Origin of the sequence: Limnohabitans radicicola, from assembly GCF_014837235.1 — a bacterium.
GTDB lineage: Bacteria > Pseudomonadota > Gammaproteobacteria > Burkholderiales > Burkholderiaceae_C > Limnohabitans_A > Limnohabitans_A radicicola.
The window spans coordinates 1-51,201 of record NZ_JACYFT010000005.1; the positions used below are offsets into that span (position 1 = coordinate 1).

Annotated in this window: 34 protein-coding genes; 12 read left to right on the forward strand and 22 right to left on the reverse strand. The window is 60.5% G+C overall.

Annotated elements, in window-relative coordinates:
• Nucleotides 1–118: 118 nt before the first annotated feature.
• Nucleotides 119–1,972, reverse strand: a complete 1,854-nt coding sequence (locus tag IC609_RS15450) for a glucokinase (protein ID WP_225224248.1) — start codon at nucleotides 1,970–1,972, stop codon at nucleotides 119–121.
• A gap of 291 nt (nucleotides 1,973–2,263) precedes the next feature.
• Here IC609_RS15450 and IC609_RS15455 point away from each other — a divergent pair, with 291 nt between their 5' ends.
• Nucleotides 2,264–3,643 (forward strand): MATE family efflux transporter, encoded by a 1,380-nt coding sequence (locus IC609_RS15455; RefSeq protein ID WP_333473718.1) that lies wholly within the window; start codon nucleotides 2,264–2,266, stop codon nucleotides 3,641–3,643.
• A 9-nt stretch (nucleotides 3,644–3,652) separates the two neighbouring features.
• On the opposite strand, the gene IC609_RS15460 is transcribed toward IC609_RS15455, so the two are convergent.
• Entirely contained in the window at nucleotides 3,653–4,852 is a 1,200-nt protein-coding gene (locus IC609_RS15460; protein WP_191820422.1) for a cation:proton antiporter, read from the reverse strand.
• A 107-nt stretch (nucleotides 4,853–4,959) separates the two neighbouring features.
• Here IC609_RS15460 and IC609_RS15465 point away from each other — a divergent pair, with 107 nt between their 5' ends.
• The 3 genes from IC609_RS15465 to IC609_RS15475 are packed head-to-tail and all read left to right on the forward strand — an operon-like array spanning nucleotide 4,960 to nucleotide 6,379.
• The gene (locus IC609_RS15465) at nucleotides 4,960–5,442 is read left to right on the forward strand and encodes a DUF6249 domain-containing protein (RefSeq protein WP_191820423.1); all 483 of its coding nucleotides are present in this window, start codon (nucleotides 4,960–4,962) and stop codon (nucleotides 5,440–5,442) included.
• Between the two features lie 50 nt (nucleotides 5,443–5,492).
• Nucleotides 5,493–6,011, forward strand: coding sequence for an RNA polymerase sigma factor (locus IC609_RS15470; RefSeq protein WP_225224249.1), 519 nt, complete (start codon nucleotides 5,493–5,495; stop codon nucleotides 6,009–6,011).
• Nucleotides 6,008–6,379 carry a hypothetical protein gene (locus IC609_RS15475; RefSeq protein WP_191820425.1) on the forward strand — a complete coding sequence of 124 codons (372 nt, stop codon included), beginning with the start codon at nucleotides 6,008–6,010 and terminating at the stop codon, nucleotides 6,377–6,379. The genes IC609_RS15470 and IC609_RS15475 overlap by 4 nt, the downstream gene beginning before the upstream one ends.
• A gap of 8 nt (nucleotides 6,380–6,387) precedes the next feature.
• Here IC609_RS15475 and IC609_RS15480 read toward each other — a convergent pair whose 3' ends face one another.
• From IC609_RS15480 to IC609_RS15520, 9 genes are read right to left on the reverse strand one after another with little or no spacing between them, the layout of a single operon-like run.
• Entirely contained in the window at nucleotides 6,388–7,878 is a 1,491-nt protein-coding gene (locus IC609_RS15480) for a glycoside hydrolase family 32 protein (protein WP_225224250.1), read from the reverse strand.
• Between the two features lie 48 nt (nucleotides 7,879–7,926).
• Complete coding sequence (locus tag IC609_RS15485) at nucleotides 7,927–9,504, reverse strand: glycoside hydrolase family 13 protein (protein WP_225224251.1); 1,578 nt, start codon at nucleotides 9,502–9,504, stop codon at nucleotides 7,927–7,929.
• A 24-nt stretch (nucleotides 9,505–9,528) separates the two neighbouring features.
• Complete coding sequence (locus tag IC609_RS15490; RefSeq protein ID WP_191820427.1) at nucleotides 9,529–11,247, reverse strand: glycoside hydrolase family 13 protein; 1,719 nt, start codon at nucleotides 11,245–11,247, stop codon at nucleotides 9,529–9,531.
• Nucleotides 11,248–11,262: 15 nt separating this feature from the next.
• The gene (locus IC609_RS15495; protein WP_191820428.1) at nucleotides 11,263–12,396 is read right to left on the reverse strand and encodes an ABC transporter ATP-binding protein; all 1,134 of its coding nucleotides are present in this window, start codon (nucleotides 12,394–12,396) and stop codon (nucleotides 11,263–11,265) included.
• Nucleotides 12,397–12,445: 49 nt separating this feature from the next.
• Entirely contained in the window at nucleotides 12,446–14,086 is a 1,641-nt protein-coding gene (locus IC609_RS15500; RefSeq protein ID WP_191820429.1) for an alpha-glucosidase family protein, read from the reverse strand.
• A gap of 16 nt (nucleotides 14,087–14,102) precedes the next feature.
• Nucleotides 14,103–14,939, reverse strand: coding sequence for a carbohydrate ABC transporter permease (locus IC609_RS15505; RefSeq protein WP_191820430.1), 837 nt, complete (start codon nucleotides 14,937–14,939; stop codon nucleotides 14,103–14,105).
• On the reverse strand, nucleotides 14,936–15,850 hold the full coding sequence (locus IC609_RS15510) for a carbohydrate ABC transporter permease (RefSeq protein ID WP_191820431.1): 915 nt from the start codon (nucleotides 15,848–15,850) through the stop codon (nucleotides 14,936–14,938). The genes IC609_RS15505 and IC609_RS15510 overlap by 4 nt, the downstream gene beginning before the upstream one ends.
• Nucleotides 15,851–15,856: 6 nt before the next feature.
• On the reverse strand, nucleotides 15,857–17,122 hold the full coding sequence (locus tag IC609_RS15515) for an ABC transporter substrate-binding protein (protein ID WP_225224252.1): 1,266 nt from the start codon (nucleotides 17,120–17,122) through the stop codon (nucleotides 15,857–15,859).
• A 5-nt stretch (nucleotides 17,123–17,127) separates the two neighbouring features.
• A complete protein-coding gene (locus IC609_RS15520; protein ID WP_191820433.1) occupies nucleotides 17,128–19,953 on the reverse strand; it encodes an alpha-1,6-glucosidase domain-containing protein in 2,826 nt (941 codons plus the stop codon).
• Nucleotides 19,954–20,119: 166 nt separating this feature from the next.
• Here IC609_RS15520 and IC609_RS15525 point away from each other — a divergent pair, with 166 nt between their 5' ends.
• Genes IC609_RS15525 through IC609_RS15540 form a run of 4 tightly spaced genes read left to right on the forward strand, consistent with a single transcriptional unit; the run spans nucleotide 20,120 to nucleotide 27,094 of the window.
• On the forward strand, nucleotides 20,120–21,775 hold the full coding sequence (locus IC609_RS15525; RefSeq protein WP_225224253.1) for an alpha-amylase family glycosyl hydrolase: 1,656 nt from the start codon (nucleotides 20,120–20,122) through the stop codon (nucleotides 21,773–21,775).
• A gap of 12 nt (nucleotides 21,776–21,787) precedes the next feature.
• Nucleotides 21,788–23,374, forward strand: a complete 1,587-nt coding sequence (locus tag IC609_RS15530) for an alpha-amylase family glycosyl hydrolase (RefSeq protein ID WP_191820434.1) — start codon at nucleotides 21,788–21,790, stop codon at nucleotides 23,372–23,374.
• A 2-nt stretch (nucleotides 23,375–23,376) separates the two neighbouring features.
• A complete protein-coding gene (locus IC609_RS15535) occupies nucleotides 23,377–25,824 on the forward strand; it encodes a glycoside hydrolase family 13 protein (protein ID WP_191820435.1) in 2,448 nt (815 codons plus the stop codon).
• Nucleotides 25,825–25,879: 55 nt separating this feature from the next.
• Nucleotides 25,880–27,094, forward strand: a complete 1,215-nt coding sequence (locus tag IC609_RS15540; protein ID WP_191820436.1) for an alpha-amylase family glycosyl hydrolase — start codon at nucleotides 25,880–25,882, stop codon at nucleotides 27,092–27,094.
• Here the strand turns inward: IC609_RS15540 and IC609_RS15545 are convergent.
• Genes IC609_RS15545 through IC609_RS15570 form a run of 6 tightly spaced genes read right to left on the reverse strand, consistent with a single transcriptional unit; the run spans nucleotide 27,073 to nucleotide 34,926 of the window.
• Nucleotides 27,073–29,325, reverse strand: a complete 2,253-nt coding sequence (locus tag IC609_RS15545) for a GH92 family glycosyl hydrolase (protein ID WP_191820437.1) — start codon at nucleotides 29,323–29,325, stop codon at nucleotides 27,073–27,075. The two genes, IC609_RS15540 and IC609_RS15545, sit on opposite strands and share 22 nt — an antisense overlap.
• Before the next feature lies 1 nt (nucleotide 29,326).
• Nucleotides 29,327–30,289 carry an alpha/beta hydrolase gene (locus IC609_RS15550; protein ID WP_225224254.1) on the reverse strand — a complete coding sequence of 321 codons (963 nt, stop codon included), beginning with the start codon at nucleotides 30,287–30,289 and terminating at the stop codon, nucleotides 29,327–29,329.
• Nucleotides 30,282–31,094 (reverse strand): alpha/beta hydrolase, encoded by an 813-nt coding sequence (locus tag IC609_RS15555; protein WP_191820438.1) that lies wholly within the window; start codon nucleotides 31,092–31,094, stop codon nucleotides 30,282–30,284. Before IC609_RS15555 ends, IC609_RS15550 begins: the two co-directional genes overlap by 8 nt.
• On the reverse strand, nucleotides 31,091–32,209 hold the full coding sequence (locus IC609_RS15560; RefSeq protein ID WP_191820439.1) for an alcohol dehydrogenase catalytic domain-containing protein: 1,119 nt from the start codon (nucleotides 32,207–32,209) through the stop codon (nucleotides 31,091–31,093). The genes IC609_RS15555 and IC609_RS15560 overlap by 4 nt, the downstream gene beginning before the upstream one ends.
• 22 nt (nucleotides 32,210–32,231) lie before the next feature.
• Complete coding sequence (locus tag IC609_RS15565) at nucleotides 32,232–34,100, reverse strand: glycoside hydrolase family 13 protein (protein WP_191820440.1); 1,869 nt, start codon at nucleotides 34,098–34,100, stop codon at nucleotides 32,232–32,234.
• A gap of 25 nt (nucleotides 34,101–34,125) precedes the next feature.
• The gene (locus IC609_RS15570) at nucleotides 34,126–34,926 is read right to left on the reverse strand and encodes a phytanoyl-CoA dioxygenase family protein (protein ID WP_191820441.1); all 801 of its coding nucleotides are present in this window, start codon (nucleotides 34,924–34,926) and stop codon (nucleotides 34,126–34,128) included.
• Nucleotides 34,927–35,099: 173 nt separating this feature from the next.
• Between IC609_RS15570 and IC609_RS15575 the strand changes: the two genes are divergently transcribed.
• Nucleotides 35,100–35,894 carry a helix-turn-helix domain-containing protein gene (locus tag IC609_RS15575; RefSeq protein ID WP_191820442.1) on the forward strand — a complete coding sequence of 265 codons (795 nt, stop codon included), beginning with the start codon at nucleotides 35,100–35,102 and terminating at the stop codon, nucleotides 35,892–35,894.
• Here the strand turns inward: IC609_RS15575 and IC609_RS15580 are convergent.
• The 4 genes from IC609_RS15580 to IC609_RS15595 all read right to left on the reverse strand — a co-directional run bounded on the left by IC609_RS15580 (nucleotide 35,876) and on the right by IC609_RS15595 (nucleotide 43,700).
• Nucleotides 35,876–37,132 carry an ABC transporter substrate-binding protein gene (locus IC609_RS15580; RefSeq protein ID WP_225224255.1) on the reverse strand — a complete coding sequence of 419 codons (1,257 nt, stop codon included), beginning with the start codon at nucleotides 37,130–37,132 and terminating at the stop codon, nucleotides 35,876–35,878. The two genes, IC609_RS15575 and IC609_RS15580, sit on opposite strands and share 19 nt — an antisense overlap.
• Before the next feature lie 142 nt (nucleotides 37,133–37,274).
• The gene (locus IC609_RS15585; protein ID WP_191820444.1) at nucleotides 37,275–39,272 is read right to left on the reverse strand and encodes a S9 family peptidase; all 1,998 of its coding nucleotides are present in this window, start codon (nucleotides 39,270–39,272) and stop codon (nucleotides 37,275–37,277) included.
• 72 nt (nucleotides 39,273–39,344) lie between these two features.
• Nucleotides 39,345–40,856 (reverse strand): tryptophan halogenase family protein, encoded by a 1,512-nt coding sequence (locus IC609_RS15590; protein ID WP_191820445.1) that lies wholly within the window; start codon nucleotides 40,854–40,856, stop codon nucleotides 39,345–39,347.
• A gap of 84 nt (nucleotides 40,857–40,940) precedes the next feature.
• Entirely contained in the window at nucleotides 40,941–43,700 is a 2,760-nt protein-coding gene (locus IC609_RS15595) for a TonB-dependent receptor (protein WP_191820446.1), read from the reverse strand.
• Between the two features lie 396 nt (nucleotides 43,701–44,096).
• On the opposite strand from IC609_RS15595, the gene IC609_RS15600 reads away from it, so the two are divergent.
• The 3 genes from IC609_RS15600 (at nucleotide 44,097) to gtfA (ending at nucleotide 48,421) form a co-directional block, all read left to right on the forward strand.
• Complete coding sequence (locus tag IC609_RS15600; RefSeq protein WP_191820447.1) at nucleotides 44,097–45,314, forward strand: tetratricopeptide repeat protein; 1,218 nt, start codon at nucleotides 44,097–44,099, stop codon at nucleotides 45,312–45,314.
• A 215-nt stretch (nucleotides 45,315–45,529) separates the two neighbouring features.
• Complete coding sequence (locus IC609_RS15605; protein ID WP_225224256.1) at nucleotides 45,530–46,903, forward strand: MFS transporter; 1,374 nt, start codon at nucleotides 45,530–45,532, stop codon at nucleotides 46,901–46,903.
• A 45-nt stretch (nucleotides 46,904–46,948) separates the two neighbouring features.
• Nucleotides 46,949–48,421 carry a sucrose phosphorylase gene (gene gtfA / locus IC609_RS15610; protein WP_191820449.1) on the forward strand — a complete coding sequence of 491 codons (1,473 nt, stop codon included), beginning with the start codon at nucleotides 46,949–46,951 and terminating at the stop codon, nucleotides 48,419–48,421.
• Nucleotides 48,422–48,566: 145 nt separating this feature from the next.
• Here the strand turns inward: gtfA and IC609_RS15615 are convergent, their stop codons facing one another.
• Complete coding sequence (locus IC609_RS15615; protein WP_191820450.1) at nucleotides 48,567–50,849, reverse strand: TonB-dependent receptor domain-containing protein; 2,283 nt, start codon at nucleotides 50,847–50,849, stop codon at nucleotides 48,567–48,569.
• Nucleotides 50,850–51,201: the final 352 nt, after the last annotated feature.

Sequence of the window (51,201 nt, forward strand, 5' to 3'; positions counted from 1 at the left end):
ATTTCTCCTCTTGATTCGGCCCTTGAGGGCTAGAGGAATTGTAATTCGATTACAAAAAAATCAAAGATAAAAGAAAGAAAACTACATAAGGGTAATCCCGGGGCTGCCCGAGAGCCCCTCACTGGCTGTGAGAAATGGCGGGCCTGAGTGGTGTGGCGATGCGAACACCCGGCGCGGAAGGGCTGGTGGGCGAGGCAGCGCGGGCGCTGTCGGCGCCTTTGCCGACCACACGGCGCATTTCCAGACCCACCACCAGGATGTCCACCAGCAAGAGGTGCAACACGCGACTGACCATGGGCAAGTGGGTGGCGGCGTGTTCGTTGTGCTCGGCCACCAGTGCGGCATCGGCACGCTTGGCCAGCAGCGATTGGTTGGCGGTGATGGCCAGCACTTTGGCGCCACGTTCGCTCACTTTTTGCTGCAGCTCCAGCAATTCGGGCAGATTGCCTCCGCTGCTGATGAAGATGGCCAATGAATCACCGTTCATCACCTCGGCGGTGAGTTGCTGCAAATGCGGTGTGGTGTGGGCACCGCAAGGCACGCCCAGGCGCAGCAGTTTCATTTGCGCGTCTTGTGCCACGGCGGCGTAATTGCCGACGGCAAAAATCTCGACACGTTTGGCGGCAGCGAGCAGGTCGATGGCTTTGTCGATCGACTCGCGCTGCAACTCGTTGCGCAGTTGTAGCACCGCATTGGCGGTGTTGCCCAGCACTTTGGCGCCCAGTTCCAGCATCGAGTCGTCAAGGGTGACTTGGGTGTGTGTGATGGGCACCGAAACGCTCAGGCCTGAGGCCAGGCGGAGTTTGAAGTCGGACAGGCCCTTGCAGCCCACGGAGCGGCAAAAGCGGATGACGGTGGGCTGGCTCACTTCTGCGGCCAGTGCGATGTCGTGGATCGGGTCGTTCAGCACCGAACGCGGCTGGGCCAGCACCAGATCGGCCACACGTTGCTCGGCGGGTGACAGTTGAGGGTGCAGACGCCGGATTTGTGACAGGATGGCCGAACCCGCAGAGTTCTGCAGCGTGCGCAACTGGGTTTCAAGAATGGCCGAGACCCCGAGAAAGGTCGGGTTCTCGGCGGTGATCACATAGGTCGGGATGTGCTCGACATATTGGCGAAAGCGGCCCTTGTCCTCAAAGCGTTGGCGGAAACCTGAGCGGTCAAAGAACTCGCCCAGGCGGGGCACGATGCTGCCGCCGATGTAAATGCCGCCCAGTGCGCCCAGCGTCACGGCCAGGTTGCTGGCCGCCGTGCCGAGCATGTTGCAGAACACATCGAGTGTGGCCAGACACTGTGCGTCTTCTTGCTCCAGGGCACGGCGTGTGATTTCAGGTGCACTCAAGGATGGGCCTGATGCCAGTGCCTGGTGGATCAGCTCCAGACCCGAGCCCGACAACAGGCGTTCAAAAGAGACGTGGTCAAACTGCTTCCAGGCGTATTCGAGCACCCGGATTTCGCGCGCATCGCGCGGCGAGAAGCTGGTGTGGCCCCCTTCGGAGCCCAGCGAGATCCAGCTGTCGCCCGCCGGGATCAAGCCCGACACGCCCAGACCTGTGCCAGAGCCGAGCAGGCCGATCACGCTGTTGCTCACGGGTTGGCCGCCACCCACCTGCCGTGCATCGGCGGCGCTGATCTTGGGCAGCGCCATGGCCAGCGCGGTGAAGTCGTTGACCACCACCAGCGTGTCCAGTCCCAGTGACTGGCGGGTCTCTTCGATCGAGAACTGCCAGTGGTAGTTGGTCATGCGCACCTGGTCGCCTTCGACCGGGTTGGCCACGGCGATGGCCGCGTGGGCCACTTTGAGGGGGGACACCGAATCCAGGTAGGCACGGATGGCCTGCTCCATGCTGGGGTGGTCTGCACAGCGCAGCGAAGCCTGGTGTGTGAACTGGCCGCGCTCGAGCTCGATGGCAAAGCGGGCATACAGGCCGCCGATGTCGGCAATCAGGCGGGGTGACTCTGGGGTGATCATGGCGGGCAATCAGGGGGCGGTGCTGGCGGTGGCTGTCATTGAATGACGCAGGTCCGGTCCGATGTCCAAGCAGCATGTAACCGGAATGAACCGGTCAGTTGGTGCGTAACGCAGACAAAACATAGGACAATTTCAAGGCGCAGGATGGTGCTTGCGTCATTCTAGGCTCAATACCCGTTGGCTCTGTAGTATTGCTACCCCGGCGGCCGGGCTGATTCACAAGGATTCCATGTTGATTTCGTCAGGATGCGGCGATATGCTGGGCTGCACGTGTGTTTGCGGGGTGGCGCCGTGAGTGCGCCGCGCGCTTTCAAGGCCGCTGATATCCGCGCCCTGGTCCTGCCGCTCTTCATCGAGTTGTCGCTGGGCATGCTGGTGGGGCTGGCGGGCACCACGCTGGCGTCTCGCATTTCGGATGCGGCAGGCGGTGGCTTTGCGTTGGCCAACCACCTGTTTGGGCTGCTGTTCATGATCTTTCGCCTGGTGGGCGCAGGCGTGAGTGTGGTCATCACGCAAAACCTGGGGGCCGGACACCGGGACGAAGCCGACCGTGTGGCCCGCGCTGCGCTCGCCTCGGGCACCTGGATGGGGGGGCTCGCCGCCTTGCTGGCCGCCGTGGGGGCCTTGCCTTTGCTGAAGTTGCTCAATGCCCCGCCCGATGTGCTCGAGCTGGCGGCGCCGTTTCTGCAATGTCTGGCCTTGGCTTTGCTGCTGGACGCCTGGAATGCCTGCATGGCTGGGGTCATGCGCGCGCACCTGCGCAACCGCGACACATTGCAGGTCATGGTGGTCATGCACTTCACGCACCTGGCGCTGGCCTGGCCGCTGATGCACGGCTGGGGGGATTGGTCGGGCTGGGGCCTGCCCGGTTTTGCGCTGGCCGTCATCGTGAGTCGCGTCGTGGGCATGGCGCTGCATTTGTGGCTGTGGCGCTTGCGCCTGGGGCTGCGCCCGGCATGGGCGGACTGGTGGCGCGTGCGGCGCGCGCAGCTCGTGCCCGTGCTGCACATCGGCTTGCCGGGCGCAGCCGAGAACCTGGCCTGGGAGCTGGCTTTCATGGTCAGTGTGGCCGCGGTCGGTGTGCTGGGCACGCAGGCGCTGGCCACACAGACCTATGTGCTGCAGTTCAACATGTGGATCCTCATCAGCGGCATGGCGATCGGCATCACGGTGGAGATGGTGGTGGGGCATCTGATCGGGGCGCGCCAATTGCGACAGGCGCACGATCTGGTGCGCAAGGCGCAAACCATCGGCCTGGGTGTGACGCTGCTGGTGGCTTGCGTGATGGCGCTGGCGGGGCCCTGGTTGCTGCGCCTGTTCACGCAAGACCCGCACATCCTGCAAGAAGGCAGCCGACTGCTGTGGCTGTCCATCCTGCTGGAGACGGGGCGCACCTTCAACCTGATCGTGATCGGTGCGCTGCGCGCCACAGGCGATTCACGTTACCCCTTTTATGCCGGAGCCGGGTCCATGGCCGTTGTACTGGCCGGAGGCAGCTGGCTGCTGGGCGTGCACTGGGGCTGGGGCCTGGCCGGGGTGTGGATGGCTTATGCGGCCGATGAGTGGATTCGCGGCCTCTTGATGTGGCGGCGCTGGCTCACCCAAGGCTGGATGCCCTACGCCAGGAAAACCCATGCCCGCATGCGGGCACAAGCCCCGGCGGGGCACTGAGGCGTCCGTTCAGGCGCTGCGCGTCAGCAGCTCTTTCATGCGGGCCAGCTTGGGCGTCACCATGGGGGTGGTGAGCATGGTGCTGGCCACGGCCATCAGCAGCAGGGCGGTGAAAGCCTCGTTCGTGATGACCTGCTTGTCGAGCAGCACATTGGCAAAAATGATCATGATCAGCGCCTTGGTCTGCAGCAGCCAGCCAATGACCGAGGCTTCGCCCGCAGGCCACTTCAAAATCTTGCCGGCCAGTTGAATGCCCGCCAATTTGCCGCTGACCGAAGCCAGCAGCAGCAAGGCGGCGGCCACGAACACGGCCTCACCACCCACTGCCCAGTTGGTGCGCAGCCCGGTGCTCAAAAAGAACACGGGCATCATCACCAGCAGCACATGGTGGCGCAGCATGTCCAGGCGTTCCTGGTTGAACCAATGCGCGTCGATGACGGCGCCCGCCATGAAGGCCCCCACCATGAAGTGCAGCCCTGACCAGTCAGCCCCAAAAGCGCAGACGGCCAGCCAGACCAGGCAGACATACCAGCGGTCACGCTCGGGGAGCCGGGCCATGAGTTTTCTGAACAACAGGCTCAACACCGCGAATGCCAGCAAAAAGAAGGCTTGCTTGCCCACCCGTGCCCAGTCCATCAGGATCAGGGCCAGCACGCCCCAGATGGCGATGTCGTCCAGACTGGCATAGCGCAGGATGCGCTGGCCCAGCGGCTGACGCAGGATGTCCATCTTTTCCATCAGCAAAATCAGGATCGGTAAAGCCGTCACGGCGCAGGCCATGCCAATGCCCAGTACGAATTGCCAGGTCAGGGCCTGTGGCCCGATCCAGCCAGGGTGCATCAGCATGAGGGCAGCCGCACCGCAGCCAAACAGCAGTGGCATGCCCAATGCCAGGCCTGCCGTGATGCTGCTTTCACGGCGATGGGCCCAGGCTTGGCCCAGGTCCAGCTCAATGCCAGCAATGAATACGAACAGCATCACTGCCCACCAGGCAATGCCGTTGAGCGACTGCACCACCGCCGGATTGAACACAAAGCTGTAGTAGTCCGGAAACAGGCGACCCAAGATGCCTGGCCCCAGCAGGATGCCGGTGATGATCTGCACCACCACCAGCGGTGCGACATAGTCGGTGCGCCCCAGTCGCCAGATCAGATAGGGTACGGTGAAGATGATCGTCATCGCGATCAGGAAGATTTCGGTGGTGTTCATGTTTGACATGGCAGTGACGCGTCGACCGGGGATTATGTGACAGTTGCTCTCGTCAGCTCCAGTAGAAAATCCCATCTATTTGGGGGGAATTGCATCCAGAAGTCCTGGTGTTGGCATCTAAGCAGTTTTCAACGGAGAACGACATGGATAAAAATTTCTGGCCCCCTATCCTGGCCTTGCTGATTCCTATTGTGGCTTTGCTCATTCCTATGGTGGCCATTGTGGTGAGGCATGTGTTCAGAGTGCGACAAGAGCAGTTACGCCATGAGACCTTGCGGCATTTCGCTGATCGTGGTCAAGTCGTTCCCTTGGAGTTGCTCAGCCCGGTGAATATGCCTGTGCCGCAGGTGCTGACAGCCGAGATGGAAGCCGTGCGGTTGACGCGTTTGCTGCACAGTTCGGTGTGGTTGACTGCTTTAGGGGCAGGCCTGGGTCTGATGCTGTGGGTGATGAACCTGGAAAATGGGCGTTGGGTGGGTGATACCGCTTGGGCGATTGGCATTGTTCCCCTCTTTCTGGGTTTCGGACTTGGGTGCTTGTGGCGCATGGAGTCGCGCAGAGTGAGCAACAAAAGCCCCAGTCAGGGATGAGCGCTTCAGATCCTGCGCTGGAGGCCCGATGCTTGTACGGGGCGCAGCACATGCGAGATCCGCAAGCATTTGCTGAACTGGTGAATTTGCATCAGGGACGGGTGCGGACCGTGCTGCGCAAGCTCACCCACGGGCAGAGTGCCTTGGCCGATGAATTGGCGCAGGAGTGTTTTCTGAAAGCTTGGCAAAGTTTGCCTTCGTTCAGAGGCGACGCTCGGTTCAGCACCTGGCTGCATCGCATTGCTTATCTGGAATTTTTGCAATACCAACGCAAGGCTTCGCAAGGCGTCTCCTCTCCGGTGCATCACCCCACGCCGGAGTTTTTGAATGGGGATGAGCCTGATCAAGCCCTGCGACTGGATGTGCAAAAAGCACTGGCTTCCTTGTCACCCATGGAGTGTGCTGCCATCGTGCATTGTTACCACGCTGACATGAGTCATGCTGAGGCAGCTCAAGTTCTGGGGCTGCCTTTGGGAACCCTCAAAAGTCACGTTCTGAGGGGACGCGAAAAGCTGCGGCATTTGTTGTCAGCCTGGCAACCCACCTACTCACGAAAGAATGCGCCATGAACACTGCTGGATCATCCGACTGGCTTGATGACATATTGAAGACCGAAGCGCCTGTGCCTGCCGATCCGGTGTTTGTGGCTCAGGTATTGCATCGGCTGGACATGCCGCAACCGGTGACTTACGCGCGTGCAGAGGAAGACCTTCTTGGCTGGCTCCGGGGTGAGACACTGATGGTGGTTACGGCCATCACACTGCTGGTGACGTTCACACCGGCCATGGCGCAAGGCTGGTTGGCTTTTTCGCTGACCCCCTGGAACGCAACAGTCTGGTTGCAAGGTGGCTTTGTGGCCGCATGCCTGAGTGTGGCGGCACTGGTTCATATCGCTTTGAATATGGCCCAATGGCATCCGATGGATGCCATGAACTGAGTTCCACGTCACTCAAAGCTGCGCAGTTCAAAGCGGCCTTCACGCATCGCCTCAGCAGCCTGGATCTGACACTTCGACCAGGGCTGACTGGGGAAGTGCAGGCTGGTCATGCTGGTCAGGCCCTGGTCGGCGAAAAGCTCAACTGTGCTGCGGTCAAAGAACAGGGACACTTGCGCCTCGGGTGCGGTCGAGATGCGGGGGGCGGTGTGCCGTGCTGCAAAGTCGGTGTGGAAGTCGCTCAGGCCGGCCTGTGTGCGGTCGATCCAGTACTGTCGACTCGCTGCGTCGTAGCCAATGTGCAGAGCGTCGCCTGCATCGTTGCTCAGGGTCAGCGTGAAGTCCTGCAGACTGGGGGCGGTCAGTTCGATGGCAAAACGGCCATCGGCTTGGCGCAAGGCGTCGCCCGGCACAGAGGCGTCTGTTGAAAGCGATGCCACTGTGGTGGGCAAGCTCGACAGCCGCTGCACAACTTCCTGCGCCGGGCGGGCGCTCAGATGCAGTTGCTCACCCACGCGTTGCAGCGACAGCTCGCGCGGCAAGGTCATGGCACTGCGCCAGGGTGAGGTGGGCAGATCTTTGGCATAAACCCAGTTGCTCATCCAGCCGATGAGCAGGGTGCGCGGTGCGGTGTTGTGCCAGGTCACGCCTGCGTAGTTGTCGGGGCCGTGGTCCAGCCAGCGGGTGTGCGTGTCATGCGGGGTGAAGCGTTGCCCGTCAAAGTCGCCCACAAAGTACTGTGTGGCCGAGCCGCCGTTGGGGCCGCCGGGGTTCAGACTCACCAACAGCACCCAGTGTTGCTTGCCCTCCAGCATCAAGGGCATCAGGTCGGGGCACTCCCACACGCCGCCGTGTGCGCCCAGCGCATGGCCGAATTCACTGAGCTGGGTCCAATCCTTGAGGTTGGGGGACGCATAAAAAGCGATGTGGTCGCCTGCGGCCAGGCTCATGACCCAACGCGCCGTGCCCGCATGCCAGAACACCTTGGGGTCACGCAGGTCCTTGAGCCCCGGGTTGGGCAGCACCGGGTTGCCAGCGTATTTTTGCCAGGTGCGGCCTTCGTCCAGGCTGTAGGCCAGGCTCTGGTGCTCGCGGTCGATGCGTCCGGCTTTTTCGGCTTCGCCATCGTGGTGGGTGAAGATGGCCACCCAAGGCGCCTGGCCTGGCGCGCCGAGGCCGGAGGTGTTGTGCACATCGATCACCGCACTGCCCGAAAAAATCATGCCCAAGGGGTCAGGCGCAAGCGCGATCGCTTGCTCTTGCCAGCTCATCAAATCCTGGCTGGTGGCATGGCCCCAGTGCATGGGCCCCCAGGTCATGCCATGCGGGTGGTACTGGAAAAACAGGTGCCATGTGCCGTTGTGGTGCAGCAGGCCATTGGGGTCGTTCATCCACGCCTGAGCGGGGGTGAAGTGGTGGGCGGGGCGGTATTGCGGCGTGTGGGGCGGTGCGTCGAATCCAGCGACTTGCGCGTGGCCATCTGAGCCGGTGGTGGAAAGCATGATCAGCAAACTGACAAAAAAGGGCATGAGGGCGTGGACTGAGCAGCGTCAGCGCATGCGTTTGTAGCGGCTGTAGCCACCGAGTTCGCGTTCGACCGGTTGCAGCACCATGACGCTTTGCGCAGGCACCGTGACGGTGATCAGCCCCGGCCCCATGGTGGTGACGGGCGCACGCGGGTCGGCACCCAGCAGGTCCACGAGTGGCGTGTCGTCCATCAGAGCGGCATTGGCGACCATGACCTTTTCGGTTACGGGCGTGTTGCCGGGGTTGGCGATGATCAGGCGCGTGTCGAGCGCACGGTCGGTGTGGCGCTCGAAAGCGAAGAGCCGTTCGGTTTCGATGCGGCGGTAGTCACCCACACGCAAGGCGCGGTGCCCCTGGTGCAGGGCAATCAGGCGTTTCATCCAGACCATTTCAGGGTGGTCCTGGCGCACCCAGTCCCAGCGCATGGGGTTGCGGTTTTCCGGGTCGCTGCCGCCCGTCATGCCGATTTCGCTGCCGTAATACACATTGGGCGAGCCGGGCAGGGTGAACTGCAGGGCTTGCACAAAGCGCCGCTGGCGCGCATCGGGCAGTTGTGTGGCGATGCGCGGGATGTCGTGGTTGTCGATCACGGTCCAGGACTTGAGCATCGGCTCGATCCCCGCGTCCTGCACCAGCCGTTCGGTCATGCGGGCCGCAGTTTGGGGCGAGATGTCGCCTAGCGCCAGACCCAGCACGAGGGTCCCGAGCGTGAAGTTCATCACCCCGTCCATGGCCCGCAGCCACTGGTCAGGGTAGTTGACGATCTCGCCCACGATCAGGGCATCTTTCTTTTCTTTGTGCGCAGCGCGGGTCAGGTCGCGCAGGTAGGGAAGACCCAGTTCATAGGCGGTGTCCAGGCGCCAGCCGTCTGCACCATCGCGCAGGTAGCCGCGCACCACCGAATCGGGCGCTTCGTACAGGTACTGGCGCACCGGTGGGTGCTCCAGGTTCAGCTCGGGCAGGTTCTGGTAGCCAGTCCATACGCGCGCCCCGCCTTGGTATTGCGGGCCGATGGCAAACCAGTGGCGCCAGGGGCTGTCGGCTCGGGCCATGGCTTCTTTGAAGGCGGGGCTGTTGCGGCCCATGTGGTTGAACACACCGTCAAGCACCACCTTCATGCCGCGCTGGTGTGCCTCGCGTGCGAACTGCCGGAAGTCCTCACGGGTGCCGAACTCTGGAGAGATGGCTTTGAAGTTGAGTGCGTCGTATTTGTGGTTGGTCCAGGCCAGGTGGATCGGGTTGAGGTAGACCGCTGTGGCACCCAGTTGCTGCACATGGTCCAGCTTGGCGCGTGCACTTTGCAGGTCGCCCCCCCAAAACTCCAGCTCCTGGCTGTTGAGCTTCTGATCGGCCAGCTCGACGCCGGGGCGGGGCACCTCGTGCCACTCGCGCAGGACCTTGGGCGCAGGGTAGAGCGCTTGCTTGGCGGCCAGGTTGGCAGAGGGGGCAAAGCGGTCGACCAGGATCTGGTAGACGATGGCACCATTGCGCCAGTCCTTTTCGCGAGTCTCGTACACCGACGCTTGGGCGGCTTTTTGTGACCATGCGGGCCACGCGCAGAGCATGGCAGTGAGCAGACTCAGGTGTCGGATGGGGGTCATGGGGGGGGCTGAAAACGGCTGGGCTCAGGTGGATGTGTCCGCCAGCCAGTAAGCGCGGGCTTCCCAGGCGGCCAGTGTGTCAGGTGCCATCTGCCATTCGTCAAAAGGCAAATTGCCGATCAGCGGCTCGGCCCCTTTCAAGGTGGGCAGTTCGGTCAAGGGTAGTCGCTGGAATTGGCCGCTGAAATTGCACAGCACCAAAAGGCGTTGTTGACCGTCGTCACGCAGGTAGGCAAAGAGATGCGGGTGCCTGGGCAGCAGCAGCTCGTAGCGGCCATGCACCAGCACCGGGTGCTGCTTGCGCAAGGCGATCAATTGGCGGTAATGGTGGAACACCGACTGCGGATCGGCCAGCGCTGCTTCGGCGTTGATGTGGGTGTGGTTGTCGTTGACGGCCAGCCAGGGTGTGCCGCTGGTGAAGCCGCCTTGCGCCTGCACCGTCCACTGCATGGGGGTGCGGGCATTGTCGCGGCCCTTGGCGTGGATGCTGCGCATCACCCGCGCCGGAATTTGCCCGCGCTCCTGTGTGGCCACGCGGTACATGTTGCGGGTTTCGATGTCCTGGTAGTGGTCGATGGTGGGCCAGGCCACGTTGGTCATGCCCAGCTCTTCGCCTTGGTAAACATAGGGCGTGCCCTGCATCAGGTGCAGGCAGGTGGCCAGCATCTTGGCCGAGCGTTCGCGGTAGGCCGGGCTGTCGTCGCCAAAGCGCGAGACGATGCGCGGCTGGTCGTGGTTGTTCCAGTACAGGCTGTTCCAGCCCTGGCCGTGCAGACCGCTTTGCCAACGGCTCAGGCTGGCTTTGAGGTCGGGCAGTTGCAGGGCCTTGAGCGCCCATTTGCCTTTGCCGCTCTGGCTGTCCAGGTCCATGTGTTCGAACTGGAACACCATGTCGAGCGCCCCGGTCTCGGGGTGGGTGATGTCGCGGGCTTCCTGCACGGTGGCGCAGGGCGCTTCGCCCACGGTGATGCTGTCGTAGTGGTCCAGCACTTCGCGGCGCATCTCGCGCATGAACTCCATGAAGCGCGGCCCATGCTTGACCATGTCGATGGCCGGTTGGAAAAAACCGTTTTGCACCACAGGCGCGTCAGGCAAGGTGCCGTGGGTCAGCCAGGGCTTGGAGATCAGGTTGATCACATCCATGCGAAAGCCGCGCACGCCTTTCTTGAACCAGAAGTGCATCAGGTCGTAGACCTCGGCGCGCACCTGGGGGTTCTCCCAGTTCAGGTCGGGCTGCTTGGGCGAGAACATGTGCAGGTAGTACTCTCCGGTGGCCTCATTGAAGGTCCAGGCCGAACCACTGAAAACCGACTCCCAGTTGTTGGGCTCCCGGCCATCCACGGGCTCCTGCCAGATGTAGTAGTCGTGGTAAGGGTTGTCGCGCGACGAGCGTGCCTGGCGGAACCAGTCGTGTTCGTCCGAGGTGTGGTTGACCACCAGGTCCATCATGAGCGCGATGCCGCGCTCGGTCATGCCTGCGAGCATGGCGTCGAAATCGGCCATGGTGCCGAACTCGCCCATGATGGCGCGGTAGTCGCTGATGTCGTAACCGTTGTCGTCATTGGGCGACTGGTAAACCGGTGACAACCAGACCACGTCCACGCCCAGCGTTTTCAGGTGGTCGAGCTTGCTGGTGATGCCCGGGATGTCACCGATGCCGTCACCGTTGCTGTCGCAAAAGCTGCGCGGGTAAATCTGGTAGACGGTGCTGTTTTTCCACCAGCGGAGGTCAGATGAAGACATGGGTGGTGGGGGTCATTACTCGGGAAGTTCCACGGTGCGGTGGCAAGCGATGCCCTGGCTGTCGAAGAGGTGCAGCTGATCGGGCGCCAGGCGCAGCGTCAGCGCCGAGCTTGCGGCGAGCGAGGCGCTGCCTTCGACCTTGACAGTGGCGATCGCCTGCCCAGGGATCTGAACGTACAAAAGCGATGAATCACCCAGGCGCTCGATGTGCTGCAGGCTGGCGCTCACGCCTGTGCCCGCACCTTCACTGCCCAAGGGGATGTGCTCGGGGCGGATGCCCACTTGCACCGACTCGCCGGTTTTCAGGTGACGCGCATCGACGGCCACGCTGATCGTCTGGCCCCCCACGTCCACGCTGGCGTGGCTGGCATCGGCGCTCCGCAAAGTGCCTTGGAGCAGGTTCATCTTGGGCGAGCCGATGAATTCGGCCACGAACAGGCTGGCTGGGCGGTGGTACAAGTTCATGGGCGTGCCGACCTGGGCCACGCTGCCGCGCTTCTGGATCAGTGCCCCCGTGTGCAGCAGCACGATCTTGTTGGCCAGCGTCATGGCTTCGACCTGGTCGTGCGTCACATAGATCATGCTGGCCGAGCCCATGTCCTTGTGCAGCTTGGCGATCTCCAGGCGCGTCTGCACGCGCAAGGCGGCGTCCAGGTTGGACAGCGGCTCGTCAAACAAAAACACCTTGGGTTGCTTGACGATGGCGCGGCCAATGGCCACACGCTGGCGCTGCCCGCCCGAGAGGGCCTTGGGCAGGCGGTCCAGCAGCGGGGTCAGCTGCAGGATTTCAGCGGCTTCTTTGACCTTGCGGTCGATCTCGGCTTTGTCCGAGCCCAGCACACGCAGGCCAAACGCCATGTTTTCGCCCACGGTCATGTGCGGGTAGAGCGCGTAGCTCTGGAACACCATGGCCACGCCGCGCTGGGCGGGGGGCAGGTCGTTCACGCGCTGATCGCCGATCAGCAGGTCACCCGAGCTGATGTCTTCCAGGCCCGCCACCATGCGCAGCAGGGTGGACTTGCCGCAGCCCGAGGGGCCGACAAAGACACAGAACTCGCCATGCTCGATGGTCAGGTTGGCGTTGTGGATGGTCATCGGCAAATGCGGTGCGTAGCGTTTGCAGATGTTCTTGAATTCGATGCGGGACATGGGGTTTCTCCAGCGCGGTGTGTGTTTCGGTGGGGCAGTTCAGGCCCAATCAGGCCAGTTGCACGATCAAGCCGCCAAACGGCTCGAAGACCAGCCCTTGACCTTCGACTTGCCCACCCGAGAGGCCGGGCAGGGCCAGCACCTGCGCGGGCTGCTGGCCAGCGGTCAGCTGCAGAGTCGCCGCCTGGTCGCTGAAGTTGAACGCGCACAGCACGCGCTGACCCGCGTGCTCGCGCACAAAGGCCATGACTTGCGAGTGCACCGGCAGCAGGGTCTGCTCGCCGTGGATGAGTGCGGATTGCGTGCGGCGCCATTGCAGCAGCTGGCGGTAGAAGTTCAGGTGTGAACCTGCATCCTTGTCCTGAACGTCCACGGCCAGTGGGCGGTAGGCCTCGGTGTAGGGCAGCCAGGCCTTGGTTTTGCCGTCACCGAAGCCGAGGTCTGCGGCCTGACTCACCCAGGGCATGGGTGTGCGGCAACCGTCGCGGCCTTTGTATTCGGGCCACATGGCGATGCCGGGCGGATCTTGCAGGTCTTCAAAGGCGATGTCGGCCTCGGGCAGGCCGAGTTCGTCACCCTGATACAGGCAAGGCGAGCCGCGCAGACACATCTGGAACGCAGCCGCCAGGCGCAGCTTTTGCAGGTTGCGCTCAGGGCCACCCCAGCGCGAGCCGACCCGCTCCACGTCGTGGTTGGCCAGTGCCCAGGACGGCCAGCCACCTTGGCTTTTTTCGGCGAACTTTTGCATCAGGCCGTGCAGGTAAGGTGCGCTCGAGTCCTTGCCCAGCAGGTCAAAGCTGTAGGCCATGTGCAGCTTGTCGCCGTCACTGGTGTAGGCGGCCATGGTGGCAATGCTGTCGTCGGTGCCGATTTCGCCGACCATGGTGGTGTTGGGGTACTGGTCGACCAGGGCGCGCAGCTTCTTGAAGAATTCAAGGTTCTCGGGCCGCTCCTTGTCGTACACATGCCATTGCCAGCCATAGGGGTTGACGTCCGAGACGGTGTTGTCGCCTTCCTTGGCGCCACCGCGGCCCGGGTTGTTGCGCAGTTCCTTGTCGTGGAAGTAGAACGGTGCGGTGTCCAGGCGGTAGCCGTCCACGCCCAGCTCCAGCCAGAACTTGACGGTGCCCAAAATGGCATCGACCACTTCGGGGTTGTGGAAGTTCAGGTCCGGCTGGCTGGCCAGGAAGTTGTGCAGGTAGTACTGCTTGCGGCGGGTGTCCCATTGCCAGGAGCTGCCACCGAACACGCTCAGCCAGTTGTTGGGCGGGTTGCCGTCGTCCTTGGCGTCGGCCCACACATACCAGTCGGCCTTGGGGTTGGTTTTGGAGGCGCGGCTCTCAACGAACCAAGGGTGCTGGTCCGAGGTGTGCGAGAGCACCTGGTCGATCACGACCTTCAGGCCCTTGGCGTGCGCGGTCTGCACCAGTGTACGGAAGTCGTCCAGCGTGCCGAACAGCGGATCGACGTCGCAGTAGTCGCTCACGTCGTAGCCGAAATCCTTCATCGGGCTTTTGAAGAAAGGAGACAGCCAGATCGCATCCACGCCCAGGCTGGCCACGTAGTCCAGCTTGGCGGTGATGCCCGGCAGGTCGCCCACGCCGTCGCTGTTGCTGTCGGCAAAAGAGCGGGGGTAGATTTGGTAAATGACGCCGCCGCGCCACCAGTTATTGTTGGGTGCTTTGCTCATGATGGGAAAGTAAAAGTCAGCCTTTGACCGCGCCCGCCGTCAGGCCCGACACGATGCGTTTCTGGAAGAAGAACACCAGCAGCAGCAGCGGCACGGTGACGATCACCGAACCCGCCATGATGGTGCCCCAGGGGATTTCGAATGCCGTGGCACCCGCGATCAGCGAGATGGCCACGGGCACGGTGCGTTCGGTGTCGCTGACCACAAAGGTCAAGGCGAACATGAATTCGTTCCAGGCGCCGATGAAGGCCAGCAGCCCGGTCGACACCAGCGCGGGCCACAGGAGCGGCATGAACACCTGGAAGATGATGCGCAGCGGGCCGCAGCCATCCATGATGGCGGCCTCTTCGAGTTCGCCCGGCAGCTCGCGCATGAAGGTGGTCAAGATCCACACCGTGAAAGGCAGTGTGAAGATGGTGTAGGGCAGCACCAGGCCCAGGGCCTTGTTGTACAGGCCCAGCGACTGGATCAGCTCGAACATGCCCGAGAGCACCGCCACCTGGGGGAACATCGACACGCCCAGGATGCAGACCAGCAGCAGGCCCTTGCCCTTGAAGCGGATGCGGCCGAGCGCATAGGCCGCGGTCACGCCCATCAACATGGCAAAGCCCACGGTGAGCACGGCCACCAGGATCGAGTTGACCAGGCTTTTGCCGAAGGGCTGCACACCTTCAAACAGCGCCACATAGTTGCGCAGGTCGGCGTTGCTCGGGATCAGCTGTGTGCCGAACAATGCGGTGCCGGTCTTGAGCGAGGTCGAGATGGCGTAGATGAACGGGTAAACCGACAGCACCACCACGATGGCGGAGATCAGGTACAGCAGGCCTGTGGCCAGTGGGGAGCGTGTGTTCATTTGGCATCCTCGGCCAGTTTCACGCGGGCCAGGCGTAAGAAGATGATGGCGGTCAGCATGATGATGAGGAACAGCGAGGTTGATGCGGCCGAGCCAAAACCCATGTTGCCGTACTCGACCATCTCGCGGCGCACAAAACCCGACATGCTGATGGTGGTGCTGCCGTTGGCGGTGAGTACATAGATCAGGTCGAACACGCGCAGCGAGTCCAGCAGGCGGAAGATGATCGCCACCATCAGCGGCTGGCGGATCAGTGGCAGCGTGATGCGCCAGAACACGCGCAGCGGGTGCACACCGTCCACCCGGGCGGCTTCGTAGCAGTCCTTGGGCACGGTCTGCAAGGCCGCCAGGATCAGCAGCGCCATGAAGGGGGTGGTCTTCCAGACGTCCACCAGCACCACGGTCCACAGCGCGTAAGAAGGCTCGGCCGTCCAGGCGATCTTGTGGGTGATGAGCCCGGCGCTCACCAGCAGGTTGTTGATGACGCCAAACTGGTCGTTGAGCATCCAGCCCCACATCTTGGCCGACACGATGGTCGGGATGGCCCAGGGCACCAGCACGGCGGTGCGCACCAGGGCGCGACCTTTGAACTCCTGGTTGAGCAGCAGCGCCAGGCCCAAGCCTGTCAGGGTTTCCAGAACGACGGACACCACGGCGAAGCTGAAGGTGTTGCGGATCGACACGCCCCAGTCGCCGGCCCAGAAGCCTTCTTCGTCGTTGGGGTTGAAGAACAGGCCGTATTCACCAAAGTAGTTTTCCCAGCCTACCCACTGGCTGGCGGCGATGTCGTTGATGTTGGTGTCAGTGAAACTGAACCAGATGGAGCGGGCCAGAGGCCAGACCGCCACGATCAGCATCAGCACGATCATGGGGGTGAGGAACAGCCAGGCGGTGCGGGTTCTGGAATTCATGGTGGCTTACCAGTGTTTGCGGCGGATTTGCTTGAGGCGGGATTCGAGCTTCTTGACGGCTTCTTCCCCCGTGGTGCGTTTGGACATGACCTCGTGCGCCGCGTTGTAGAAACTCTGGCTCACCGGGGGGTACTTCAGGCCCGTGGCCGTGGTGGGACGTGCCACGCTGTTGGCAAAGACATCGGCCAGGCTCGACATGAAATCGTTGGCCGCGATGATGTCCTTGTCCTTGTAGAGCGCGGGCAGTGTGGGGTTGAACGAGCCGCCGATGGCGCGGGCCTTTTGCACCTGCGCGCTGGTCATGTACATCACCAGGTCTGCGGCAATCGCCGCGTTCTTGCTGTATCTGGACACGCCCAGGTGCCAGCCGCCCAGGGTGGCCGCGCTGGGCGTGCCGGGCAGTTTGGCGATGCCCACCTTGCCCTTGACCAGGCTGTCGTCCTTTTGCAGCAAGGCCCAGGCGTAAGGCCAGTTGCGCATGAACAGGGCGTTGGCGTTCTGGAACACGCCACGGCCCTCTTCTTCCTCGTAGTTGAGCACGCCCACGGGCGAGATGGCGCCGATCCAGCTGGCGGCACGGTTGAGGGCTTGTGCGGCCTGTGCGTTGTTGATGGTGATCTGCCCCTCGGCGTTGACGACGGTGCCGCCGCCACTGCCGCTGACCCATTCGAGGGCATTGCAGGTCAGGCCTTCGTAGGCCTTGCCCTGGAACACATAGCCGTGGAAGTCGTTGTCCCCCCTGGCCCGCTCGCCGGCTTGCACTTTGGCAGCAGTGGTAGTGAGTTCTTCCCAGGTGGCGGGCACAGGCAGCTTGTACTTGGCCAGCAGGTCCTTGCGGTAGTAGAGCAGGCCAGCGTCGGTGTACCAGGGCATGGCCAGCAGGCGACCGCTCACGGTGTTGTTGGCGACGATGGCCGGGAAGTGCTGATCTTCCAGTCCTTTGCTGAAGGGCTTGAGGTCCTGCAGGTGGTCCTTGAGGATGCCAGGCCAGGCGGTGTCGATCTGCAACACGTCGATGTCACCCGACTTGGCGGCGAACAGCTGGCGGTAGAGCGCGAGTTTTTCGGTCGGGCTGGTGGGCGGCGAGAAGTTCTTGATGGTGTGCCCGGTTTTGGCCGCCCAGGCGTTGGCGTGCTTGAGGCAGAACTCCACGTCGCTGCCGCTGGGGCCGCAGGTGATGGTGATCTCCACCGCCTGCGCAGCTGTGCCCAGGCCGAAGGCCAAGCCCATGCCCAACATCCAGCGGCTCAGGGTGGGGAGGTGTTTTCTCATCGAAGTCATTTTTGCGGATCCGTGGGCGTTGCGCCAGACGCGCCGGCAGTCAGAACATAAACCAGGGCGGTACGGGCAGGCACCTCAAATCGCCCGGAGGCCGCGTCATGGCGGGCCGACTGGACGGGTCGGGTGTCGGCTGCAGCCGGGTCCAGGTGGACCGGGTGCAGTTGGTACGCCTTGCCTTGCAGCGTGCTGTCGGCCACGGTGTGGCTGCGGGTGTCAACGTTGACCAGCAGCACCATTTCGTCAAAGTTGGCGCCCGCCAGGCCCTTGCCGTTCAGGTGAGCGGCGATCACGGCCGGGTTCTGGGTGGGGCCGACGTTGAAGAAGCGCAGGCGCTGGTGGATGTCGGCCGCCGTGGGCAGGCGCAGCAGCGTGCTGCTGGCGCGGATTTTCAGCAGGTCACGAAAGGCGTCACGTGCAAATGCAATGTCGGCTGGGGACGGTTGCAGCGCCGGGGCCGGCAGCAGCTCGCGCATCAGCGGGTAAAGGTGCCCGTTGTCTTGTCGGGGCGGCAGCCCCGTACCGAAATGGTTGGTCTGGTAAGTCCAGTCCAGGCGGTTGAACCAGTCGCCCGAGTCGTAGCTGTTGCCGTCAAGCGACTTGGAGCGCAGGATGTCCTGCCCTGCATGGAAGTAGGCCACGCCCTGGCTGAACGCCACCAGGGCCGCACCCAGCACCTGCACACGGGCGCGCTCAGCCGCACTGGTGGCGCGGGGCAGCTTGAAGGCCAGGCTGTCCCAGAGCGTCATGTTGTCGTGGTTTTCGGTGTAGTTGACCACTTCGCTCGGTTCCTGCGTGTAACCCGTGGGCTGATGGCCGTAGGGGATGTCCTGCAGGGCACGTTGTTCCCCCGTGGCGGTGGTCAGGGTGTAGTGGCGCAATGAGCCAGCCAGGCCGGCGCGGATCTGGTCAGCCACTTTCATCAGGTCTTGCGGGGTTTGCCCGCTGCGGGCCTGTGCATTGGGTTGCAGCACCAGACCGCTGATGTAGCCCTGATCGGCCTGGATGCGCTCGGGCGTGTCGCTGGCGCTGCCGCCACGCACCGCGTCACGCAATCGGTCATTGAAGGTGCCGATGCCAGTGCCGTTCAGCGAGAGCTGGGAGGCCTGGACAAAACGTGCACCGTCGGCCACTTCGCCAAAGTTCCAACCTTCGCCGATGAAGTCGATGCGGCGGCCCAGGGCTTTGCCGAGCCGCTTTTGCATGCGCACCATGGCCGATCGCGGTTGATGCCCCATCAGGTCAAACCGGAAGGAGTCCATCTTGTAGTGGCGCGCCCAGAGCAGCACCGAGTCGGACATGAGCTTTTCCATCATGACGTGTTCGGTGGCGGTGTTGTCGCAGCAGGTGGAGCGCTCGACCATGCCCTGGTCATTGAGCCGCTGGTAGTAGCCGGGCACGATGCGGTCGAGTACCGATTGCGCATGTTGCCCCGAGGCCGAGGTGTGGTTGTAGACCATGTCCATGCCCACGCGCAAACCCGCCCGATGCAGGGCCTGCACCATCTGGCGCAGCTCGATGACACGGCGCGTGCCGTCCTGTGCATCACTGGCATAACTGCCTTCGGGCGCATTGAAGTGGAAGGGGTCGTAGCCCCAATTGAAACAGTCCTGTGCGGCCACGGCCTGCACGGCGGCTTGCTGGCTTTCGCTGTTGGCGCTGCCCGATGGGCGGGGGGTAAGGCAAGCGGTTTCGGGGACGCTTGCCAGATCGAACACAGGCAGCAAATGCACATCGGTCAGTCCCGCGCGGGCCAGGGCCTTGAGGTGCTGCATGCCACGCGACTGGCCGTGGGTGAAGGCCAGGTACTTGCCGCGGTCGGCCGTGGGGACCGATTCGTCGCTGATTGAAAAGTCCCGCACATGCAATTCATAGATCACCATGTCGGTGGCCTGGCGGACGGTGGCTGGGGGTGTGTCGCTTATCCAGCCTGTGGGTTGCAAGGCTGGATCGTTCAGGTCCAGGATCTGGCTGCGCCGCGAATCGGCACTCAGACTGACCGAGTAAGGGTCGGTGACGAGGTTGCGCACCCGACCCACGCCGGGCACATGCACAGTGACGGCAAAACGGTAGTAGGCACCCATGGCGTTGGCGGGCAGCTTGACTGACCAGACGCCGCTGGCGGCGTCCCGTTGCAAGCTGTGCAGCTGACTGGCAGGCGCAGTGGCGTTGGGGTACAGGCACAACTGCACTTGTTGCGCGGTGGGAGCCCACAGGGACAGGCGCACCCCCTTGCCCTGAAATTGCGGTCCCAAGCTCAGTTTGTGCGCCGCGGGGGCAAAGAGTGCGTCCAGTGCGCCTGCAATTTGCAAGCGCGTGGCGGCCACCACGCGGCCTTGTGGGTCTTCCTCGACCAGCAAGGTTTGTTGTTCGTGCAACTCCCGCAGTGTGGCCGCAGGCACATCCGGCATCTGCAACAACAGCCCCGGCTTGACGAAGGCAAAGCGTTGGCGAACAGCGGAGGAAGCGGTTCCTGCGATGGTGCTCAGTGGCCAGCGCTGCTCTACCCCCTCGGCGGGACGTCCGGCCTGTACCTGCAGCCGACTTTGCCGGGACGCCAGCAGGCTGAACGTGTGGCCACTGACGCGATCGGTTTGTCCGGACCACTGCATCAACGCACCATCCAGCCAGTGTGCTTGCGCCGCATGCATGTGTGCATTGGCCTGCAGGACTGTGGTGAGGTCCTGGCTGTTGCAAATGTCTGCAGAGGCTGTGCCGTCTTGCATGGGCTGGGCCCACAGGCCTGCGCTGGGCGTGAGCAGGCATGCACCCGCCCACACCGTGGTGAGCCAGCGCAAGGCCGAACGCTTCAGACAAGAGGACATGCAGAAATGGGTTGAGGGCTATGACAACCCGAATTATCGTAATAAAACTACAGAAAATCCTGTTTTTCAAAGCTCAAATAGGGTAAACACTGAGTCTTTAAGGTGTTGCGCCGGAGAAAATATGTAACTTTCCTACATTCTGGGTCGCTGGATCCTCTTTCCCAAAATGAATGTCCTTGTGCGTCTGTCCTTGTTTTCCAAGGTGCTTGGCTGCTCTGTGGGGTGTGCTCTGGCCTTGGCTGCTTGTGGTGGCGGCGGATCAGCGCCAAGCGGCACGGTGATGCCGGAGCCGGGCGCGGGCAGCAGCCTGGCCGTGCCCGATCTGGGGGCTGTGGTGGCCCAGGGGGCAGCGAGTCCCTTGCCCGGGGGCTGGATGCGCGGTGCCTTCATGCAAATTTATGTGCGCGGCTACAAGGACAGCGACGGTGACGGCAAAGGCGACTTGAAGGGCCTGATCTCCCAGCTGGATTACCTGCAGGACCTGGGCGTTCAGGGCCTCTGGCTGATGCCTGTGACCCAGAGCGAAGACCGTGACCACGGCTATGCGGTCAAAAATTACCGCAACATCGAAACCGACTACGGCAGCCTCTCCGACATGGCGCAGTTGCTGACGCAAGCCCATCAACGTGGCATGGGGGTGATCCTGGATTACGTGATCAACCACAGCAGCAGCCAGCATCCCTTGTTTTTGAATGCAGCCTCGGCCCGGTTGAACCCGCAGCGCCACTATTTTGTCTGGCAGGACACGGCACCCGCAGGCTGGAGTGTCTGGGGGCAGAACCCTTGGTACAGCAGCGGCAATGGCTATTACTACGCCCCTTTTTGGTCGGGCATGCCCGACTTCAACTGGAAGAACGATCAGGTCAAGTCATTTCATCACGACAACCTGCGCTACTGGTTGAACCAGGGCGTAGATGGCTTCCGGTTCGATGCGGTGGGCCATCTGGTCGAGAACGGCCCCACGGCCTGGGAGAGTCAGCCCGAGAACCACACGATCATGGGACAGGTCCAGGACCTGCTCAAAAGCTATGACCGGCGTTACATGGTGTGCGAATCACCCGCAGCGCCTCAGGCCTTTGCTGCCGCATCGTCCTGCGGCGGCGCATTTGCTTTTGACCTCAAGGACCCGATCCTGCGTGCGGCGCGAGGCGACACCACGGCCATTGCAGCGGTCAGCCAGTACTTCCGCACGGCACCAGCGGGCATGGCCACGTTCCTGGCCAACCACGACAGTTTTGCCGGCAACCGGGTCTGGAACCAGCTTTCAGGCAACGTGGCCCAGTACAAAATGGCAGCCGCCACTTACCTGCTGCTGCCGGGCACGCCCTTCATTTACTACGGCGAGGAAATTGGCATGGCCAATGGCGCAGGACTCACCGGGGACTGGGCCTTGCGCACCCCCATGAGCTGGACCGCGCAAGCTGCGGGTTTCACCTCCGGGGTGCCGTTCAGAGCCTTGTCGGCCAACATCGCATCGAACCATGTGCAGGCGCAACGCGGTGTCGATGGCAGTCTGCACAGTTTCTACAAAACCATGATCGGTCTGCGCAAGCGCCTGCCTTCCCTGGCGCAGGGCGACTACAGCGGTGCATGGGCGCAAGGCCAAGCCATGGGCTTTCAGCGCAGCCTGGGTTCGGAGCGAACGATGGTGCTCTACAACTATGGCCTGAATCCACAGCCGGTCAGTCTGAGCGGGCTGGCGGCGTCCTCCAGCTGGACTGCCGAGTACCCGGTTTCCACGGATGTGCAGGTCGGCTCCAATGGCACGCTCGCCTTGACGCTGCCTCCGCAATCGGTCACGGTCTACCGGCAACGCCCCTGACGACAGCAAAGCATGAACACGTCATCATTTTTTGTCCGCAATGCCTGTACGGCCCTGTTGCTGACCCTGTGCAGCGCCTTGCAGGCGCAAGCCCCCCTGGACCTCAGTCCTGTGCCCGCCCAAGTGGCGCCGAGTCCCTTGCCCGAGGGCTGGCAGCATGGCGCTTTCATGGAAATCTTTGTGCGCAGCTGGCGCGACAGCGACGGCGACGGGATCGGCGACCTCAAGGGCCTGACACAGTCCCTTGACCATCTGCAAAAGCTGGGCATCCGTGGCCTCTGGCTGATGCCCATCACCCGCAGTGCCGACGGCGACCACGGTTACGCCACCGCCGATTACCGCAGCATCGAGCCGGCCTACGGCACGCTGGCCGATTTCGATGAACTGATCCGCGAAGCCCATGCCCGAGGCATCGGGGTGATCATGGACTATGTGGTCAACCACAGCGCAGACACCCACCCCGCTTTTGTGCAGAGTGTGCGCGAACCCCAAGGGCCCTACCGCGCCTGGTACGAGTGGCGGCAGGAACACCCCCAAGGCTGGGACATCTGGGGGCGCGACCCGTGGATTCGCACACCCGCAGGCAGTTACCTCGCCACCTTTGGCGCGCCCATGCCCGACTTCAATCTGCGCCACCCGCCTGTGGTGGCCTACCACCAGGACAGCCTGCGCTTTTGGCTCAACCGGGGTCTGGACGGCATGCGGCTGGACGCTGTGCCGCACCTGATCGAGAACAACGCCAAGGACTGGAACGACCAGCCCGAGAGCCGGCAGTTGACGGGTGAGTTGACGCGCCTGATCAAGTCCTACCCGGGCCGCTATGTGGTGTGCGAAGCGACGGCACAACCCCGTGCCTATGCCAGTCCGGAAGTCTGTGGTGGCTCATTTGCTTTTGGGCTGGAGAGCAAGATCGTCCCCGCTGCGAAAGGTGACGCCAAAGCCATTGCGGAAGTGGCGCAGTACTTTGTGACGGCACCGCACACCCTGGCCACCTTCGTCTCCAACCATGACCAGTTCGCCGGGCAGCGCCTGTGGGACCAGGTGGGTGGCAACGAAGTGCACTACAAACTGGCCGCAGCCACTTACCTCCTGCTGCCGGGCACGCCGTTCATTTATTACGGCGAAGACATCGGCATGGCCGGTGCCCAAGGGCTGGCCGATGACCCGAAAATCCGTGGGCCACTGAGCTGGTCGCCCGACCCGAACAACGGCGGCTTCACCACGGGCCAGCCTTACCGTGCGCTGGCCAGCAATCTGCGCTCGCACCATGTGCAGGGGCAGGTCCAAAGCGCCCATTCCATCTGGGCCTTTTACAAGGACATGCTGGCGCTGCGCAACAGCCGGGTGTCGATCGCGCGCGGTACATACGAGTTTGCACAGGCGCAAGGGCAGCTCATGGCCTACCAGCGCCGCATGGGGCGCGAGCACAGCCTGGTGGTCATCAACTACGCCCAGCAAGCGGCGACGCTCACTTTGGATGGGCTGAGCGCCGATGCTCAACTGCGGCCTTTGTACCCTGCAGGCGGCGTGCAGCGACTGCGCGCTGGCCAGCTCACCGTGCCTGCCCAGTCGGTGCAGGTGTTTGCCTTGGAGAAATGACCGTGTGGTTTGAACGAGTGGGGTTGACGCTCCTGATGGTGGGGGGCTTGTCAAGCGCCTTGGCGCAAACGGCTGTGCCCGACAACCTGGCGCAAGGCACCAACGCCACCTGCAGCGCAGCGCCTGTGGGCATGAAGCCGATCTTCCTGCGTGGCAGCATGAACGGCTGGACCGCGCAAGACGATTTCGAATTTGTCTGGGACTGCAGTGCTTACTACCTCAATGTGAATTTGCAGGGCGAGCATGAATTCAAACTGGCCGATGCGCAGTGGAGCAAGGGGAACAGTTGGTCCAGTCCGGTGTCGGGTGCGTCCCAGGATGCCGTGCTCATGGCTCCCGACAAGCCGGGTGTGCCGGGCGCCAAACATGTTTTTTCGGGGGCGCACACTTTGCGTTTGACCTGGCAAGGAGCTCATGCATTGCTGCAGGTGCAGGCGCCGCATTTTGTCGATCCACGCCAGCAGCCAGTGACCGACAAGGTGGCGCTCAGCCTGCAGCACGATTCGCGTGATCTGGCTTACCGTCGCCCCTTTGGTGCGGTGCCGCAGAACCAGACCGTGCATTGGGCGCTCAAGGCCTTGCCCGGCGTCCAGCAGGCCACGCTGGTGCTCGATGTGCGCCGCCTCGAAGGCAACCAAGAGGTGCTCGACTACCGCAACCTCACGCGCATCGACATGCAGCGCACCTCGGCGGGTGCGCACGAGTTGTTCAAGGCCAGTTACCGATTCAAGGACAAAGCCATTTACGGTTATTGGTTTGAAGTCCAGATCGGGGGGGTGAAATACGTCTACCAGAACAACGCCGAGCCGATTTACTGGACCCAGGAAAAGGGCAGTGGTGGGGTGGGGCAGGTGAGCTTGCCGATCGATGAGGCGCGGCGTGTGCGGCGCTTTCGCATCACGGTGCACGACCCGGCCTTTCGGGTGCCCGCCTGGGCGCAGGACGCGGTGTACTACTTCATCTTTCCTGATCGCTACCGCAACGGCAACCTGGCCAATGACCCGAAAGTGGGCGAGCGCAAGTACCAGGACCATGGCATCGAAGTGCATGGCCGCTGGAACGAGCGGCCCTTCAAACCCGGCACGGGCGATGGTTCGGACGCGCATTACAACAACGACTTCTTTGGGGGCGATCTGGAAGGCATCATGGCCAAGCTCGATGACATCCGCGACCTGGGTGCGAATGCGATCTACATGACGCCGGTGTTCAAGGCCGCCAGCAACCACAAGTACGACACGGCCGACTACCACCAGATTGACCCGTCCTTTGGCACCAATGCCGATTTCACCCGTCTGACCCGCGAGGCGGCCAAGCGGGGCATCCGCGTCATCCCCGACGCATCGCTCAACCATGTGGGGGCCGACTCGCGTTACTTTGACCGCTTTGGAAACTACAGCGTTCAGGACAAAGGCGCGTTTGCCAATGGCCGCATCCATGCCGACTCGCCTTACGCCAGCTGGTTCAGCCTGGATGCGTCACAGACCGAACCCGACAAACAGTTCAAGGGCTGGGTGGGTGTGCGTGATCTGCCTGAACTCGACAAGGCCTCGCCCGGCTGGCGCAGGTTCGCGTATGGTGACAAGGACTCGGTGACACGCAGCTGGTTGCGCCGAGGTGCTGCGGGCTGGCGCATGGACGTGGCCCCTTGGGTGCCGGACGACTTCTGGCGCGAGTGGCGCCAGGCGGTCAAGCAGACCCGGCCCGACGCCATCACCATCGCCGAGACCTGGTTCGATGCGTCCAAATACCTCTTGGGCGACACTTTTGACTCGACCATGAACTACGTGCTGCGCAATGCGGTGCTGGACTTTGCCAACGGCAGCGATGCCCGCAAGCTGGTGGCCAACCTGGAGCACCTGCGCGAAGCCTACCCACCGCAGGCCTTTCATGCGCTGATGAACTTGTTGTCGAGCCATGACCAGGCGCGTGCCCTGCATGTGCTGGGCGGGCCGCTTGACGCGTCGCCACAGGCGCTGCAACAGGCCAAGCAACGCTTGCGTTTGGCAACCTTGGTGCAAATGACGCTGCCCGGATCGCCCACGGTCTACTACGGCGATGAAGTGGGTCTGAGCGGGGGCGACGACCCCTACAACCGCATGCCTTACCCCTGGGCCGACCAGGGTGGGCAGCCAGACCTGGCCTTGCGCAGCGACTTCAAGGCCTTGCTGCAACTGCGTCAGAACCAGGTCGTGTTGCGCCGGGGCGTCTTGCAGGCGCCGCTGCTGAGTACGTCGCAGTTGGTGGTGTTGACGCGTCAGCACGGCCATCAGGTGGCCCTCATGGCCTACAACAACAGCGGGCAGTCCCAGACCGTTACGCTCGAGGTGCCGCCTGCCTTGCGCGGCAAGTCCGGTGCGCTGTGGTGGGGTGCTGGCGAAGTGGCCGTGCAGGGCGCGCGCATGACGCTGACGGTGCCGCCCGTAGGCGGGTGGGTCTGGGGAACGCCTTGATGGCCTCGTTCGGCGCGCGTCGGCCGTTTCCTTTCAATTTCAGAGCATTTTTGTCATGAGCCTCTTTCCGCACGTGGACTGGTCACGCAACGCCAGCATCTACGAAGTCAATGTCCGTCAATACACCCCTGAAGGCACGCTGACCGCGATGGCCGCGCACTTGCCACGCCTTCAAAAAATGGGGGTGAGCATCCTGTGGTTCATGCCGATCCAGCCGATTGGTCAGCTCAAGCGCAAGGGTGGTTTGGGCAGCTACTACGCCATCGCCGACCACACAGCAGTCAACCCCGAATTCGGCACCATGGCCGACTTTCGCGCTCTGGTGCAGCAAGCCCACGCATTGGGCATGAAGGTGATCCTGGACTGGGTGGCGAACCACACCGCCTGGGACCACGTCTGGACACGGCAGCACCCTGAGTGGTACCTGAAGAACGAGCAGGGCGAAATCCACAGCTACCTCTACGACAACGGCACGGAGATCGAAGACTGGTCCGATGTCTGTGGCCTCGATTACAAGAACCCGAGCCTGTGGCCGGCCATGACCCAAGCCATGTTGCACTGGTTGCGTGAGGCGGACATCGATGGCTTCCGTTGCGATGTGGCAGGCCTGGTGCCTACACCGTTCTGGGAGCAGGCGCGGGCGCAGATGGAGCCGGTCAAACCTGTGTTCATGCTGGCCGAGTGGGCCGATCCGGGCCTGCATGCCAAAGCGTTTGACATGACCTACGACTGGTCACTGTACGAAGTGCTCAAGAAGATCGCCACGGGCCAGGCCGATGCGCGTGACCTGCGCCATTACCTGGAGCAGCCCGACAAGGTGTACCCGGCAGATGCCTACCGCATGACCTTCACCGCCAACCACGACACCAACTCATGGCACGGGCACGATGCTGCGCATTACGGCGATGCGTTCAGGGCCATGGCGGTGCTGGCCGCCACGCTGCCCGGCATGCCGCTCGTCTACAGCGGTCAGGAGTCGGGCCTGAACAAGCAACTGCAGTTTTTCGAGAAAGACGCGATCGATTGGGGTGGTTTCCAGCATGCCGACTTTTATGCAGGTCTGCTGCAGCTCAAAAAGACGCACCCCGCCTTGCGCAATGGCGCTGCCGGAGGGGCGGTGGAGATCCTGGAGTCCGGGCACCATGGCGTGTTCCGGTTCCAGCGTCAGCGGGACGGTCGCCGAGTGCGGGTCACGGTGAACCTGACGGGACAAGCCCAGCAGGTTGAAGTCGCGCTTGCGCCGTGGGCTTACGAGATCGTCACGACCTGAAAGTCCAGCGTACGGGCTTGCAGCAGCGCTTGATGGGTGATGGGTGTCGACGCTGACAGGGCTTGCCCATCCAGGCGCACCTCCACACGGTGAGGGCGTTGCCGGGCAATCGGTGGGCTGGCCCCCGTGCGCAGTCTGAGTGTCCCTGATGCCAAATGAATGCGCGCTTGCCGGACGAGGGGCAGGCCCGTCATGTATTGGCCTTGCCCTGGGGTGACGGGGTACAAGCCCAAGGTGGCAAAGATGAGCCAGGCACTCATTTGGCCGCAGTCGTCGTTGCCCACCAAGCCGTGTGGGCCGTCTTGATAAAAGCGGCGAGCAATCCGCTCCACCAGGGCATGGCCTTTCCAGGGCGAGGGCGTCAAGGCATACAGCCATGCGGCATGGTGACTCGGCTCATTGCCGTGGGCGTTTTGTCCGATCAGCGCTTCCTGACCGAGGTGCTTGTTGACCTGGCTGCGGCGCGTGAAATAGTGGTCGAGCCAGCGTTCCATGCCTTCTGGTCCTCCCATCAGGGTGCGCAGTCCGCTTGGATCGTGCAAGGCGGGGGTGAGCGTGTATTGCCAGGCGTTGGCCTCGGTGTAGTCGCCGGGGTTGTTCAGTGGCGATGTGGGTGTATCGGGGTTGAACGGTTCACGCCAGAGACCTCGGCTGTCCCGACCGCGCATCACGCGGGTCTGTGCATCCCATAAGTGCTGGTAGCCCTTGGCCCGTTGTGCGAAGCGCTGTGCTGTTTCGGTCTGCCCGAGTGTCCGCGCCACCCTGGCGACGGCGTCGTCACCATAACCCAGTTCGAGTGTTTTGGACACAGCCTCACCATGCGGCTCCAGGTCAAAGGGCAGGTAGCCATGCCGGTCGAGCAGGTCCCAGCTGCGCTGTGCCCATTCGGGTGCTTGCGGTCTTGGCCGGGTGGATGTCTCGACCATGGCGCGCAAAGCTTCCTGGTGGTCAAAGCCCTTGAAACCTTTGGCCACGGCATCGGCAATCACAGGCAAGGCCGGGTTGCCGATCATGCAATAGGTCTCGCGTCCCCAAGCCGTCCACAGCGGTAAAAAGCCTTGCTGTGCATGGTGTTCCAGCATGGACTGCACCATGCCATCGACCCGCTCGGGCACGATGAGTGTCAGCAACGGGTGGACAGCCCGAAACGTGTCCCACAAGGACAGGGTGCTGTAGTAATGGCCACTGCGGGTCTGGATCACCTCGCCGCGGGGGCCACGCACGCGGCCATCGCGGTCGGCGATGTCGCTGGGGTGGATGAGAGCGTGGTACAGCGCGGTGTAGAAGATGCGTTTTTGAGTCAGTGGCGCTTCAATTTCGATGCGTCCTAACAAGTCGTTCCAGTGCTGATTGGCCTGATTGCGGGCGGTTTCAAAGTCCAATCCCAAGACCTCTTGCAGGTTGTTGCGCGCACCCGCTTCGTCCACTGTGGACAGGGCCACCCTGGCCCCCAAACGACGGGTAGCATCGACCTCAAAGGTCAGCACGTAACGCTGGGCTTTGTGGCCGGAGGGCATAGGCAACAGTTCGGCATGCAAGACAGGACGGTCAAATTGGACAATGAACGAGGCCTGGCGTTCGACCCAGGCCACCGAGTGAACCGTGCCCGTGATTTCGCCTTGGGCTGCGTTCAGGTTGGACAGCGCGTCTTTGACGCGGTGCGGTTCATTGAAATGCAGGCCGTGCTGCACATCGACCAAGACCTGCACACGACCAGGGCGCTCGAAGGTATACCGGTGCAAGGCCACGCGTGGGGTGGCCGTGAGTTCCACTTTGACTTGGTGGCTGGGCAGTTGAACGCTGTAGTAGCCGGGTTCGGCCATTTCACTGCGCCTTGCTTTGTGCGCCGAAAAATGGACAGAGCCTGCATGCCAGGCTTTGCCTTGGCTGGGCATCAGCAGCACGTCGCCCAGGTCCGGGATGCCCGCGCCGCTGATGTGCGTGTTGGAGAATCCCAAAATGCGGGGGTTCTGGAATTGGTAGCCGCTGGTGTAGTCCCAACCGCGGTCTGCATTGTCCGGACTGGGCGCCACCATGCCAAAGGGAACCGTTGCCCCCGGGAAGGTGTGACCTGTCCCGTCCGTGCCCACAAAAGGGTTGACGTAGCGGGTCCATGTTCGGTCTGTACTTTGATCTGCTGCTGGGGCAGCAAGAGCGGGCGACGCGAGCCCGCTGGCAGCAAGGCCTGCACCCAGCATCCAACGGCGACGTGCACTGGAAATTGACTTCATCTCAGCGAGGGGCTTGGCCCAGTAAAAACAACACAGGTGTTTCCATCCGATCGGCCCAGGCACGTTCGTTGTGCCCTGTGCCGGTAAACACGCGGGTCATGAAGTTGGGGGTAGCGCCTTGGTCGGTGTAACCCCGGTCTCTTGCCAATTGGTCAATGAACACCTGATACGGGGCGTACAGCGCATCCAGCTCGGTGGTGCCATGGTCCTGGTAGAGCTTGTGCGTGCGCGGATCGGCCAGATGGTCGCGCAGGTAAATGTAAGCTGCCAGCGGGATGTGCGCGTTGGGCTCAAATCCGCCGATCCAGTGGGTGGACAAGCCTGCTGCGCGGCCAAAAACCTGCGGGTATTCGTTCATGGCGTACACCGAAATCAGTCCGCCCATGCTCGAGCCCATGATGGCGGTGTGGGCCGCATCGGTGTGTGTGGGGTAGCGTGCATCGATGGCGGGTTTGAGTTCCTGCACCAAAAAGCGCAGGTAGGCGTCAGATTGGGGCTTGCCTTGCAGCCCTTTTTGAATCAACTGCGTCCGGGGTTCAGGCAACATGTGTTGCAGGTACTTTTGTGGAAAGTATTCACTGTGACGGAACTTGTCGTTGTTCCATACCCCCACCACCAGGGTCGGGGCGAGTTGGGCGTTGCGCATCAAGCGTGTGAGCGTGCGGTCCACATGCCAGGCCTGTTTGTTCCATGTGGTGCGTGCATCGAACAGCATCTGGCCATCGTGCATGTAGATCACATTGAAGCGCTGGCCCGATGCCTTGAGGGCATCAAAGTTCTCCGGCAGCCAGACATCCACATGGCGAGCGTCCACATGCTGTGAGGGGAAGTGGGCCAGTCGTTCAATGCGTCCAAACTCTGGTTGGGGCAGGATCTGCGCCCACACGTGCGGCGAGAGAAAGCTGCCAAATCCGAGCATCATGCTGATGCACAGAGACTTGGCGAAGCGGAAAATGTCAATCATGGTGGTGCAGCTCCAGCGTGCGGGAAAAAAATCGCAGGGTGTCGGCCAGGTGCGCTCGCCAGTAGTCCCAGTCGTGCCCACCCTCAAATTCTTCGTAGGTGTGATCGATGCCCAAGTCCAGCATGGCTTGGTGCAATTGCCGGTTGGCATGGATCAAGGCATCCGATTGACCACAGTCGAGTCGCAAGGCAGGCAATGGACCTGGTGCCGCCTTCAGCGCCGCCAGCACCGAATTACTGCTGGGCTCAAAGGACCAATGCGCGCGAGACTCTTCTATCAGCGCGTCGATTTGCGACATGTCAGTGAGTGCCGAGTGCGCGCTGGCCGCTTTGTAAACCGTTGGGTATTGGCCTGCCAGTCGCAAGGCGGCAAAGCCGCCCATGCTCAGGCCAGCGATGAAGCGCGGCGAATCTGAGCTGCAAGCGGTGCACGAACGCACCGCTAATTCAGGGACTTCTTCCACAACCCAGCGCTCAAAATCTTGCTGTTGGTGTGCAACGTAGCCCGAGCCATCGCCCCACAAGCCATCGCTGGGCATGACCAGCACCATGGGGTGGATGGCGCCTTGGCACATCAGCTCGGCTGCAGTCAGGTGCGCTGCGCCTTTGTACGCCCAAGCCCAATGCGAGCCATACACCCCATGCAGCAGGGTCACGATGGGCAGATCGCGCAGTTGGTTGAACTCTGGCGGCAGGTAAATCGTGACATCGGCGCGCTGGCGCAAAGCTGTCGATTTCACGGTCACGAGTTGAAATCCTGCCGGGCTCAGCAAGGGGTCTGAGATTTCAAGGGTTCGGAAACTCATGCCGACTCCTGGTCAAAGACGATCACACCCTTGATGTTGCGGCCCGACAGCATGTCGTTCATGGCCGCCTGCAATTGAGGCAGTTTGTAGCGCCGCGTCACCATGCTGGCCACATCGAGTTGTCCTTCATCGATCCAGCGCAGCAGCTTTGGAAAATCCCGCTCAGGGTGGCATCCGCCGTACAAGGGTGTCAGGTAGCGCTTGTCCCACCAAAAGTCGGGCATCGCCACCGAAACTTCCCCGTGCGCGCCGGACAATTGCAATGCTGTGCCCCCATGCCGAATGAATTTCAGCGGAGCAAAGGCCAGGCGGTGGCTTCCAGTGGCTTCAAAAGCATGGTCTGCACCACGGCCTTGGGTCAGTATCCGCACATGGGCGGCTGCAGCTTCAAGGGCATCACCGTCGTCCGTGATGCGCCAGGTATGGGTGGCACCCATGCTGCTGGCTCGGTCCAGGCTCTCGATCCGTTTGTCTAAAGCAATGATGGTGCTTGCGCCTGCAATGCGTGCCCCCTGAACCACTGACAAGCCCACGCCGCCGCAGCCCAACACCACCACAGTGTCCCCATGCTGAACTTGGGCGCTCTGGATGGCCGAGCCCACACCCGTCATGACGCCACAGCCCAGGATGCAGGCTTCATCCAGGGCGAGATGTTCGGGCAGGCGGGTCAAGGCGGAGGCCCGAACCAGTGTGTATTGGGAAAAAGTGCCCAGGTTGAAGGAGCGACGCACGGCTTGATGGCGCCAGAGCGTGTGGGGTGAATCCACCGAGGGCGATTCCGGGGACAGGCCCTGCGTGCGGTCGCACAAGTGGCCATGGGCATGTTGACATGGCAGGCAGTGCCCGCAGGGAATGGCCCAGTTGAGCAAGACAGGCTGGCCCACAGCCAAGTCGGTGACGTTGGGTCCGATCGATTCGATCCAGCCCGCACCTTCGTGTCCCAGTACCAAAGGGCCATCCCACTGCAGAGATTGGTGGTCGGTGTGACACACGCCTGCGGCCGCCATGCGCACACGCACTTCGCCGTGCTTTGGTGCACGCACTTGGGTGTTGTCGATGACGAAGCCTCCATGGCTGTCGCTGATGGCAGCCAGCGACGATATGGCGTCGGTCATTGGGCGAGTCTCCAGATCAACATCAGGGACGGGTCGTTTGCAAAATGGTCACCGATCGGGCTGGGGCCTGGAACACCGATCCCAGAGACAGGAGTTCACCGGTGATCACATCGTTGGCCCGTGCCTTGGCTGGCCAAACCTCGCTGAAACGGTTGAGTTCAATCGCTGTGTCTGAAGCGTTTTTGTTGAAGATGACCATGACGCGCGATTGGCCGTCGTAGCGGACCAGCACATAGGTGCCGTTCTCGGGCACAAAGTGCATCAGCTGGCCATGATGGATCACGCCTTGCGTCTTGCGCCAGTTCAGCAACCGGCGCAGCCACTGCTGATGGTCTTTTTGCTGCGCTGTCAGTCCTTCGCCTGTGAAGGCATTGACGGCATCACCTGCCCAGCCGCCCGGAAAGTCTGCGCGAAACGCATCAAAGTCGTCGTGTTTTTTGGGGCTGGTCATCAGCACTTCGGTGCCGTAGTACAGCTGGGGTGTGCGCTTCATGGTCAGCACATAGGCCAGTGCCATGCGGGTCAGCGCCGGGTCTTCATTGAGCACGCTGAACAGGCGCGGTGTGTCGTGGTTGCCATCAAACAGCATCAGGTCCTGCGGCTGCGCCACGAGTTGGTCGTTGGCCAGCGACTCGTACAGCCGCCTGAATCCGGTGTTCCAGGATTCGGGTTCGGCCAATGCCTTGAGCAGCTGACCTTGCAACACAAAGTCCATGACGCTGGGCAGGTGTGAGCGGTAGCCGTTGGCCTGCGTGCGGCCACGAGCCCAATACGATTGCACCGCCGGATTGTCTGTCCATTCTTCCCCCACGATGCCCAGGCGTGGGTATTCCTGCCGCAGGCGCCGAGTCCATTCGTTGATGAAGGCCGCATCCGAATAGCCGTAGGTGTCCACCCTGAACCCGGCGATGCCTGCGTATTCGGCCCACCAGATGGCGTTCTGGATCAGGTAGTTCGCGACCCTTGGGTTTTGGGCATTCATGTCTGGCATGGACGAAGCAAACCAGCCTCCCGTGAAGCCTTGGCGGTCAGCGGCAGAAGCGTAGGGGTCGCTGACGGTGGTGCGTGCGTGGTTGGTGGGGGTGTAGGTGTTGCGGTTGCTCAGCCAGTCGCTGGCGGGCAGATCCTGCATCCACCAGTGGTGGTCACCAATGTGGTTGGGCACGATGTCCTGAATGACCTTGAGGCCTTTCTGCCTTGCCTGCTGCACCATGCGCCGATAGTCCTCGTTGCTGCCGTAACGCGGATCGATGCGGTAGTTGTCGGTGCTGGCGTAGCCGTGGTACGACTGTGCCGGCTGCTTGTTCTCAATCAAGGGTGTGGGCCAGACAGCGGTGTAGCCCATGCCTGCGATGTGGTCCATGTGCTTCACAATGCCTGCAATGTCGCCACCATGCCGCCCTTGCAAGGACTGTCGGTTGACAGGGTCGCCAAACCCGGGCTGGTTGTCATTGCCCGTGTCACCGTTGGCAAAGCGGTCAGGCATCAGATTGAGGACCACATCGGCGCTGGTGAAGCCCTCGCGTTCAGCGGAGCCTTTTTCACGAGGTTCGAGCGTGTAACGCAACACGGTCGTGTCTGGACCGTTTCGCAGCGCGATTTTCAACTCGCCTGGCTTGGCGTGTGGTTGGATCTTTAGTTGCAGCCAAAGGTAGTTGGGGTTGTCCGAGACATGGGTGCCCAGCAATTTCACCCCCGGATAGCGCAAGCTGGGATGCGCCTTTGCAATGCCTGGCGCATGCACCATCAGCTCCAGCTGTTGTGCTTTCATGCCCACCCACCAGTGGGGAGGTTCCACACGATCAATGGGGATCGGTTTACTCCATGCCGAAGTTGACGTGAAGCAAAGTGCTGCCAGAACGGAAGCAAGGCGCAGAGTGATGGATTTCATTTCAAAACCGAATTGAATCGCCAATTTAACGCGAATACAGCAAGGGGTTCTTGGCGCTGCTGGCCAGCTCACCGGGCAACACGTCCGGACACCACTGTGCGGCATCGTTGGCCTGAATGGGACTGAGCGCCGGTTGCAGTTTCATTTGTGCATCCATGTAGATGATGGTCATCACCGACCGCGGCTGACTCGACACATTGGCCCTGGCTTTGTGGAAAGTCCAGCCCAGGTGGAAGCTCACTTCACCCAGGTCAAAGGGGCTCGATACAAATTCGAAGCCGTGGCGGGCCATGTTGGCACTGATTTTTTCTTCACTCTCATCGGAAATGCCCAGATCCCGGCCGAACTCCACCGATTGGCTGCGGGCATAGAAACCGAGCGGCCCCATCTCGTTGGGCACGGCTTGCAGGGGAATCCAGGCGGTGATGGTTCGGTCACTGCCGAGTGGCCAGTAGTACTGGTCGGCATGCGCCGGGGTGATGCCACCGCCGGGCTCCTTGTACAGCGACTGGTCGTGGTAAAGACGCACACCATCGACTTCAAGCAACTCGCAGGCCATGCGTGCCAGCCTTTGCCCGCTGATGAATTCGTGGACCACGGGCGACTGCTCCCACAAGTTCATTACCTGCAAAAAAGCCTTGTCATAAGTGCTTCTCTCGGTAAGTGGGAGATGCTGGGTGTTGAGTTCGATCGTCAGGCGTGTGATTTCCTGTCCGTAATGCGCCAGTGTTTCGGCATCGAGCACATCTTTGAGTTTGATGAAACCGTCGCGACGGAACTGTTCAATTTGCGTGGACGTCAGGGGGTAGGTGGCGTTCAGGTTCATGGGGTGTGACGGTGGCTTGTATGGGCGAAAGTATCCTGAACTTGCCGCTTGTGTTGTGAGCCGCGATCGACCAAAATCAACTCTTCAATGACATATGCAAAAGCATTTACTGATAAATGAAGGTATTTAAAGAGCGGGTTGTTCACCCTCATGAGTCTTTTCGCTTCATGCACATGAAGTTGGAACGCTTCAACGGTGAGCGCCATCGTCATCCGCAAGCCGAGCTCACTTGGGTGGTTCAAGGTGCCGGAGTGCGTTTTGTGGGTGACAGTGCGGCCCCGTTTGAAGACGGTGACCTGGTGTTGGTGGGCCCTGATGTGCCGCATTTGTGGGTCAGCCATGCCGACGATGTCGGGAAACCGCATGAGTTGTGTGTGGCGCAGTTCCCTGTCAATTTGCTGGAAACCTTGTCTGTGCCTGAGTGGGGCGACGTTTCCGACCTCCTGCGCCGGGCTTCGCAGGGGCTGGTGATTCAAGCGCCTGTTTGCTCGGACGTGCAGGGCTTGCTGCTGCGCATGCAGGCTGAACAAGGCCTCACGCGCCTGGCTTTGTTGCTTGAAATTCTGGGCTTGCTGGTCAAGCACCCGTCAGCGCTTCAAACTTTGTCATCCGCCAGTGTGGTGGTTGCAAGTGGGCGTGGCAGTGACCAAACCGATCGCCGCATCGACCGTGTGGTACGGTGGATTCAAGACAACCTTGCGCAGAACCTGCGTATCGAGGATGCAGCCGCTCAGGTGCATGTGAGTCCAGCGGCATTCAGCCGATTTTTCAGACGCAGTCTGGGTAAAACGTTCACAGAGTATGTGAATGATCTTCGCTGCACGGAGGCGGCCATCCAATTGCGAAAGACGGACAAGCCTGTGGCGACCGTGGCGCTCGACTGCGGCTTCACCACCATGTCACACTTCAATCGACAATTCCTGCTCAGGCATGGACAGACACCCAGGCGCTACCGCAAATCGGTTTGAGATGACCAGGATTTGCGTTTGATGCGTTGCAGGCGTTTTTTCAGTCGGGCCAAGGCTTCGTCGCCGTCCATGCGACCGGACAGGGCGTCATGCGCCGCATACCAGATGCTCTGGCTCACCTGGGGGTATTTGAGTCCGGTGAGGGTGGATGGACGAATCACCCCTTGGTCGATGATGGTGCGAAGCGCCGGCATGTGCGGATTGGCGGCAATCAATGCCCGGTCTTCGTAGAGGGCTGGCCGCGTCGGGTTGAAGGCGCCACCGATGGCCCGCTCCAGTTGAACGGCGGCGCTGGTCATGTACAGCACCAGATCGGCGGCCAGTTCAGGATGCTTGGAGTAGCGCGACACACCCAATTGCCAGCCTCCCACGGCCGAACGTCCGCCAGAGGCTTGCAGCCCAGGCATGGGCGCGATACCCACTTTGTCCTTGACGGGGCTGTCGTCTTTTTGCATCAATGCCCAAGCGTAGGGCCAATTGCGCATGAAAAGGGCATGGCCGTTTTGGAAAACTCCGCGCGAATCCTCCGGTTCATGGTTGAGGACGCCCAGGGGTGAAATGTCCCCAATCCACCGCGCCGCCATGTCCAATGCCGCAGCCGCAGCCGGGTTGTGCGCGGTGATTTCTCCCGAAGCACCCAACACTTCCCCTCCGCCGCTGCTGGCGATCCACTCCAATGCGTGGCAGGTCAGGCCTTCGTCGGCTTTGCCCTGGAACAGGAACCCATGAAAGTCGCTGTGGCCACGGGCTCGCTCTGCGGTTTGAATGCGTTTGGCGATGTCGCGCAACGCTTGCCATGTGCTTGGCACGGGTTGACCGTAGCGGGCCAGCAAATCCTTGCGGTAATACAGCACGCCAGCATCGGTGTACCAAGGCAGCGCGACCAGCCGACCTTGCACCGTGTTGCCCTCGATCAGTGTTTTGAAATGTTGGCTTTCTTCGCCGCGTGTCCAGGGCCGCAAGTCGAGCAAATGGTCTTTGAGCAGACCGGGCCACACCAGATCGACTTGCAGCACATCGATGTCGGTGGATTTGGCGGCGAACAACTGCCTATACAGCGCCAACTTGTCGGGAACACTGGATGGTGGTGAAAAATTCCGAACGGTGTGGCCTTTTTTTTGCGCCCATTGCTGTGCGTATTTGAAACAATAACTCACATCGGTGCCACTTGGGCCGCAAGCGACGGTGAGTTCGGCTGCGACGGCCCGGTGTGCAGGCAGCGTCAGTGCCCATGCCATGCAAAGCGCGCTTGTTTTTTTGGATACCCAATTGACCATGTGCCGACCCTGTTCAGGGGGCACATGATGGCTGATTTGGTGCAAGGGCAGGGTGTGTGTTTGGACAGTTAATGACTGTTTTCATACCCTCGCAAGGTTTGCTTCAAGGCTGGGGCGACAAGTGCTTGCCCAGAAATTTCTCGACACGTTGCCAGAAATCGGCTTGTGTCTTCGGGTCGACGAAGCCATGCCCTTCATCAGGGTATTCGATCCATTCAACCTGGGTGTTGTGGGGTTTGAGGGCATCACGCATTTTTTCACCGTGAATCAACGGTACGCGTTCGTCTTTGCCGCCGTACGCCATCAACACGGGTGCCTTGATGCGAGTCGCCTGTTGTATGGGCGAGTAGGCTTTGAACATGTCGGCATCCTTGGTGGCGTCCCCAATCAAACGGGGAAATCCATAGGTCTTGGCTTGATCGGTCATGTCGCTCCAGTTCACGCTGTACAGCAGACTTTGGTCTGTGACACCGACCCAGTTGATCCCGCACCGGAACAGGTCAGGGTCGTTCACCAAGCCCATCAAGGTGGCGTAGCCCCCGTAGCTGGCACCCATGATGCAGATGCGCTTGGGGTCGGCAACGCCCTGTGCAATGGCCCATTTCGCGCCGTCGGCCAGGTCGTTTTGCATGCTCTGGCCCCATTGTTTCCAACTGGCCTCGAAGTGTTTGCGTCCAAAACCGGTGCTGCCCCTGAACTCGGGTTGCAGCACGGCATAACCGCGAGAGGTCAGGAACTGGACTTCGGGGTTCCACCCCCAGGATTGGCCTCGTACCCAGGGACCGCCGTGGACCAGAACCAGCAGCGGCAGGTTCTTTTTGGCTTCGCCGGGTGGCAGGCTCAGGTAGGCCGGAATGCTCAGGCCATCCCGTGCCGGGTAGCGGATAAAGTCCATGCCCGCCATGGGCTGTCCACGCAGTTGCGGCATGGCGTCACCCAGGCGTGAGAATTTTCGCGTGTCCCGGTTGTAGAGATAGGTTGAGCCAGGGGCACGATCGGAATAAGCGCTGATCAATGCGTAAGGCGTTTCCGATCGGGACGCGACTGAAACCACATTGACGGTACTGGGCAAGGCCTTGTCCAGTGTGTCTTGCAAAGATTTGAAGGTGTCGCTGGTCCATTGGGTAACAGCGGCATCTATGGTGTAGCGCCAGCCCTGAATTTCACCTTGGTGGATGACCGGCGCAGGATAGAGGTCGAAGTTGCTGCTGAACAGAACAGCCTTGTCGCTCAGTTGCCGTTTGTCAAAGTCCCAGGTGTAAAGACCGGTGGTGTCCTTGCCTTGGTTACTGACCACGTACAGCCGATCGGCTTTGTCAATGTGCAGCGGATACAGCGTGGTGCTTAGACTGTCAACGGTGGTCAGTGTTTGCCATGCCTGATCAGGGCTGCGATAGAGCATTTTGTGTTGGCCGTCCCGCGATTCGACCGCTGCCCGCAGGCGATCCTGCCGGTCAAAAACCCAGTGGTGCGCATGCAAAGGGGCATCGACTTCGGTCCAGCGGCCAGTGACCGTGTTGACTTTGCGTACCCGTCGGTAATCGGCCCCTACTTTCTTGTCATAAGCCTCGGTCACGATGACCCAGACGTCATCGCCTGTTTGGTCGGCAGACGTCCTCAGCAGCTCGGTTGCTTGTGGCAGCAGTTCTGCCCGCACGCTGCTTTGCACGAAGCTGCGGATGGTTTCGGCCAATTGTGTGTAGCGATCGCCATTGGCGTCCACCGCAAACAGCCCGGGGTTGATTTCTCTTTGCCCCGCCGACTTGAGCCAGGTGGCCAGATTAAAGACCAGCCTGTTGTCGTTGACCCAGGCAAAGCTGCCGACAGAATCCCGCTCGAATGACGCCACCACCTTCGGTGTTTGTGTGACCAGATCCATCACGGCCAGTTGTGCAGGACTGTCTTTGATGCGCAGTTTGAAGGCCACTTTTTTGCCATCGGGCGACAGTTGCGCTGCGCTGAATGCGCGCTCTTGAAAGTAGCTGGATGCCGGCGCCTTGTCTGGCGTGGCCGCAGGCTGTGCCCAGGCATTCCAGGTCAGGCCGCTGGTGATGGCCCACAGGCACGCCTTGACGCACCACGCTTTGGTTTTTTTGAACATGTTTCCTCCCTGTTTGGAACAGGAAATGGCCAATCTCCGTCGGCTCATTTCCAACCTTGAACGTCTAGCGCATCACCTGAGTGCGGCGCAGTTTTGTGCAATGAATGCCTGATGGTCTGGCATGACATCCACACATTTCACGATCACCTGACGGACGCTCTCCAGGTACTCGTGAATGCTCTCTTCAGACTGCAAGTCCACCAGTGGATGGTATTGCTGGGCGTGCAGATTTTGGCCTTCCATGACCTGTAGCCAGCCCACTTCCGAGAACAGCTCGCCATCAATCCGCAGAACGCGACCGGTGGCTTTGAACAGGTCGATCTTGTGCTGCAGGGTTTCAGGGATTTGCATGTGGGCACAGGCTTTCCAGAACTCGGAATCCTGGCGCTGGTTGAGGTGGTAGTGCAGGATGATGAAGTCACGGATGCGCTCGAAATGGAAGCGGCTTTGCCGGTTGAACTCCGCAATTTCGATGGGATTGAAGCCCCGATCTGGAAAGAACTCCACCAGTTGAGCAACAGTGCTCTGAATCAAATGGATGCTGGTGGACTCCAGTGGTTCCAGGAAGCCGCTGGACAAGCCAACAGCAATCACGTTCTTGTTCCAGGCTTGTTTGCGCATGCCGGTGGTGAAGCGGATGGGGCGGGGGTCAGCCAGTGCCTTTCCGTCCAGAGTAGACAGCAGGATGTCCGCAGCCTGGTCGTCGCTCATGAATTGGCTGCAATACACATGGCCATTGCCTGTGCGGTGTTGCAGTGGGATGCGCCACTGCCACCCTGCCGAATGCGCTGTGGAGCGGGTATAGGGCGTCAGTACGGATGCCGAGGCGCAGGGCACAGCCAGAGCTCGGTCACAGGGCAGCCAATGTGTCCAATCCTCGTAGCCTGTTTTCAGGGTTTGTTCAATCAGCAATCCCCTGAAGCCTGAACAATCAATGAACAGGTCACCTTCGATGCGTTGACCGTTTTCCAGCTCTACCGATTCTATGAAACCGTCATTGGCGCGTTGATGTACTTGTGTGATCTTGCCTTCTATGCGTTGCACACCTCGTGGCTCCGAGAGTTTCCGGAGGTATTTGGCGTACAACGAGGCGTCAAAGTGGTAAGCGTAAGCGATGTCGTTGAGAGGAGAGTTGGCGACTTCGTCAGTGGGGGGCATGAATTTGTTGGCCAATGCCGCCATGCGTGTGATGGAGTAAGCCTCCAGCGGGTGAGCTTTGCCCAGCATGCGCATTTTTTGCCAGTACTGGTCAAACCGCACAGTCCACAAATCCTGCCCAATCGGACCGAACCCGTGCATGTAGCGGTCACCCAATTTGCCCCAGTTGACAAATTCGATGGCCAGCTTGAATGTGCCTTTGGTCTCCCGCATGAACTCGGCTTCATCCAGGCCCACGATCTTGTTGAAGCGCTGGATCATCGGAATGGTGGCTTCGCCCACGCCAACGGTGCCGATTTCATCCGATTCGACCAGTTTGATCTTGTATTGGCCCTTGAGAACGGCGGACAGTGCTGCTGCCGTCATCCAGCCGGATGTACCTCCGCCCACGATGACAATGGTTTGGATCAAGGATGCTGCTTGCATGGGAAAACACCTGTATGAAAAAAGGGGAGCATGGCTCCCCTGGAATTCTGTCATACAGGCCCCTCGTGTGAGGGGCCTGAAAGGTCAGAACTTGTAGCTTGCACCAAACATCATGGCTGGACCGAATTTCTTGCGGTCAGTCGTGTTGCCTGTCTTGGCATCGTATTGGGCGAATTCGGCATTGGTCAGGTTGATGCCCTGAACCAGCAAAGTCAGACCTTTGGCTTGACCCTGGGTGAATTCGTACGAAGCCTGTGCATCCACCTGGGTTTCACCCTTGATGTACACCAGCTGGGTGTTGTCCTGGTAGTCGGCAATCGAGCCCAGGAAGTCCGAACGTTTGCGGGCAGCAACCGACAGTTGCAGGCCGCTCTTTTCGTAGTACAGACGCAGGTTGGTGACCTGTTTGGACAGGCCTGGCAACGGGATGTTGGTGGTGTTCACGCCGGAGGTGGAGAAGCCCGAGGCTGGCAGGGTCACCGAGCTGTTATTCAGCGACGTGTTGACCACCACACCAAAGCCGTCCAGCGCGCTGGATGCCATCGAGAACGGCACGTTCAATGCCATTTCAATGCCATTGATCGAGCCGCCTGTGCCGTTGGATGCCTGGGTCAGCAAGCCAACAGTGCTGCCACCGGCAGGCAAAACTGTGCCTGGGGTGATGTAGTTGGCGAAATCAAACACCTGGCTGCGCTTGAGGATGTAGGTCTTCAGGTCCTTGTAGTAACCGGCAATGCTGAAGTAACCCTTCTTGCCAAAGTACTTTTCCCATGACAGGTCAATCGTGTCAGCACGGAACGGTTGCAGGTTCGGGTTGCCGCCCGAGCCCTTGAGCATGGGCACGCCCGTGGTGGTGTCCAGGCTGAAGTCGCGGGTGGCTTTCATGTCTTCCATGTTGGGGCGCGCCAGGACACGGCCCAGACCAAAGCGCAGGACGTTGTCATTGCCCAGATCCGTGACCAGATTCAAGCTGGGCAGGAAGTCGTTGTAGCTGGTGCCGCCGGTGACAGGAGCATAGCCGCAGGAGTGGGTCGCACCATCGCAGCTGGCTTGATCTACACGGTAACCTGATGTCGACTGGTTGGTGTGGATCATCTGCAGGCCCACATTACCGCGCACGGCTTTGTCCATGATTTTGGAATCAATATCGCCCTTGACGTAAGCCGTGGTCACCTTTTCATTCACGCCCCAGTTCTTGGAGATGATGTCGTGTTCAGTCCAGGGGCTCAGTTTGTAGGCGCTGCCCAGGGAGCCAGCGGGGTTCCAGTTCAAGGTGGGAATGCCGGTCAGGCCGCCAACACCCGTTGTTGCACCTGGGATGGCCAGGGCAGCATAGGCGCCGGGGGTGTTCAGCAGGAGTGCGCCCTCCTGTGTTGTGCGGGTTTTTGCACGGTCAGAATAGATCAAGCCGATGTCTGCAGAAACGATCGGACCCAGGTTCACATCGCGGCCACCCGACAGGCGAGCCGACTTGATGCTGTCTGTGTTGGACGGCGCTGCGTAATAGCCGTCCTGCGTGCCGCCACCCCAGCCTTGGGGGTTGGTCAGTTTGATGATGTTGGGATCGGCATAGTTCAGACCGGTTTTGTAAGCGACATTGGCCAGGTTGTTGCCATTGAAGCCGCTGAAACTGATCGTGTCGAGCGGGTTGTTGACGCTACCGGGCAAACCTGCAGTGGTCTCAAAGCGGACGGAATCCTTGACCACTTTGGAATACGACAGGTCGGTCTTCATGCGCCAGTCGGCGGCCTTGAATTTGGTCGCCCAGCCCAGTGAGTTCAGGGTGTCGGTGTAGTCTTCGTTGTGATTACGGATCACGCCACGGAAGTTGCTGAACGTGCCAGACTGTGCAATGCCATTGACGATGGTGGCGTTGGTCAGGACACCGCCGGAGTCATAACCGCCAGCGCTCAGACCGCCAACAGGGCCTTCCAGGCCACGTTTTTGAACCGAGAAGTTGCCCTTGGAGTGGAAGAAGTCCACAGTGGATTCAAAATCCTTGTTGGGCTTGTATTGCAGCACAGCCATCGCACCGGTGCGGTCGGAGTTGATGGTTTCGATGTCGGTTGTGAAGCCGCCGGGTGCCTTGACTTTCTGGCCCTGGTAGTCCACATCTGCCACCCAGCCGCCCCAGGTGTTGAAGTTCGGGCGGCCACCGCCATTGCTCTTGCTCTTGACGAAGCCCAGTGCCACACCGACCGTGCGGTCAGCAAACTGGTCAATGTACGACACGGAGTAGCGATCGCCACTGCCTGTGCCGAAGCCTGGCTGGTTTTCTGCTTTGCCCATGGATTCGCCGCGTGCACTGACCACCACATTGCGCTTGGCAAAATTCAGAGGACGAACCGTCTGCAGGTCAATGGTTGACGACAAGCCCTGGCCAGCCAAAGACGCATCGGCTGTTTTGTACACCACCACACTGCTCAACAATTCGGCTGGGAACTGATCGAATTCAACACCACGGTTGGATGCTGTGGATGCTTGCTCGCGCCCGTTCAGCAGGCCGCCGTTGAAGTCGGGCGACATGCCACGAACACTCACGCCTTGTGCGCGGCCTGTCACCGCGCTGCGTTGAGCTGTCACGCCTGGCAGGCGGGAGATGGATTCTGCAACGGTGGTGTCGGGCAATTTACCGATGTCTTCGGCAGAGATGGCCTCGACGATGCTGTCGGCGTTTTTCTTGGTCGAGATGGCGCTTTCAATCGCAGCCCGAATACCGGTCACCACCACGTTGTCGACTGCTTGCTGCGCTTGTGCTGCAGACGCAGCCACCAGCAAAACAGCACAGCCTGCGGCGACAGGGCTGAACCTGAAGCTTGCGCGTTTTTGGGTTGTAGGAGTCATGTTTGAAGACCTTAGAGATGAATGAAGAAGTGGCGTGTACCGATGTTCCGTTACACACGGACACGATTTTGTAGTAAAACTAGATTTCTGACCCGTAGGGAAAAACCCTAGATTCAATGGATTTGCTTAAATTTCAGGCAATTCAATGGGCTTATTTGCAGTTTTGTTGCGTTGATGAGACGGTTCAGGTTTTTGTGTTGTAATGAAATTACATATTGATTTGCTGTTTTGTAGTCGCGGAGTGGGGTGAGGGCGAGCGCTGCGAGAGAATGATGAGCCCTATCGGGTCTGACAATCAAAAGGTGCGGTATTCCGATACAAGCAGGTTACGAAAATCAGGCATGGTTCAGTTCAGGCGCTTGTTTCTGATGACAATCTCTGCCAGGAGAAAAAACCATGACCCTCGCGTTCTACCCCACCAAATACTGGACCGTGCTGGCGGCTTTGCTCGGCAGCATGCTGTTCACCAGCGCTGTGCATGCGCAAGGCACCGTGCGCCCGGAGGTTCACAAGCCGCTGTCCGCTGCCCAGGAAGCGCTCAAAAACAACCAGGCCGATGCCGCCTTGAAGTTGTCGGCTGATGCCTTGGCTGTTCCTGATCTCACTGCAGTGGAGCGCAACGCCATCTTGCGCACGCGCGCTGTGGCCGCCACCCGCGCCCAAAACTGGGACTTGGTCATCGAGTCGCTCGAGCCGCTGGTGGTGCAGCCCGAGATCGCTGTGGCAGACAAGCGCCCCATGTTGGAGACCTTGGTCAGTGCCAGTCAGCAAAAGAAAGATTACCCCCGCCTGGTCAAGTGGGCGCGCCAGTACCTGCAGGACGGCGGCCCCAATGCTTCGATGCGCACCGTCATGATCCAGGTGTTGGCGGTCACGGGGCAGCATGCCGAGGTGGTCAAGGAAATGCAGGAGAAGATGCGCCTGGACGAGGCTGCAGGCAAGAAGACCGCCGAAGAAGAGTTGCGCATGTTGGCGGTCAGCTACCGCCAACTCAAGGACAACGCGGGTTACCAGGCCACCTTGCGCAAGCTGTTGATCGCTTACCCCAGCAAGGCGTATTGGTCTGAGACGATCAGTCGCTTGGCGCAGACGCCGGGCCTGAACCAGCGGCTGGAGCTGGACCTGTACCGCTTGCTGGAGGAGTCCGGTAACCTGGAAGAGGCCGACGAATTCACCGACATGGCCCAGATGGCCTTGCGTGCAGGCTTGCCCGCCGAGGCGCAACGCGTGCTGGCCAAGGGGTATGAAAAAGGTGCCTTGGGCAAGGGGGCTGAAGCGGCTGCGCATGCCAAGCTCAAAGCCGAGGCCCAGAAGAAAGCCCAGGAAGACGACAAGCTGTTTCCTCAGCTCGAAAAGTCGGCCAAGGACGGCAACACCCTGGCCGGCGTGGGTGATGTGCACGCTTCCAAGCAGAATTGGGCAGCGGCCAATGCCGCATACGCACTGGCGCTGGCAGCAGGAGGTTTGCGCCGCGAGCAGGAGTTCCGCTTGCACTACGGGATCAGCCTGATCAAGGCGGGACAAAAAGAGCAGGGTTTGCAGCAACTGCAGGCTGTGCAGGGCGATGCGACCGCGGTGGAGATTGCCACCCTTTGGCAACTGCTGGCACGCTGAAGCTTGGGGATAAGGCGGTCCCGGTCAAGTTGTATCGGGTCAAGAAGGGCTGCTGTGCGGCCCTTTTTTAATGGGATTGGCAAGTCTTCGGGTTTTTGCTGTTGCAAACGATTGCATAATCGTTTAAATTGCTTTGCAAATTGACTGCAAACTTTGTTTCTGCACAAACACCTATGTCCAATCTTTCGACACCGTTGAGTCCACCGCGCTTGAGCATGGGGCAGATCCTCCAGATGAACGTGGGCTTTCTGGGGCTGCAATTCAGTTTTGGCTTGCAGCAAAGCAGCATGGGGCCGATCTACAGCTATCTGGGGGCCGATGAGGCGTCCTTGCCACTGTTGTCATTGGCGGGCCCTGTGACGGGTCTGTTGGTGCAGCCCATTGTGGGGGCCATGAGCGACCGGACGGCCTCGCGCTGGGGGCGGCGCACACCTTATTTCTTGATCGGTGCCATTTTGTGCTCGCTCAGCCTGTTTGCCATGCCTTACAGCTCGGCGCTGTGGATGGCTGCCAGCTTGCTGTGGATTCTGGATGCTGCCAACAACATCACCATGGAGCCCTACAGGGCCTATGTGGGTGACCGTTTACCCAAAGACCAGCACCCTGCGGGCTACATCATCCAGAGCGCATTCACAGGCCTGGCCCAGACCTTGGCCTATTTATCGCCAGCGCTGCTGGTCTGGCTGGGCATGAGCAAGGATGCGGTGGGGGGCAACCACATCCCGCAATTCATTTTCTGGTCGTTCATGTTCGGTGCCCTCATTTCCGTGACCACGATCTTCTGGTCGATCTGGCGCGTGCCTGAGCTGCCGCTGACCCCAGAGCAATTGACGCGCATCCAGGCGCAAAAACAGGGCTTCGGTGCCACGTTGCGCGAAATCTGGGACGCCATCAAGGAGATGCCCGTGCCCATGCGGCAAATGGCCTGGATGAAACTGTTCCAGTGGATGGCCATGGGCTGGTATTGGCAGTATGTGACCTATGCCATTTCGAGATCCTTGTTTGGTACGTCCGACGCGGGCAGCGAGGGATTTCGGGATGCGGTGCTGATCAACAGCCAGGTGGGGGCATTCTTCAACGTGGTGTCGTTCATCACGGCACTGTTCATGGTGCGTTACACGCAACGTTTCGGCGCGGCCAAAGTGCATGCGTTTTGTCTGGTCATGTCGGGCTTGGGCATGCTGCTCTTGCCACACCTGACGGCAGAGGTGGTGGCTGCATGGTGGCCTGCCTCGATGGCTTCGCTCATGCCAAAGTTGGCCTCCGAGTACTGGCTGTTTTTGCCTGCGGTGGGGGTGGGCCTGGGCTGGGCCAGCATCATGGGCAACCCCTATGTCATGCTGGCGCGCAGCGTGCCGCCTGAGCGCACAGGCGTGTACATGGGCATCTTCAACATGTTCATCGTGATCCCGCTGATGCTGGGCGGTTTCATTGTCAGCCAGCTCTACAACCGTGTCTTTGCGGGAGACCCCCGTTATGTGCTGATGACCGCAGGCGTGCTGATGCTGCTGGCGGCACTGGCCACATTGCGCGTCAAGGTGCCTGAAGGCGACGTGCCCGCCATGGCCCCAGCAGGCGCTGGGCATTGATTGAGCGCTTCCACCCAACCCATAACAAATCTGACTTCGAGAAAAATGAAAAACCAGGTTCAACTGATCACTTATGTTGACCGCTTTGGCGGCAAAGATTTGACGCAACTGCGCGAGCTGCTGACCGGGCCACTCAAGGGTGTTTTTGGGGGCGTGCATTTGCTGCCGTTCTTCTACAAGATCGATGGAGCGGACGCCGGATTTGACCCGATCGACCACACCCGCGTGGACGACCGCCTGGGCGACTGGAGCCATGTGCGCCAGTTGGCGCAAGAGCACGATGTGATGGCCGATGTGATCGTCAACCACATGTCTTCCGAGTCGCCCCAGTTTCTGGACTACTCGAAAAAAGGTTCGACCTCTGAATACGACGGCCTGTTCCTGACCATGGAGTCGGTGTTTCCAAATGGGGCCACTGAGCAGGACTTCTTGAATGTCTACCGCCCCCGGCCCGGCATGCCGTTCACGGTGACCACGCTGGCCAATGGTGAGCGCCGCTTGCTGTGGACGACGTTCACTTCCCAGCAGATCGACATCGATGTGCATCACCCTGCGGGCAAGGCGTATCTGGACTCCATCCTCCAATCGCTGTCGGACAGTGGCGTGACCATGGTGCGTCTGGATGCTGTGGGTTATGCGATCAAGAAGGCAGGCAAAAACTGTTTCATGATGCCCGAGACCTTTGAGTTCATTGGCGAGTTCGCAGCCCGTGCGCGTGAGCTGGGCTTGGAGGTGCTGGTGGAAATCCACTCCTACTACAAGCGTCAAATCGAGATTGCCAAGAAAGTGGACTGGGTGTACGACTTCGCTTTGCCGCCCCTTGTGCTGCATGCGCTGGAGTTTGGTCGCAGCGGCCCCTTGCTCAACTGGCTGGGCCAGCGCCCCAACAACGCAGTGACCGTGCTCGACACGCACGACGGCATTGGCATCATTGACATTGGCGCAGACGCTGCAGACCGGGCGGGCAACCCGGGGCTGGTGCCCCCGCACGAGCTGGACGAACTGGTCGAGCGCATGCACCGCAATTCCCAAGGTCAAAGCCGCAAAGCCACGGGCGCTGCCGCCTCCAACCTGGACCTGTACCAGGTCAACTGCACCTTCTTTGACGCCTTGGCGCGCAACGAGTCGGCCTATCTGGTGGCGCGTGCCATTCAGTTCTTTGTGCCCGGCATTCCACAGGTGTATTACGTGGGCTTGTTGGCGGGCCACAACGACATGGCCTTGCTCGAGCGCACCCAGGTGGGCCGCGACATCAACCGCCATTACTACCCCCGCGCTGAAGTGCTGGAGGCCATGGAAACCCCGGTGGTTTCGCGCCTGATCGAGCTCATCCGTTTGCGCAATGCGCATCCGGCTTTCAACGGTCAGTTCAGCAGCGCAGCGCCTGCAGAACACCAGCTGGTGATGACGTGGACGGCGGGCGAGCATTTCGCGCGACTGGAAGTGGATCTGAAGGCCAAGACGGGGGTGATCAGTTGCTCTGACATGCTTGGTGAGCGACGGTTCATGTTGGACTGACGTTTAAATCACACCGATAAAAAAAGCCGGAGAGTTTCTCCGGCTTTTTTATTTCATGTAGTCAAAAAAAGACCGCCCTAAGGCGGTCATGAGGTGGACCTTGAAGAAGACCGACCAACGTTGCAGCTGGTCGGTTTCAGTGCGATCAGAAGGTGTACTTCAGACCGGCCTTAGCAGAGCGGCCGTTGATCGAACGTGCAGCCATGCGGCCGTCGTTGATTTCGGTGTAGCCAATCGTGTTGCTCAGGTTGTAAACGCCGAAGGTGGCCAGCAGGTCTTTGCTGATGGCGTAGTTGGCGAATGCATTGACCACGGTGTACGCAGGCAGAGTGGCTTCATACGGAGTGCCTTGTGCATCCTTGGCGCTGGATGATCCAACGATGGCAGCACCCACTGTGAATGCACCAGCGGTGTAAGTTGGGCTCAACTGATAGACCACTTTGGCTTGACGGTTTGGTGTCAGGCCGCTGCTCACGATTTTGGCGTCAGTCAAGGTGATGCCGCCGTTCACGCGGAAAGCACCCATTTTGTAGCCGGCTTCGATTTCCAAACCCTTGGCATCGTACTTGTTAGCGGTGCTCTTCTGGGTGGTTGCATCGTAGTTGCTCTCGTCGGTCTTGGCCTGGAACAGGGTAACGAAGGTGCTCAAGTTTCCATCGCGCATCTTGACGCCGCCTTCGTATTGCTGCACGGTGTTGATTGGCACAACACCAGCGCCACCTGCCATAGGCACAGCAGCGGAGCCGAACATGATGCGGTCTGCGTTGAATGCAACGCCTTCGCTCACGCGGGCAAACACAGCCAGATCTTTGTTCAGCTGGTAGTTCGCACCCACGGAGTAAGAAGTGTGATTCTTCTTGTAATCGATGGCTTGTGCTTTACCAGCTTGGAACTGGTTGCTCACAGCTTGGTTGTAGCTGCCTGTGGCCACTTGGCTGTCTTGACGGATACTGCCGTCAATCGACAGAGCACCTTTTTCCCAGCCGATCACAGCATAAGGCGATGTGGTGCGGTAAGTAGCATCGATGGCGCGTGTGCAGCAACCGCCCCAAACGTCTGTGCCCAGAGCAACAGCACCATAGCTGTTGGTCGTGCTGTTGGACAGCAGTGCAGGGTTGTTGTCGGTGGCTTGCATCAAGTACTGGTTAAAGTTCCAGGTCAGGCCCACTTTCTGAACGTTCATGAACAGACCGAAGGTGGTGTTCAGCTTGGCGCCATCGGCTTGTGCGAACGATTTGCTCAGCTTGACATCGTTTGTTGTGCTGCCCATGTCATCCATGGATGTGTTGAACACGGTGTTGGTGAATGCGTTGCCGACGTATGCTTTGCCTGCATTGGGGCCCGTAGCGTACTTGGTGCCTGCGGGTGCGGCTGCCACATCGTTGGCTGGGAACAAGCCGATGAAGCGGCCCGAATTGGACGAGCTGCGGAATTTTTCGCTCAATTTCCAGCCATCGGCCAGTTTGAGTTCGGTTTCCACGCCAAATGAGTTCTGCTTCACGCGCAGACCATCGTTGACATCAGTGCCCACCATGGTGTTGTTTTTGGTGAGTGTGTAGTCTTTGACCCAGTAAGGAGAGTACATGGATGCCTTGCGGGGGTCGATGCCTGCCAGTTCGCTGACCTTACCATTTGAAATTTTGACAGGCACGGGCATGAACAATGGAGACTGGTCATCCAGGTGCTTGAAGCTAAAGCGCACATAGCCGTTGTCCAGCTCTTGTGTGATGTTGCCTTTGATCTGACCACCTTGTGTGCTGTTGGCCGAAGCGTTCCGGGGACCTTGACCTTGATGTGTGTAACCGCCGATGAAGAAGCGGGTCTTGTCGCTGAGTTTGCCGCTGTAGTCGAAATCCAGACGTTTTTCATCGTATCCCAGGCCGGTGGTCACGCCGATGCTTCCACCGGGTTCTTCACCTGTCTTACTGATGAAGTTGATGATGCCGCCAGGGGAGTTGGTGGCCAGTGTGGATGCCGAACCACCGCGGACCACTTCCAGGCGCTCCAGGCTGTTGTCTGCGCGCAGGAACATGTCAGGTGTGGCAAAGGCCACATCGCCGAACAGCAGTACAGGCAGGCCGTCTTCCTGGAATTGGACGTAACGCGAGCCACCGGCCGAAATGGGCAGGCCGCGCACGGTCACGTTGGCATTACCGCCACCGCCGCTGGATTCGGCGCGGATGCCGGGCACTGTGCGCAGGATGTCCGATGCGTTGGTGGGTTGGCTTTGCAGAACTTGCTCGACGCCAACAGTTGACACCGAGTTGGATTGCTTCATTTTGCTGGCACCTGTCGCAGTGCCGGTGACCACCACTTCGTCCAGTTTAAGGGTGTCATTGCTGGATTGAGCATGGGCAATACCCATCTGCACAACGGTCAGCGCTACGGCTGCGGCCACTTTGGTAGGGGCAATTTTTTGGATTTTCATTGGATAGTCTCCAGAACATTGAAACGATTGCAATGGGCAAGAGTCCCGTTTGCAAGATGGAATCCCAGAAGAGAACAGGTTGTTTTCAACCGAGGACGAAGTGCATTATGCGAAGAAATGAAAACGTTTGCAATTGATGTGAAATTCAAATCACTGAATGAATGTGTGTTTGAGTCTGTTTTCTCCTAGGAAAATTGGAAAATTTCGGTAGTTTCCCTAGTGTCACAAGTGCGCAACAACAATCGGCTGTAAGATTGACACAAGAGTTAGGGCTTTCCCTATATGGCCAGGACGCGGGATGCATGTATGATGCAAACGATTGCAAATCAATCCAGATAAATAAAGGAGTAGC

Coding starts and splice junctions, on each gene's coding strand:
- IC609_RS15500 (WP_191820429.1), bottom strand. CDS start 14,086: ATGAGCAAAGCACCCAACAATAACTGGTGGCGCGGCGGCGTCATTTAC.
- IC609_RS15460 (WP_191820422.1), bottom strand. CDS start 4,852: ATGAACACCACCGAAATCTTCCTGATCGCGATGACGATCATCTTCACC.
- IC609_RS15525 (WP_225224253.1), top strand. CDS start 20,120: ATGAATGTCCTTGTGCGTCTGTCCTTGTTTTCCAAGGTGCTTGGCTGC.
- IC609_RS15505 (WP_191820430.1), bottom strand. CDS start 14,939: ATGAACACACGCTCCCCACTGGCCACAGGCCTGCTGTACCTGATCTCC.
- IC609_RS15595 (WP_191820446.1), bottom strand. CDS start 43,700: ATGACTCCTACAACCCAAAAACGCGCAAGCTTCAGGTTCAGCCCTGTC.
- IC609_RS15555 (WP_191820438.1), bottom strand. CDS start 31,094: ATGAGTTTCCGAACCCTTGAAATCTCAGACCCCTTGCTGAGCCCGGCA.
- IC609_RS15545 (WP_191820437.1), bottom strand. CDS start 29,325: ATGAAGTCAATTTCCAGTGCACGTCGCCGTTGGATGCTGGGTGCAGGC.
- IC609_RS15450 (WP_225224248.1), bottom strand. CDS start 1,972: ATGATCACCCCAGAGTCACCCCGCCTGATTGCCGACATCGGCGGCCTG.
- IC609_RS15520 (WP_191820433.1), bottom strand. CDS start 19,953: ATGTCCTCTTGTCTGAAGCGTTCGGCCTTGCGCTGGCTCACCACGGTG.
- IC609_RS15470 (WP_225224249.1), top strand. CDS start 5,493: ATGCGAGATCCGCAAGCATTTGCTGAACTGGTGAATTTGCATCAGGGA.
- IC609_RS15585 (WP_191820444.1), bottom strand. CDS start 39,272: ATGTTCAAAAAAACCAAAGCGTGGTGCGTCAAGGCGTGCCTGTGGGCC.
- IC609_RS15560 (WP_191820439.1), bottom strand. CDS start 32,209: ATGACCGACGCCATATCGTCGCTGGCTGCCATCAGCGACAGCCATGGA.
- IC609_RS15615 (WP_191820450.1), bottom strand. CDS start 50,849: ATGAAAATCCAAAAAATTGCCCCTACCAAAGTGGCCGCAGCCGTAGCG.
- IC609_RS15495 (WP_191820428.1), bottom strand. CDS start 12,396: ATGTCCCGCATCGAATTCAAGAACATCTGCAAACGCTACGCACCGCAT.
- IC609_RS15475 (WP_191820425.1), top strand. CDS start 6,008: ATGAACACTGCTGGATCATCCGACTGGCTTGATGACATATTGAAGACC.
- IC609_RS15605 (WP_225224256.1), top strand. CDS start 45,530: ATGGGGCAGATCCTCCAGATGAACGTGGGCTTTCTGGGGCTGCAATTC.
- IC609_RS15530 (WP_191820434.1), top strand. CDS start 21,788: ATGAACACGTCATCATTTTTTGTCCGCAATGCCTGTACGGCCCTGTTG.
- IC609_RS15575 (WP_191820442.1), top strand. CDS start 35,100: ATGAAGTTGGAACGCTTCAACGGTGAGCGCCATCGTCATCCGCAAGCC.
- IC609_RS15590 (WP_191820445.1), bottom strand. CDS start 40,856: ATGCAAGCAGCATCCTTGATCCAAACCATTGTCATCGTGGGCGGAGGT.
- IC609_RS15570 (WP_191820441.1), bottom strand. CDS start 34,926: ATGAACCTGAACGCCACCTACCCCCTGACGTCCACGCAAATTGAACAG.
- IC609_RS15580 (WP_225224255.1), bottom strand. CDS start 37,132: ATGGCATGGGCACTGACGCTGCCTGCACACCGGGCCGTCGCAGCCGAA.
- IC609_RS15490 (WP_191820427.1), bottom strand. CDS start 11,247: ATGTCTTCATCTGACCTCCGCTGGTGGAAAAACAGCACCGTCTACCAG.
- IC609_RS15540 (WP_191820436.1), top strand. CDS start 25,880: ATGAGCCTCTTTCCGCACGTGGACTGGTCACGCAACGCCAGCATCTAC.
- gtfA (WP_191820449.1), top strand. CDS start 46,949: ATGAAAAACCAGGTTCAACTGATCACTTATGTTGACCGCTTTGGCGGC.
- IC609_RS15550 (WP_225224254.1), bottom strand. CDS start 30,289: ATGATTGACATTTTCCGCTTCGCCAAGTCTCTGTGCATCAGCATGATG.
- IC609_RS15480 (WP_225224250.1), bottom strand. CDS start 7,878: ATGCTTTCCACCACCGGCTCAGATGGCCACGCGCAAGTCGCTGGATTC.
- IC609_RS15600 (WP_191820447.1), top strand. CDS start 44,097: ATGACCCTCGCGTTCTACCCCACCAAATACTGGACCGTGCTGGCGGCT.
- IC609_RS15565 (WP_191820440.1), bottom strand. CDS start 34,100: ATGAAATCCATCACTCTGCGCCTTGCTTCCGTTCTGGCAGCACTTTGC.
- IC609_RS15485 (WP_225224251.1), bottom strand. CDS start 9,504: ATGACCCCCATCCGACACCTGAGTCTGCTCACTGCCATGCTCTGCGCG.
- IC609_RS15515 (WP_225224252.1), bottom strand. CDS start 17,122: ATGAGAAAACACCTCCCCACCCTGAGCCGCTGGATGTTGGGCATGGGC.
- IC609_RS15510 (WP_191820431.1), bottom strand. CDS start 15,850: ATGAATTCCAGAACCCGCACCGCCTGGCTGTTCCTCACCCCCATGATC.